Here is a 56505-nt window from a genome sequence, read left to right as displayed (position 1 = left end):
GCCTGGCAGATTGGATCAACGCTCCAACGACCTGCAAACCCAGCTCGACATGCTCGAGCGTGCGTTGCTGGTGCAGGCACTGCAAGCCACACAGTTCAATCGCACTGCGGCAGCCGCCCGACTGGGTCTGAACCTGCGGCAAATACGCTACCGCATGGCACGACTCAAGATAGATGCCCCAAGCAACGACGAGCGCACGGATGACAGCCTCTGAGCCTGTGCTGAGCCAGCCTGACGACCGTTTGTGGCGCGATGGTTGGTACCGTTTTGCCGCACACCAGCCCTCACCGAACTATGGCCCTCGCCCCAGTGGCAGCTGCATCGATCTGATTGTGCTGCACTCCATCAGCCTGCCACCAGGCCAGTATGGTGGTGATGAAGTGCAACAGCTGTTCACTAACCAGCTGAACTGGCAGGCGCATCCTTATTTTGAGAGCATCCGGGGGCTCACTGTGTCGTCACATTTTTTCATCCGGCGCAGTGGTGAACTCTGGCAATTTGTCAGTTGTGATGACCGCGCCTGGCATGCTGGTGTCTCCAGCTACCGGGGGCGCAGCAACTGCAATGACGACAGCATCGGCATCGAACTCGAAGGGCTGGAAGGTGCGTGTTTTGAACCCGCACAGTACGCCACGCTGGCGGCTGTGTGTGCCAGCATCCTGCAGCATTACCCCGTCCACCATCTGGCCGGACACGAGCACATTGCACCGGGACGCAAAGGAGACCCTGGCCCTGGCTTTGACTGGTTGCATCTGCAAAAAACACTGGCCCTGAGTTCGAGTTGTTTGCCACAAGGGCTTCAAGACTGAAGCAGCCCTTCGATGAAGCTGTGCTGATGCGCAACAATGTCAACTTCCTGACAGTTTGATACCTGAATTTCTTTCCATTTGCCGTGTCAGCTCTCATAATTCACGGATTGGAAATGACTATGCTGCTCTGGGACAAAAAAGTTTTACACCCCGCCAGTTTGCTTTCGCTTTTGGACCTGCCAACGTCGCCTGCGGCAGCACGTCTTTTGGCACCCTTTGCGGCCTTGCCCACCGGCTCAAGCACCGCCAGAACCCAACCCGATTTCACAACACAGGCTTGCGAGACTCTCGCACCATGGGCTTGTGCACACCTATTCACGGCGCTGGGCTTGACCCAGCCAGATGAATCGCTCTATGCCCAATCATTGGCATAGTGTGTCCTTTGCATCTCGACCAAGGAGAAGACGATGGCAACTGCAAAAAAAGCACCCGTAAAGAAAGCTGCTCCAGCAGCCAAGGCCACCGCGGCCAAGGCACCTGAGGCAATCAAGAAAGCTGCGCCGGTCAAAGCCGCCGCAGCCAGTAAAAAGGTCGCACCAGCGACCAAAGCCGCTGCACCGACCAAAAAAGTTGCCGCAGCGCCCAAACCGGCCGCAGCCGCCAAGAAGGCCGCAGCCCCTGCAAAAAAAGTAGCTCCCGTCGCAAAAGCCGCAACGGCCAAGAAAGCAGCTCCAGCTAAAAAAGTAGCCGTCGCACCTGCAGCCGTCAAAAAGGCAGCGCCCAGCAAAAAAGCTGCGCCCCCCGTCAAAGCAGTCGCTCCCGCCAAGAAAGCCGTGCCAGCCAAAAAGGCAAGCGTTGCAGCGGCACCAGCAGCGGCCAAAAAGCCAGCTCCGAGCAAAAAAGCGGCTGCACCTGCGAAGGCTGCAGCACCTGCTGCCAAAGCGGCCAAAACCAGCGCCAGCAAACCCGCTGCCGCCTCAAAAACCAAACTCAATCCGCAAGCGGCCTGGCCTTTTCCGACAGGCAACAAGCCCTGAGTGGTGTGAGTGCGATTCAGCTCAGCCTGCGGCCTTCTGGCTGCAGGCTTTTTTATGTGGATCAGGGATAAAAAGCCAGCAAACGGTAACCCACCACCGCTGGTGCAGAAGTCTCGATTTGGAGACGCAGGTTGACCCGTACTGGCCACTCGGCGTGGGCTGTCAAATGGTCGGCAGTCGCAGCAAGCTCAGCTGGCGACAACACCCGGCGCACCACCGCTTGCTCTTGCGCGTCGGTCAGCGTCAACTCGACACTGGGCATGGCCAGCCTCAAGTCAGAGGTGTTTTTGAGGGTAAAACTCAAGCGGTAGTGGTCTGATGTCCCTTGGCTGAAGGCTGCCGAGTCAATGGCAATGGACTCAATCTGTGTCAATGGCGCCACCGAACAATGCAGGAGTTGGCAGACCGATTCCAGCGTGGCTTGCCACGGAGGTCGCGCAGCAGCCAACCGATCATGGTCCTGATACACCCATTGGCCAGCCAACACCAGCAACAACAACAACAACAAGCCACCCAATCCAGCCCACACCCCCCTCGACCAAGCATGGGCCCCGACCGATGACCGGGCGCTATCACGCATAAAAGACAGGGGCAAGACAGGTTCCTGAGTGGCCTGTGCCACTGAACCGTCAGGCGGCGGTTGAACCTCTGGAACCAGCTCGTCGGCATCCGGACTTGAGGTTGTCTCCTCGGGTATGGACACACTGGAAGAAGACAGCTGCGCTGGCTCTGGCACCAGCGCAACATTGTCTTGTGAGACCGCAACGTCCAAACCACCCAGTCCGCTTGCTTGATCCATGGCCGGACCGACGTCCTGCACCGGCACCGGCACCGGCACCGGCACCGGCACCGGCTCTGGCTCTGGCTCTGGCTCTTGGAGATCGTGAGGCTGCTGCTGGTCTTGTTCGCCCCCTTGCCCCAAAACGTCTTGCACCGGTGCTTCTGGCGACAGATCTACGGACTCCGAAGCTGCGTCGTTGACCCGAAGCTCGGGCTCGGTGGAAGCCTCCATCAAATGTTGGGTGGCGTCAAAAATCTCGCCACATTGGCCACACTTGACCCAGCCTTGAGAAATTCGCAGCTGATCTGGCACCACCTTGTACAAGGTGGTGCAGGCCGGGCAACGTGTCAGAAGGCTCATGAACGGTGAGGATAGTGACCGTTGCGCCAGGCTGTCAACGCGCGGCGGTCATCAGTATCCAGCCATCCTCTTGGTCTGCCACTTGCAGGGCGCAATAAGGCGCATAGGCGGCCTTGAGCTCATCCGCCTGGCGCTCCAGAATACCGGCCAGCACCAGGTGCCCGCCTTCAGCCACGCGCGACCACAACAGCGGCGCCAGCACTTTCAAGGGTGTTGCCAGAATGTTGGCCAACACTGTCTGATACGAGTCTGAGACCATTTCCGGCAGACCGGCACGCAAGCTGACCTGATTGGCCTGTGCGTTCAAATCCGTGGCATCCACCGCCGCCGTGTCAATGTCGACCGCATCCACGTCTGTGGCACCGAATTTGGCCGCACCCACGGCCAAGATGCCGGACCCACAGCCGTAATCCAGCACCCGGGACAAAGCGGCGCTGTTGCCATGGCGCGCAATCCAGCGCAAACACATCCGGGTGGTGGGGTGTGTACCGGTGCCAAATGCCAAGCCAGGGTCGAGCCGGATCACCACCCGCGCCTGTGCAGGCGGTTCGTGCCAGGTCGGGACAATCCAGAACTCAGGAGTGATCTCCACCGGCGCAAACTGGGACTGGGTCAACCGGACCCAGTCTTGTTCGGGGACATGGTCGATGCCCAGCAGCTCACAAGCCGCAAAAAAGTCCTGGGCCTGCAAAAGTTGCAAAGCGCTTTGTGCCTGAGCCTGCTCATGAAACAGCGCCAACACCCGGGACCGCTGCCAACCGTCTTTGGGTGGCGGCATGCCGGGCTCACCAAACAAGGCCTGTTCTGCGTCCGTCTGCGCGTCCGCATCCTCCACACTGACACTCAAGGCGTCGAGTGCATCGAGTGCGTCACTCAGCAGCTCAACCCGATCTTCCGGGCACATCAATCGCAACTCAAACATGCACAACCTTCATTTGCGGGCGTGATCGGCCAACCAGCCTTCGAGGTAGTGAATGTTGGTACTGCCCTCCATGAACTTGGCATCCACCATCAACTCACGATGCAGGGCGATGTTGGTGTTGATACCTTCCACCACCGTCTCACCCAGTGCCGTGCGCATGCGTGCCAGTGCCTGTTCACGGGTGTCACCATGGGCAATCACCTTGCCAATCATCGAGTCGTAATTTGGTGGCACAAAATAATTGGTGTACACATGGGAATCGACCCGGATGCCCGGGCCACCGGGCGGGTGCCACATGGTGATGCGTCCCGGTGACGGCATGAAGTTGTAGGAATCCTCTGCATTCAAACGGCACTCGATGGCATGGCCCCGAATCTGGATCTGTCGCTGCGTGAACGGCAGTTTCTCACCTGCAGCCACCATGATCTGGGTGCGCACGATATCGACACCGGTGGTCATTTCGGTGACCGGGTGCTCCACCTGGACACGGGTGTTCATCTCGATGAAGTAAAACTCACCGTCCTCGTACAGGAACTCAAACGTGCCAGCGCCACGGTAACCAATGCGCTTGCAGGCCGCCACACAACGTTCCCCAATGCGCTCGATGACCTTGCGCGGGATGCCAGGTGCGGGCGCCTCTTCAATCACTTTTTGGTGGCGCCGCTGCATTGAGCAATCGCGCTCACCCAGGTACACCGCGTTCTTGTACTTGTCGGCAATGATCTGGATTTCGATGTGACGCGGGTTCTGCAGGTATTTCTCCATGTAGACCGCCGCATTGTTGAAGGCTGCACCGGCCTCGGCCTTGGTCATCTGCACCGCATTGACCAGGGCGGCTTCGGTGTGCACCACCCGCATGCCACGGCCACCGCCGCCACCTGCGGCTTTGATGATCACCGGATAACCAATGGTTTTGGCCATGCGTTTGATCTGCACCGGGTCATCCGGCAACTCGCCTTCCGAGCCGGGCACACAAGGCACACCCGCCTTGATCATGGCCTGCTTGGCAGAAACCTTGTCACCCATGATGCGGATGGACTCCGGCGTGGGCCCGATGAACTGGAAGCCACTGCGCTCCACACGTTCAGCAAAGTCGGCGTTTTCGCTCAGAAACCCGTAACCCGGGTGAATGGCCTCGGCATCGGTCACCTCGGCGGCAGAGATGATGGCGGGCATGTTCAGATAACTCAAGCCCGATTGCGCTGGCCCGATACAAACAGCCTCCTCGGCCAGTTTGACATACTTGGCTTCGCGATCCGCCTCCGAGTACACCATGACCGCCTTGATGCCCATCTCTCGACAGGCACGCTGGATCCGCAAGGCGATTTCGCCACGATTGGCGATCAGAATTTTTTTAAACATGGGTGACGCCCGGCATCATTCGATGATGAACAAGGGTTGACCGTATTCCACAGCCTGACCGTTGTCAGCCAGAATGCGCTTGATCGTGCCACTCTTGTCGGCTTCAATTTCATTGAGAATCTTCATCGCCTCAATGATGCACAAGGTGTCACCTTCTTTGACGGCGTCGCCAATTTCCACAAAGGACTTCGCACCAGGTGATGCCGAACGGTAAAAAGTGCCCACCATCGGCGACTTGGTCACATGACCTGTTTCAGCAACCTCGGCTGGCGCAGCCGGACCGGCCGGCTCCGCAGACACGGCAGGTGCCGCTGCGGGCGCCATCGCGGTCGGCGCAGCGGTTTGAACATACTGAGGGACCATCGTGCCGCCTTTGACAATGCGGACTTTGCCTTCGGCCTCGGTGATTTCGAGTTCTGAGACGTTTGATTCTGACACCAGGTCGATCAAGGTTTTGAGTTTTCTAAGGTCCATGACTTCTCCAACGAACGGTAAGGAAATTTGGTTGACAGAGCTTCAATTTCCACTAACTCATTGCAAATTGCCGTCAAATCAACCCAAGACGCGCTATTTTACAACTAGAACAGCGTGCTCACGATGACTCAATCTGCCGCCATGCGGCCAGATCCTTGGGGGTTAACTGGCCTATTTTACGGTGCCGCACATCGCCTGCAGGCCCAAACACCACAGTAAATGGCAATCCGCCACTCACATTGCCCAGTGAGCGACTCAGGTCTGTGCCCTCAAAACCGGCCATGGCAACCGGAAAAACCAGGGGACTGCGGGCCAGAAAACGCTTCACAGGTACCAGTTGATCCACCGCCAAACCCAGCACTTGCCAACTTTTGGAAACATTTTCTGCATAAAAGGCATTCAGTAGCGGCAACTCAGCCAAACAAGGTGGACACCAGGTGGCCCAAAAATTCACCACCAAGGGTTTGCCCTTGAACCCCGCCATGGCAAGGGGCGAGCCATCCACCTGCTTGAACTGCAACTGCCAGAAAGCTTGCTCTGCGGGGGTCAAGGTCGGTTTGGCCTCTGTCGCGCGTGCCATGACGCCTGCAGCCCCGCCAGACGCCACCACCAAACCCGCCGCCGTCAGCCAGGACCTGCGCGAACAACCCGTCGACTGCAGCCGGGTCATACCACCACCTCCCCAAGCAAGCGACGCAAGGCCCGGATATCACCACGTGGCGCCCGCCCTTTGGCATCGGGCAACAAGGCACCACGCACATCGTCACGGTCGTAAATCATCAAATGCACACCCACTTCTTCGTTCAAATCAGCACAAAACGCATGAACACTCAAGGCCTCCACACTGTCGCTGTTGAAGCCCGTCACCGTGCGAGGCACATAACTGACCCGTTTGTCGATCAGCGCAATTTCGGCAGATTTGCAATCGTCACAAAACAATTGCAGGTAGATGTCGGACAAATGTGTGGCCGTACCATGCCACACCGCCCCACCCAGATGGGGACGAAATTCCTGCAAACGATCCATCCAGACCAGGGCCAAACGGCGCAACGCCAACAACTCCTGCGGCTGGGTGTCGGCACAGAACACCGCGATGTAATCACGCACCGCCTCCTCGACCAGGTCATTGCCTGGCAACGCCACACGGGCATTCAAACCCATGGCCTTGACCGCGCGGCGCTTGGCCGGGCCATATTCCAGCCCCTCCTCCACCACCCAACGCGCCGCTTGTGCGGCAATCTCGCTTTGAACATCACTCATAGAAGGCGGATTCTGCCCTGATTCAAAACGCTGCCAGATTGTGGGGAGAGCAAGTGCCTGTGTGCGGGTCTTTAAAATCCACGGATGCACATTCATATTCTGGGTATTTGCGGCACATTCATGGGCGGCCTGGCCGCCTTGGCGCGGGAGGCGGGTCACCGGGTCACCGGTTGTGATGCGGGGGTCTACCCCCCCATGAGTGACCAGTTGCGCGCCCTGGGCATCGAGCTCATCGAAGGTTTTGGAGCCGAACAACTGAGCTTACAGCCTGACGTGTTTGTGGTGGGCAATGTGGTCAGCCGCGCCCGCCTGGGCGACAGCACCCCCAAATTCCCGCTGATGGAAACCATTCTGGACGCCGGCCTGCCCTACACCAGCGGCCCGCAGTGGCTCAGCGAACACATTTTGCAGGGGCGCCATGTGGTGGCGATTGCGGGCACCCACGGCAAAACCACCACCACCGCCATGACCACCTGGATTTTGGAACAGGCGGGCCTGCAACCCGGTTTTCTGGTGGGGGGGGTGCCACTGAATTTTGGCGTCTCGGCCCGACTCGGCCAGGGCAAGGCCTTTGTGATCGAAGCGGACGAGTACGACACCGCGTTTTTCGACAAACGCAGCAAGTTTGTGCACTACCGCCCGCGCACTGCAGTGCTCAACAACCTGGAGTTTGACCACGCCGACATCTTTGAGAATCTGGCGGCGATTGAGCGCCAGTTTCACCATTTGGTGCGCACCGTCCCGGGCGCAGGTGCCCACGGCAGCGGTCGGGTGGTGGTCAACGGGCTGGAGGAAAGCCTGGCCCGGGTCTTACACCAGGGCTGCTGGAGTGAAGTGCGCAGCTTTGGCGCTGCAGTCAGCGACTTTGCCGCCGCTGGCCAGGCGCATGACTTTGATGTGTTGCACCAGGGCCGGGTGGTCGGCCACGTCAGCTGGGGCCTGACCGGTGTGCACAACCAGCTCAACGCGCTGGCGGCGATCGCGGCGGCCGAGCATCTGGGCGTGGCGCCAGACGCCGCTGCAGCGGCGCTAGGCAGTTTCGAGAACGTCAAACGACGTATGGAAGTGCGTGGCACCGTGTCGGTAGGTGATGCAGGCAAGGTCACGGTGTATGACGACTTTGCGCATCACCCGACCGCCATTCGCACCACCCTTGATGGTCTGCGCAGCAGGTTGAGCCCTGGGGAGCGCATCCTGGCAGTGTTCGAACCACGCTCCAACACCATGAAACTCGGCACAATGAAGGCGCTGCTGCCCTGGAGCCTGGAGAGTGCCGACCTGTCTTTCTGCCACAGCGCCGGCCTGGGTTGGGACGCTGAAGGCGCTCTGGCGCCAATGGGTGACAAGGTCCTGGTGAGTGACCAGTTGGACAAGCTGGTCAGCGCCGTGACAGACGTCGCCCGCGCCGGAGATCACATCGTGTGTATGAGCAATGGCGGCTTTGGTGGCGTGCATGCCAAGCTGCTCAAGGCACTACAAGATAAATAGCTATCTGCCCTTGATACATAAGGGCCAGAGACCAAAAAGGCACTGATTTTGATGTGCCCTGCATGGCACGCCAAGTACAAGCCATCTGAATCACTCTGAGGACTTTTTGGCAGGGCGGGCAGAGCACACCCGCCTCAGCACACACCACGCCGTCAGATCAGCGTGCGCGGCGTTGCAACACCGCTTGCGACAACACTTCCAGCGTTTGCAGGGAGTCGTCCCAGCCCAGGCAGGCGTCGGTGATGCTCTGGCCATAAGCCAGCTTGTCGGTCTTGTCCTTGCCCGGGGTGAACTTCTGTGCGCCGGCATTCAGGTGGCTTTCGACCATCACACCAAACACCTGCCGGGAGCCTGAGCTCAACTGCGCAGCAATGTCGCGTGCCACCTCCAGCTGTTTCTCGTGTTGTTTGCTGCTGTTGGCGTGGCTGCAATCCACCATCAGCGTCTGCGGCAGCTTGGACTTGGCCAGCTCGGCACAGGCCTGAGCCACACTGGCGGCGTCGTAGTTGGGCGCCTTGCCACCACGCAGGATCACGTGGCAATCCTTGTTGCCCTTGGTCTGGACAATCGCCACCTGGCCGTTTTTGTGCACCGACAAAAAGTGGTGGCCACCGGCAGCGGCGTGGATGGCGTCGGTGGCAATTTTGATGTTGCCGTCGGTGCCGTTCTTGAAACCAATCGGCGCCGACAGGCCCGAGGCCAGCTCGCGGTGCACCTGGCTCTCGGTGGTACGCGCGCCAATCGCGCCCCAGGAGATCAGGTCACCCAGGTATTGCGGGGAGATCACATCGAGGAACTCGCTGGCGGCGGGCAGGCCCAGGCGGTTGATGTCGATCAGCAACTGGCGCGCGATGCGCAGGCCTTCGTCAATACGGAAACTCTCATCCAGGTACGGGTCGTTGATCAGCCCCTTCCAGCCCACGGTGGTGCGGGGTTTCTCAAAATAGACCCGCATCACAATTTCGAGCGAGTCTGCGTATTTGTCGCGCTGCACTTTCAGCTTGCGGGCGTACTCCAGCGCTGCGGCCGGGTCGTGGATGGAGCACGGGCCAATCACCACCAGCAGCCGGTCATCCTCGCCGCCCATGATGTGGTGAATGTTGCGCCGGGTGGTGCTGATCATCTTTTCCACCGGTGTGCCATGGATTGGGAAAAACCGGATCAGGTGTTCTGGGGGAGGTAACACGGTGATGTCCTTGATGCGTTCGTTGTCGGTCTCACCGGTTCTGTCGGTGGTGTTCACGTTCAAAGAACTGGCCCAGGCATCCTGGTCGGGAGAAGCAACAGCTTTGGCATTCATGGAAGGTTTCCTTGCAAGGTTGACATCAAAAACACAAAAAAAAACCGCCGGGTTGGCCGGCGGTTGGGAGGAATCAGGACGTTTTATCTGGGTACGTTCAGGACTCTCGGCCGCCGAAAGGGCTGGAGAACCAAAAGTAGCTAAAGAAAAAGGTCACAGATAACATGGTCAAGACTGTAGCACAGTCGCCAGGGGTGTCAGGCGGTGCCGCCCACGGTCAGGCCGTCAATGCGCAGGGTCGGTTGCCCGACGCCCACCGGCACACTCTGGCCTTCCTTGCCGCAGGTGCCCACACCGCTGTCGAGTTTCATGTCGTTGCCGATCATGCTGACACGTTTGAGGCATTCAGGCCCGCTGCCCACCAGGGTGGCGCCCTTGACCGGGTACTGGATCTTGCCGTTCTCCACCCAGTAGGCCTGGCTGGCCGAGAACACAAACTTGCCCGAGGTGATGTCCACCTGGCCGCCGCCGAAGTTGGTGGCGTACAAGCCCTTCTTGATGCTGGCAACAATTTCCTCAGGCGCTTTGTCACCACCGAGCATGTAGGTGTTGGTCATGCGCGGCAGCGGCACATGGGCATAACTCTCGCGCCGACCATTGCCGGTGGGCGCCACACCCATCAGGCGCGCGTTCATCGCGTCCTGGATGTAGCCTTTGAGGATGCCGTCTTCAATCAGCACATTGCATGCACTGGCATTGCCTTCGTCGTCCACATTGAGGCTGCCACGGCGGTCAGCCAGGGTGCCGTCGTCGAGCACGGTCACACCTTTGGCGGCCACGCGCTGGCCGATCCGGCCGCTGAACGCGCTGGAGCCTTTGCGGTTGAAGTCGCCTTCCAGGCCATGGCCGATGGCTTCATGCAGCAGGATACCGGGCCAACCCGGGCCCAGCACCACGGTCATTTCACCAGCCGGTGCCGGGCGCGCTTCCAGGTTGGTCAACGCGGCGCTGACCGCTTCGTCCACATACTTCTCGATCAGGGCGTCGTCAAAATAGGCAAAACCAAAACGACCGCCACCACCGGCCGAACCGACCTCGCGACGGCCTTTCTGCTCGGCAATCACCGTCACACTCAAACGCACCAGCGGTCGCACATCGGCAGCCAGGGTGCCGTCGGCACGCGCCAGCAACACCACATCGTGCTCGGCCGCCAGGCCCGCCATGACCTGCGCCACGCGCGGGTCCTTGGCACGGGCGAGCTTCTCCACCTTTTCCAGCAGGGCCACCTTGGCCGCACTGTCCAGGCTGATGATCGGGTCTTGTCCGCCATACAACGAACGCGAAGACGCTATTTTTTTGGAAGCTACTCGCGCTTTCCTGCCAAGGGCTGCAGCCGAAATCGTGCGTACCGTGTTGGCGGCATCCATGAGCGAGGCCTCGGAGATATCGTCCGAGTAGGCAAAGGCGGTTTTTTCGCCACTGACGGCGCGCACACCCACACCCTGGTCGATGGAGAACGAGCCGGTCTTGACGATGCCTTCTTCCAGGCTCCAGCCCTCGCTCCGGGTGTACTGAAAATACAGGTCTGCTTCGTCGACCTGGTGCGCCTTGATGGCGGCCAAGGCACGACTCAGATGGGTTTCATCCAGCCCAAACGGGGTCAACAACAAAGACTTGGCCACGCCCAGGCGTGCAATGGTGGGTTCACGTGAAATCATATGCCCGATTCTAGGGCTTGGGCTTGTTATGGGCGGTTGGTACGGGCGCTCAACCCCAGGGTTGCTGGTGCATCCCTCAGGACTGCACCAGCCGATGCGACTTGGCAATCGACATCAAAATGCCCAGCCCCAGCCCGAGTGTCACCATCGCCGTACCACCATAGCTGATGAACGGCAGCGGCACCCCCACCACCGGCAAGATGCCGCTGACCATGCCCATGTTGACAAAGGCGTAACAGAAAAAAATCATGGCCATGGCACCGGCCAGTAGCCGGGTGAACACGGTCGGGGCTTCGAGGGCAATGGCCAGCGCCCGCAGCACCAGAAAGATGAAGGCAGCAATCAACAGCAAGTTGCCAATCAGGCCGAACTCTTCAGAGAACGCGGCAAAAATGAAGTCGGTGGTGCGCTCAGGGATGAACTCCAGATGGGTTTGTGTGCCCTGCATAAACCCTTTGCCCCAGACGCCACCCGAGCCAATAGCGATCATGCCCTGGATGATGTGAAAACCCTTGCCCAATGGGTCGCGCGTCGGGTCCAGCAGGGTGCAAATCCGTTGCTGCTGGTAGTCGCGCAACATCACCCAGCGTACCCCGTCGGCGCACAACTGGGGCTCATACACCACCAGCAAGGTGATGCCGACCAAGCCCAGCAACAGCGGCGGCGCCACCAGCTTCCAGCTCAGGCCCGCAAAAAAGATCACCGACATGCCGGCCGCCAACACCAGCAAAGAGGTGCCCAGATCCGGCTGTTTCATGATCAGGCCCACTGGCAGCGCCAGCAACAGGCCAGCCACCAAAAAGTCCAGCGGGCGCAACTGGCCTTCTCGCCGCTGGAACCACCAGGCCAGCATCAAGGGCATGGCGATTTTGAGGATTTCACTGGGCTGGATGATCACCCCGACATTGAGCCAGCGTGTGGCGCCTTTTTTGGTGATCCCCATCACGGCCACGGCAAGCAGCAGAGACACCCCCACCACGTAGAGCGGCACCGCCAGACTCATCAAACGCTGCGGCGGTATCTGAGCCACCACAAACAAAATGGCACCAGCAATCAGCATGTTTCGCCCGTGGTCCATAAAACGGGTGCCGTGGTCATAACCCGAGGAGTACATGGTGAGCAGCCCCGCGCAGGCCAGCAAGATCACCCCAAAAGCCAACAGACCGTCAAAACCGGCCACCCAGGGGGCCAAGCGACGCAGCAGCGAGGGACGTTCAAAAGCGAAGGACATGTTGGGATTATCCGGTGCCAGGGCAGCTCACGCCGTCATGCGCAGCGGAATCGTGACAGGCCCGTCGTTCACCAGATGGACCTGCATGTCGGCACCAAACTCACCGGTCTGCACCACCGGGTGCAAACGGCGTGCCTGCACCACCACATGCTCAAACCAGCGCCGTCCCTCAGCGGGAGACGCAGCAGCGCTAAAGCCGGGCCGGTTGCCACTCGAGGTGTCAGCGGCCAGCGTGAACTGGCTCACCAGCAGCAGCCCCCCGGCGTGCCCCTGACCGTCCATGTCCTGCAGGCTGTGGTTCATCTTGCCAGCGGCATCGCTGAAGATGCGTAACTTGAGGATCTTGGCCAGCATCCGGTCACACACGGCGGCGTTGTCGCCGGGCTCGGCACACAGCAGCACCAGCAAGCCAGCGTCAATCGAACCAATCACCTGACCGGCCACTTCGACGCGGGCCGAGCGCACCCGCTGCAACAACGCGATCATGGGCGCCTGACTTTCATCACACGCCATCCCATCCGCACGGCGCAGCAGGTGTTGGCAAACATTTTTGGGGGATCAACTTGGGTCTGCATGGGTGGGTGGTGTGGACAAACTTTGGCAACGAGAGTTCTGTGTGGCAAACGAATCACTACCTTTTATATAGCTTCTAGCCCTTATTCGATAAGGGCTAGAGGCACAAAACATTCGCAACACAGCGCCCCAAGCCTTTAGCCCAGGGTCACCCGTGCGAACTTGCGTTTGCCCACCTGCAACACATAGGTGCCGGCGCCCAGTTTCAGCCCCTTGTCGCTAACCACATTGGCGTCGATGCGTACACCACCGCCATCGATCAGTCGGTTGCCTTCACCACTTGATGCGGCCAGCCCGGCCGATTTCAGCAAGGCACCAATCCCCAGCGCCGCGCCACCTTCGCCCAGTGGCAGGCTGATTTCGGGGATCTCATCCGGGATACCGCCTTTGCTGCGGTTGATGAAGTCCTGCTCAGCCGCATCGGCAGCGGCGGCCGAGTGGAACCGTGCGGTGATCTCCTTGGCCAGCGCCACCTTGGCGTCCTTGGGGTTGCGCCCGGCGGCCACCTCGGCCTTGAGTGCCGCAATCTCGGCCTCGGACTTGAAACTCAAGAGGGTGTACCAGCGCCACATCAACACGTCCGAAATGCTCAGGCACTTGGCAAACATGGTGTTGGCGTCTTCGGAAATGCCGATGTAGTTGTTCTTGCTCTTGGACATCTTCTCGACGCCGTCCAGGCCTTCGAGCAGCGGCATGGTCAAAATGCACTGTGGCTCCTGCCCGTATTCGGCCTGCAAGGTGCGCCCCATCAGTAGATTGAACTTCTGGTCGGTGCCACCCAGCTCCAGATCACTCTTCAAAGCGACGCTGTCATACCCCTGCAGCAAGGGGTAAATGAACTCATGCACGGCAATCGGCGTACCGGCCTTGAAGCGGTCATGGAAGTCGTTGCGTTCCATCATGCGCGCCACGGTGTAGCGGCTGGCCAGCTGGATCAAACCACGCGTGCCCAACGGGTCACACCATTCGCTGTTGTAGCGGATCTCGGTCTTGCTCGGGTCCAGCACCAGAGAGGCCTGGCGGTAATAGGTTTCGGCGTTGATCTTCACCTGTTCGGGGGTGAGCGGCGGGCGCGTGCTGTTGCGCCCTGACGGGTCACCAATCATGCCGGTGAAGTCACCGATCAAAAAAATCACCGTGTGGCCCAAGTCCTGCAATTGGCGCATCTTGTTGAGCACCACGGTGTGGCCAAGATGGATGTCGGGCGCGGTAGGATCAAGACCGAGCTTGATGCGTAGGGGTGTGCCGCTGGCGTGGGAACGCGCCAGCTTCTTGACCCACTCCTCTTGGGGGATCAATTCTTCACAGCCGCGTAAGCTCACTGCCAGAGCCTCACGGACGTGATCAGAGACTGTAAAGTCAGGGGTTTGGGTCGTAGTCATAAGGGTTTTCCCGCATGCATCCTGCGGGTAGGGGTTTATACTCAGTTGCTGTTTTAAGCGTGATTTTAAATGGGTGTTTTTCGGGGGTTTGAGCAGCTTTTTTGTTGCACGCAATCCACGTACGCCAACAACAGGATGCTCCCTTGATTAACTCAGCCCTGAATCGTGGTCACGCCTTGCTGGTGAGCTCCGTGGCCACCGCCACCAAATACCCCAAACACCTTACCGCGATTGTCACCGCCACCTTGCTGGCGGGCGGTGGCGGCGCCTGGGCACTGGCCTCGCTCGGGCCGGATGTGTCCGAGCTGCCAGTGCAAATGGTGCTGGAGGCGGTGCAACCCCAGTTGCCAACTGAGACGGCAGAACTTGGCACGCCCACCCTGAATCTCTATCGCTCAGACCTCACCCGCACCACCGACACCGCCGACACCTTGCTCAAGCGTTTGGGGGTGGATGATCCGCAGGCCGCGCAGTTCTTGCGCAGCAACCCGATGGTCAAGCAGGCTCTGTTCAGCCGCAGCGGCCGCCACGTCAGTGTTGAAACGGTGGACACCCACCGACTCGGCAAACTCAGCGCCCGCTGGAGCCCCGACGAAGGCACCCATTTCCAACGCCTGGTGGTGGAGCGTGATGCCAAGGGGTTCAGCGCGCGCTTGGAGTCAGCACCACTGGTCGCCACCACACGCCTGGCCAGCGGCACCATCCAATCCTCCTTGTTTGCGGCGACCGATGAAGCAGGTTTGCCCGATGTGGTGGCCAGCCAATTGGCGGAACTGTTCTCGGGCGACATCGATTTCCGCCGCGCACTGCGCAAAAACGATCGCTTCAATGTGGTTTACGAGGTGATGGAAGGTGACGGTGAACGACTGCGCACGGGACGAGTCCTGAGTGCCGAATTTGTCAACGCTGGCAAGGTGTTCCAGGCCATGTGGTTTCAGCCACCGGGCAAGGACAACGCCGGGCAAGGCTACCGAGGCGGCTACTATGCGCTGGATGGTCGCAGCCTGCGCCGCGCTTTTTTGAGTGCACCGGTGGCCTTTTCGCGGGTCAGCAGCGGTTTTGCTATGCGTTTTCACCCGATCCTGAACCAGTGGCGACGCCACCTGGGCACCGACTTTGCGGCCCCCACCGGCACACCGGCTCGGACGGTGGGTGATGGTGTAGTGAGTTTTGCGGGTGTACAAAACGGTTATGGCAACGTGATCTTCGTCCAGCACCGCAATGCCACCGAAACCGTCTATGCCCACCTGAGCAAAATTCTGGTCAAACGCGGCCAGGCGGTGACACAAGGTGAAACCATTGGTCTGGTCGGCTCAACCGGTTGGGCCACCGGCCCTCACTTGCACTTCGAGGTGCGTGTCGCCGGGGTCCAGCATGACCCCATGACCATGGCACAAAAGAGCGAGACCGTGCCAGTGCCCGCCGCCGCCCTGCCCGTCTTCAGACAGGCCGCCAGCAACGCGAAAGCCCAGTTGCAGGCTGCGGCTAGCATGCAGTCCACCCGCTTTGAGTGAGTGACAGGGCGTGAGCCTGGCTTGATACCTTGGCGCTTCGCAGCAGCATGGCAGAGTATTACATCGGCCTGATGTCGGGCACCTCGCTGGACGGGGTCGATGGTGTTCTGGTGGAGTTCTCTGGCGCCAAGCTCCGCATACTGGCACGCTCATCCCATGCATTTGACGCCCAGTTCCGCACCGAACTGCTGGCACTCAACAGCCCGTCAGACAACGAATTGCACCGAGCTGCCCAGGCTGGCAACCAGATTGCCGCAGCCTATGCCCAGGTGGTCAACCAACTGCTCGGGCAAGTAGCCTCCTCGGCAAATAACACGATCAAGGTCAGCGCCATTGGCGCCCATGGCCAGACCGTGCGCCACCAGCCCCACAGGACATCCAGCGAGGCATCGGGTGCGGGCTACACGCTGCAACTCAACAACCCGGCCCTGTTGGCCGAACTGACCGGCCTCACCGTGGTGGCTGACTTTCGCAGCCGCGACATCGCCGCCGGGGGCCAAGGTGCGCCGCTGGTGCCAGCGTTTCACCGACATGTGTTTGCCCAGGCCAACACCATGGTGTCGGTGCTGAACCTGGGTGGCATCGCCAACGTGACGGTGCTGCCCGCCAATCCGGACAAACCGGTGCTGGGCTTTGACTGCGGCCCAGGCAACGCCTTGATGGATGCCTGGTGCCAACAGCAGACCGGCCAGTCTTTTGACACCGGTGGCGCCTGGGCCGCCAGCGGGCAGTGCCTGCCCGAGCTGTTGGCACTGCTGCGTGACGAACCTTATTTCAACCAGGCCCCACCCAAAAGCACGGGCCGTGACCTGTTTAGCCTGACCTGGTTACAAAACAAACTGCAGGGGTTTGCCAGCGCACGCGGCCAGGACATCCAAGCCACCCTGACAGAATTGACCGCCAGCGCTTGTGTGGATTGCATCAACAACTATGCAAAAGAGAGCAAGTTGCTGGTTGTGTGTGGCGGCGGGGCCTTCAACACCGAGCTCTTGAGGCGTCTACAGGCCGGACTGCCTCAGCTGCAGGTCGACACCTCGGACCGGCACGGCCTGCCTGCGCTCGACGTGGAGGCGGCCGCTTTTGCCTGGCTGGCACGCCAGGCCATCCAGCGCCAACCAGGCAACCTGCCCAGCGCCACCGGTGCGGCAGGCCCCAGGGTCCTGGGGGCCATTTACCCAGCCTGAGCAACAACCAGGCGTAAAAAAACCGCCGGGCAAGGCGGTTTTTTGTGCAGACAGGGCTCTTGATCAGGTCGAAAAGCTCGAGCCACAGCCACAGGTGCTGGTGGCATTGGGGTTCTTGATGACAAACTGGGCGCCTTGCAGGTCTTCCTTGTAATCAATCTCGGCCCCGACCAGGTACTGGTAACTCATGGCATCGATCAACAGCGACACACCGTTTTTGGTCATGGTGGTGTCGTCATCATTGACAATTTCATCAAAGGTGAAACCGTACTGAAAGCCAGAGCAGCCACCGCCCTGCACAAACACACGCAACTTCAGATCAGGGTTGCCTTCTTCAGCAATCAGGTCAGCCACCTTGGCGGCCGCGCTGTCGGTGAACAGGATCGGGGCGGGCATTTCGGTTTGAATGGCTTCGGCAACAGCGCTCATACAGGTCTCCAGGAAATTGAGTGGGGCAATCCTACAACAAGTTGATCAACAGCAGGCTCACGGATTGTTTGCCGTCAATTTGAGTGTGGGCTTTTCCTCCAGCAGCTCCTGCACATCGTCGACGATGGGGCACAGACGTCCGTCCACCATGGCACCCTGGTGCATTTCGAGTATCTTGTAGGTCACATCACCCGTGATACGTGCTTTGGGCTGCAGCTCCAGCAAGACACGGGCATGCACCGGCCCGCGTACCTGCCCGTTGACAATGACATGGTCCGCCAGCACTTCTCCGGTCACCACCGCCGACTCCGAGATCACCAAGATGCTGGGCTGCTCCGCCACACCAGTGACATTGCCCCGGATCTCACCATCCACACGGGAGCCGTCGCTGAAACTGAAATTGCCATCCAACTGGCAGCCCTGGGCAATCAGACTTTTGATGGGCGGTTGCTTCTTTTTATTGAACATGAGACACCTTTTAGGGGATGGGGATGGTTTGCTGCGCACGCACAGTTTGCCCATTCAGCACTTTGACGGTGACCGATTTCACCAACGTCTGTGCAGGCGGCGAATACACCCCCTCAACCCGTCCGTATTGTTTGATTTTGACATTCAGAGCACCACCGACTGGGCTGCCCGTCCAGGCTTTGCCATCGGCCAAGCCTGCAAACACCAGCTCCAACCGACCTTCAAATTCAACCGGGTTTTTCACCCCTTGAATCACCAACACCTGCCACTTGAGATCACCAGAGGCCAAGCGCTCCGCCTGCAGTCCACGGATGGCCAGTGCGCCTGCGTTGCCGTCCACGGTTGGGATCAACTTCTCAAAAAAACCCAGATCATCCTTGAGCCGTTGGTTCTCCAACATCAATTGCCGGGTGGTCTCGGTCAGCTTGTCGCTGGCGACCTTGGCCGTGGTCAGCACCGTGTCGGCCGTATTGGCCACCGACTGGGCCTGATCACGCTCTGAGGTCAGGATCTCGATGCGTGCTTTGAGGGTTTCGTTCTCGAACTGCAGCTGTTGCAGTTGCGCCTTGCTGCCGTGGTCGACGCCAGCGATGTCCTTGCCAAGTTCAAACGCCCACAGGCTGATGGCGGCGCAAAATCCTGCCACCAGCGCAAACACCGCCCAGCGAAAGGGCCAAGGCAGCGCGCTGCGCACCGCCATGCGTGGCGCACTGACGGTGAGTCGTCGCATCAAAAGTTTGAATCGCATCAGGCTGACCCGGACATCAAAATGCAAACAGCCGCCAGAACTTGCATCCAGGCGGCTGTTGTGATCGAAGCAGAGATTAACGCTTGGAGAACTGCTTGCGACGGCGAGCACCGTGCAAACCGACCTTCTTACGTTCCACTTCGCGGGCATCGCGGGTCACGAAACCGGCTTTGCTCAACTCAGACTTGAGAGTCGCGTCATAGTCGATCAGGGCGCGGGTGATACCGTGGCGCACTGCACCTGCTTGACCCGACTCACCGCCACCAGCCACATTGACCATGATGTCAAAAGTTTCGGCGTGGTTGGTCAGCATCAGGGGCTGCTTGCAGATCATGATCGAGGTTTCGCGGCCAAAGAACTTTTGAATGTCCTTGCCGTTGACGACGATTTGGCCGGAGCCCTTCTTCAGGAAAACGCGGGCGACGCTGGATTTGCGACGGCCGGTACCATTGTTCCATTCACCAATCATGTGAGCTCCTTAGATTTCCAACACTTTGGGTTGCTGGGCAGTGTGCGGGTGCTCTGCACCACCGTACACCTTGAGCTTCTTGATCATGGCGTAGCCCAGGGGACCCTTGGGCAGCATGCCCTTGACGGCTTTTTCCAAAGCGCGGCCAGGGTGCTTGGCTTGCATGTCACGGAAGTTGGTGGAGCTGATGCCACCAGGGAAACCGGAGTGGCTGTAATACATTTTGTCGAGGGACTTGGCACCGGTCACGCGCAGTTGAGCTGCGTTGGTCACGATGATGAAGTCGCCGGTATCGACGTGAGGCGTGTAAATGGCCTTGTGTTTGCCGCGCAAACGGAGAGCAACTTCGCTGGCTACTCGTCCGAGGACCTTGTCGGTCGCGTCAATCACAAACCACTCGTGCACGACCTCAGCGGGTTTTGCGCTGAAAGTTGACATGAGATTTCTCTTTTCTACAGAGGGTTTGGAGGGCTCTTTTCCACGGTCGGCGTTCTTCTGATGAGAATCTCTTAGGTGGGAAATCACTCGGTACACGGCCCGTTGGGACGCTACTGAGACGCTTCGCCGCGGAGCCACAAAAGCGCTGCGAAGCCGAGCATTATACAAATTTCCTGGGCAACGCGGTAACATCGACGGATGTTCAGTTATCGCCACGCCTTTCACGCCGGCAACCATGCCGATGTTCTCAAGCACACTGCCTTGCTGGCGGTGCTGCGCCACATGACCCAAAAGGACACGGCGCTCAACGTGTTTGACACCCATGCCGGAGCGGGCTTGTACCGGCTCGACGGTGATTACGCCCAGACCAGCGGCGAAGCAGCCGATGGTTACCTGAAGCTGCTGGCCGCCCTCGCGCCCACGGCCTCTACAGAAAAAAAGCCGCAAGCCCCCGTCCCCCAAGGGCAGGTTGCTACGGATAGTGCAGCAACCAAACCTGCCGCCATCAAAAGCGCCAAGCCAGCCGCCGTGGCGTCCGCCTTGCAAGACTACCTGGACCTGGTGGCCAGCTTCAACAAAGCCGGCAGCCACAAGGTGTACCCGGGCTCACCTTTCATCATCCACCACCTGCTGCAGGAGCGTGACCGGGATCGCCTCAAGTTGTTTGAGATCCACCCGACCGATGCCAAAACCCTGGGCGCCAACATCGCGCAGCTCAATGCCGGACGCTCGATCGCGGTACTGCAGGAAGACGGGTTTGAGGGGCTCAAGAAGTTTTTGCCGCCACCGTCGCGCCGGGCACTGGTGCTGTGTGACCCGAGCTACGAAATCAAGAGCGACTACCCGCGTGTGGTGGACATGCTGACCGACGCGGTCAAACGTTTTGCTACCGGCACCTACATGGTGTGGTACCCAATCATCCCGCGGCCCGAGGCACATGACCTGCCACGCAAACTCAAGACCCTGGCCAACCGCGAAAAACTGCCCTGGCTCAACGCCACCCTGACCGTCAAATCCAGCAAGCTGGGCCACGACGAGGCCGGTGAGGTGGTGCGTCCTGGCCTGCCCGCCAGCGGTGTCTTTGTGATCAACCCACCACACACACTCAAAGCAGCGTTAACTGCAGCATTGAGCCAGGCCGCACAGCATCTGGCGCAGGGCAAACACAAGGCGTTTGAGGTGGAATCGGGCAACTAGCTTAGGGCCAGCTGCGAACCTGATCGGTCGCCGCCCAGGCGTTGTTGAACCAGGCATCACCCTGCAGATAGGCCTTGAGCATGGGCAAGGCGTCCAGGCCCCAGAACAATTTGCCATCCACCTCGAAGGTGGGCACCCCGAACACCCCGTTGGCGATTGCATCGTCGGTATGGGCGCGCAACTGGATTTTGACCAGCTCTTCATTGGCATCACGCTTGGGGGCCAGCTGCCCGGTCAGCGCCTGCAGGCGGTCTGCATCCGCCGCATCAGCCCCCCCTTGCCAGACATGGCGAAAAATCGTTTCGCACACATAACGGTTGGGTAACCCAGAGTCGCTGCAGGCCAGCGCCAGACGCAACAACGCTATCGGATTGAACGGATGCTGCGCTGGCAGTTGCAGCTCCAGCCCGTTTTGCCGCGCCAGCCACAACACATGACGGTAGGTCCATTCGCGTTTTCCGGGGATCTCGGCCGGACCCAGCTGGCCATGGTGTTTGAGCAGCGCGGCGAACAACACCGGTTTGTAGCTGACGCTGTAACTCTGCCCCGTCAGCGCCTCGGGCAGAGTCTCAAACGCCAGATAAGCGTAGGGCGAGATGAAGTCCAGGTAAAACGTGATGTGTTTCATTGACTGTACTGCGCCAGGCGCGCCTCGATGTTGGCCCAGATGGTTAGGCGTTGTTGGCTGTCCGCGTTGCCCCATACGCGGATTTCGTCCAGGGTGCGCAGGCAGCCCTGGCACAGTGCGGTGTCCTCGTCCATCTGGCACACCGACAGACAGGGCGACGGCACAGGATTGGGGTCATTTTGGCCTCTAGCCCTTATATCCAAAGCGCTAACAGCTAAAAACTTCATAGCATTCTGAGCCAACATCAAAGCACCTCCTGCAGCGCAATGTCAACGATGGGCGCGCCGGTCAGATGCGCCAGGTCATCGGGATGCAACTTGAACACCCCGTGCGGGTGGCCCGCTGCGGCCCAGATCTCTTCAAAACGCAGCAGGTCGCGGTCGATCAGTGTCACCGGCGCTGTGGCATGCCCCACCGGCGACACCCCGCCAATCGAAAAGCCGGTGCTGGCTTTGACAAAGTCGGCGTCGGCGCGGCCGAGCTTCTGGCCGTCGGCACACACCAGCGCCTGCACCTTTTTTTCATCAACACGACGGTCCCCCGAGGTGATGACCAGCACCGCAGCGGCGTCGGGTTTGCGCTTGAAGATGATGCTTTTGGCAATTTGTCCGAGCTGGATGCCCAGCGCGTCAGCCGCTTGCTGGGCGGTGCGGGCCGCGTCACTGAGCATCACCGGCGCATGCGGGTGGCCTTTGTCGCGCAGCACCTGGGTCACGCGTACCACGCCCTCAGGCAGGGGTTTGGAAACAGATGGGTTCATGATGTCAGCCGTTGGGTGAACAGCGCTTTGCCAGCGCGTGAGTTGCTTGGGCGGCCCAGGTAGTCGCTGATGAACTGGCCCGCGTTGATGAGTTGGTCCAGATCAATACCGGTCTCGATGCCCATGCCGTGCAGCAGGTAAACCACATCTTCGGTGGCCACATTGCCGGTGGCGCCCTTGGCATAGGGGCAGCCGCCCAGACCGGCCACCGAAGCATCAAACTGCCAAACCCCCATCTGCAGACAGATCAGGGTGTTGGCCAGCGCCTGTCCGTAGGTGTCGTGAAAATGGCCCGAGACCTGGTTGATGTCAAAGTGCTTCAGAGTCGCCTCCACCGCACGCTGCACTTTCAAGGGGGTGCCAACCCCAATGGTGTCGGCCACACCCACATGCTGCACCCCAATGCCTTTCATGAGGCCGGCCAGATAGTCCACCCGTTCGGGCGCGATGTCACCCTCGTACGGGCAGCCCACGGTGCAGCTCATGGCGCCGCGCACCGCAATGCCTGCAGCACGCGCTGCGGCCACCACTGGCGCAAAACGATCGATGCTCTCAGCGATGCTGCAGTTGATGTTTTTCTGGCTGAAGGCCTCGCTGGCGGAGCCAAACACCACAATTTCATCGGGCTTGGACAACAGGGCAGCCTCAAAACCTTTGAGATTGGGCGTGAGCACCGCATACCGCACGCCCGGCTGACGTGTGATGCCCGCCATGACCTCGGCGTTGTCGGCCATCTGCGGCACCCATTTGGGGCTGACAAAACTGGTGACTTCGATCTCTTTCAGGCCAGCGGCCTGCAGGCGGTGCACCAGCTCGATCTTGACCGCACCGGGCACCAGCTGTTTCTCGTTTTGCAGGCCGTCACGTGGGCCCACATCGACCAGTTTGACGCGGAATGGGTAACTCATGGGTGGCTTCTCAGTCTTGCAATGTTGGGCTTCAATAACCTCGGGTGGTGTCCACGATACCGGCAACCGGCTCACCGTGCTGCAGTGCGGCCATCTTCTGAGTGATCTGTGCAATGCTGTCCGTGACCAAGGTACGCGCCGAGGTGTGTGGTGTGAGGGTGATTTTGGGTTCGCGCCAGAACGGGTGCTCGGTCGGCAGCGGCTCTGTGCGAAACACATCGAGCAGTGCGCCAGAGAGGTGACCGCTGTGGATGAGCGCGAGCAGGTCCTCGTCCACCAGATGGGCGCCACGCGCCAAGTTGATGACATAGCCCCCGGCTTGCAGGCGGCTGAGCCGGTCGTGATTGAGGATGTTGAGCGTGTCGGGGGTGAGCGGCAGCAGGTTGACCAATACGCGGCTGCTGGCCAGAAAGTCGTTGAGCTGCGCCGCACCCGAAAAGCCGCGCACACCGGGAATCGGCTTGGGTGAGCGGCTCCAGCCGCTGACCGGAAATTCAAAGTGGGCCAGCGCCTGGGCCACCCGTTCGCCCAACACACCCAGGCCCATCACACCCACCGGGAACTCGCTGCGCTGACGCGGCTTGTAGTAGGTCCAGTGGCCGACGCGGGCATCGTTGTCGTAGGCATTCAGGTCGCGAAAGTGCCGGATCACACCCTGGCAAACGTACTCGGCCATCTGCACCGCCATGCCCGCATCTTCCAGACGCACCACCACGGCCTGGGGCGGCAGGCGCAATTTGAGCAGCGCGTCCACCCCGGCGCCGATGTTGAACACCGCCTGCAGCTGTGGCTGCTCGTCAAAAAACTGTTGGGGTGGCGCCCAGACCACCGCGTAGTCGGCGGGTGCGGCGCCGGGTTGCCAGACGGTGACCTCGGCCTGCGGAAAACTCGCACGCAAACCGGCCAGCCAGGGCTCAGGCTCGGTGTTGGTGCAGCAAAAAGTGATTTGAAAGGTCGACATAAATACTCTAAATTTGATAGCTACTTACTGTTTATTGATAAGGACTTCATCCCAAAAATTCACACAAACTCAACTGCAAAGTGAAAATCAGACAAACTTTTTAGTTAACTTCAACTTCTGCACTGCATTGACCAATTACGACGGGACAACCGGTAAAGCATTTGTCGGCGCAATGGGTTGCCCTCAGGCACCAACGGATGATCGAAGTCGTCAGCGGATTCACTGGACATCCCCAGTTTCGCCATCACGCGACGCGAGTTGTGGTTGGATGGCACGGTATTGGCGACGATCTCCGGCAGCCCCAGATGCTCAAATCCGAATTGGAGCGCCGCCCCGGCAGCCTCTGGGGCGTAACCCTGGCCCCAGAAGCGGCGTGCCAGGCGCCAACCAACTTCCACAGCAGGTGTGAAATGTGCTTTGTAAGAGATACGCAGCAGACCAGCCGCCCCCAAAAAGGCACCCGATTCTTTGGACTCAATGGCCCAAAAGCAAAAGCCGTTTTCTGCCAAACGCGTTTGTTGACGATTGATCCAACCCGCGATGGCCTGCGGTGAGGCGAAGGGCAGAAGATGCGCCATAACTTCTGGATCCACTGACATCGCAGAGAAAGGGGCGTGATCCGAATCTTGCCAAGGACGCAAGATGAGGCGTGTTGTTGTCAGCACTTTCGGGCCTAGCCCAGTCATTGCGGGTTCTTGCATGGCACTATTGTCACGAGAGTCACGAGACTGGGTCGATGTTAGACGAGGTAGATCAGCGCCAGTAGCGAAATAGATGCAGGAACCACATGGTCGCGTGCACCCTTTCCCGCCACCCAAAACAACCTTACGTTGTCAGTCACACCGCAGCCACACTCAGCCGGAGCAACTCCGCGCCCTCCACCACCTGATCACCAGGGGCGTAAAGCAGCTCGGCCACCACACCGTTCACTGGCGCGGTGATGGTGTGCTCCATTTTCATCGCATCCATCACCGCCAGTGGCTGGCCCCGGGTCACAGCATCCCCCGCCTGCACGGCAAACGACACCACTTTGCCCGGCATCGGCGCGGTCAGGCGGCCCACTTCGGCAGGCGCCTCACCTGCGTGCAAGAGCAAATCAATCGATATGATTTGTGCAGCACCCTGCGCAGTGAATATATGGGCTACCTCGCCTTTTCTATACACATTCACAAGTATTCGCTGGCCGCCAAACTGCAGGTCAATGCCTTGTGGTGTGGGCGTGAAACTGAGCAAACCCGCTGTATCACCCACCTGCAAGGACAGCGCGTCGTCGTGTAAATACGTCAGCCCGGCCAACACCTGCTGGCCACCAAACTCAAACACAAAGCGGCGTGTGAAAACACCATGGCTGCGCCAGCCATCCGTCCTGCTGAAGGGGTCTGCCGTTTCGGTGGCCCGCTCATCGATCAGGGTCTGCGCCACATCGGCGGCCGCCGCCAGGGCCAGGCCCACACGCTCCTGACAGAACAACACAGCCGCCTCGCGCGGGATCAGGCCGGTGTCGAGATTGGCCAGGGCAAACGCATCACTCTGCAGCACATGCCGCAAGAACTGCACATTGGTGCTCAGGCCAACGATGTGGGTGTGCGCCAGTGCGGTATCGAGCTGGGCCAGCGCGTGTTCGCGGGTATCACCATGCACGATGAGTTTGGCCACCATCGAGTCGTAATACGGGCTGATGGCATCACCCTGGCGCACGCCGTCATCAAAACGCACCGGGCTGACGGTGAAACTGCTGTGCGCGGGCTTGTGGTAGACGTCCAGGCAGCCAGTGGCGGGCAAGAAGTTGTTGTCGGGTGTTTCGGCGCAGATGCGCGCTTCAATCGCGTGGCCGGTGATGCGCAGCTGATCCTGACGCAGCGGCAGCGGCTCGCCACAAGCCACGCGCAGCTGCCATTCGACCAGATCCAGGCCGGTGATGGCCTCGGTGACCGGGTGTTCGACTTGCAGCCGGGTGTTCATCTCCATGAAGTAGAACCGCATGTACTCGGGCCGCTCGTAACCACCGGGCTGCTCGACGATGAACTCCACCGTGCCCGCCCCCACATAACCCACCGCCCGCGCAGCGGCCACAGCCACCTCACCCATGGCGCGACGCAGCTCGGGTGTCATACCGGGCGCCGGGGCTTCTTCAAGCACCTTCTGGTGGCGACGCTGCACCGAGCAGTCGCGCTCGAACAAATACACATAGTTGCCCAGCGTGTCACCAAACACCTGGATTTCGATGTGGCGCGGGTTCTGCACGTATTTTTCGATCAGCACGACATCGCTGCCAAAGCTGTTGAGGGCTTCGCGCTGACAGGATTCGAGCGCGGTTTTGAAGTCCTCGGGCCCCTCCACCACCCGCATGCCCTTGCCGCCGCCACCGGCGCTGGCCTTGATCAAGACGGGATAACCGATGCGATCGGCCTCGTACTGCAGCAGCGCCGCGCCCTGGGCGGCACCGTGGTAGCCGGGCACCAGAGGCACACCGGCCTTCTCCATCAGCTGTTTGGATTCAGCCTTCAAACCCATGGCCTGGATGGCCGATGCGGGCGGACCGATGAACACCAGCCCTGCCGCCGCGCAGGCCTTGGCAAAATCCTCGTTCTCGCTCAGGAAGCCGTAGCCAGGGTGCACCGCCTGGGCGCCAGTGGCCAGCGCGGCGTCGATGATGCGCTGCCAGCGCAGGTAGCTGTCCTGGGGCGCGCTGCCGCCGATGTGGACGGACTGGTCACAGGCGGCCACGTGTTTGGCGCTGGCATCGGCGTCGGAATACACCGCCACGGTGTGTATGCCCAGACGGCGCGCGGTGGCAGCCACCCGGCAGGCGATCTCGCCTCTGTTGGCGATCAGGATTTTTGTGAACATCTACGTCTCCTTGGCACCACCGCCAAATGATCAAAAAAGTGGACAACTGCCCCGACTAACTGAGCCAGGACGGCTTGCGTTTGGCCAGGAAAGACGACACCCCTTCCCTGCCCTCGTCACTCGCGCGGATATCGGCAATACCGGCCACCGTGCGTGCGATCAAGGCCGCGTCAATGTCTTGGCCAGCCACCTCGTGCAGCAGCGTTTTACAGGCCTTGACAGCATTCGGGCTGGCATTCAACAGCGACTGGGTGAGTTCCGCCACTTTGGTGTCGAGTTGGTCGGCGCTCACCACCGCATGCACAAACCCAATGCGCAGCGCCTCTGCCGCATCAAAGCGCTCGGCCGTCAGGAAGTAGCGGTGGGCGGCCCTTGCGCCCATGGCGCGGATCACGTAGGGGCTGATGGTGGCGGGGATCAGGCCGAGCTTGACCTCGCTGAGGCAAAAGCCTGCGGTGTCCACACTCACCGCCATGTCGCAGGCCGCCACCAGGCCCAAACCGCCCGCATACACGTCACCCTGGATGCGTGCCAACGTCGGCTTGGGGCAGGTATAGATCACCCGCAGCATCTCGGCCAGTTGCCCAGCATCGGCCAGATTCTCGGCATGGGTGTAGTCGGCCATCCGGAGCATCCAGTTCAGGTCGGCACCGGCGCAAAAAGCCGGGCCCTCGGCGGCCAGGACGATGGCACGGACCTGCGGGTCCTGGCCCAGAGTGGTGAAGGCCTGGGTGAGCTCGGTGATCACCTCGTCGTTGAAGGCGTTGCGGACCTCGGGGCGGCTCAGGGTGACGGTGGTCGCCACACCGGTTTGAATGTTTAATGTGCTCATGTTGGGTTTCTTTGTGGCGCTGATCACATCCGGAACAAACCGAACTTCGTGTCCTCAATTGGCGCGTTGCGGCTGGAGCTCAGACCCAGCGCCAGCACACGTCGCGTGTCGGCCGGGTCGATGATGCCGTCGTCCCAAAGGCGGGCGGTGGCGAAATAGGGGTGGCCTTGTTCCTCGTACTGGCGGCGGATCGGGGCTTTGAAGGTTTCTTCGTCCTCCATGCTCCACTGGCCACCTTTGCCTTCGATGCCGTCGCGCTTGACGGTGGCCAGCACGCTGGCGGCTTGTTCACCGCCCATGACGCTGATGCGTGCGTTGGGCCACATCCACAAAAAGCGTGGGCCAAACGCGCGGCCACACATGCCGTAGTTGCCCGCGCCAAAACTGCCACCAATGATGACGGTGAATTTGGGCACCGCTGCCGTTGCCACCGCGGTGACCATCTTGGCTCCGTGGCGGGCGATGCCTTCGTTCTCGACCTTGCGCCCGACCATGAAACCGGTGATGTTCTGCAAAAACACCAGCGGGATCTTGCGCTGGCAACACAGTTCAATGAAATGCGTGCCTTTGAGCGCCGACTCGCTGAACAAAATGCCGTTGTTGGCGATGATGCCCACCGGCATGCCTTCGATGCGCGCAAAACCGGTGATGAGCGTGGTGCCAAAACGCGCTTTGAACTCGTCGAAGTCCGAGCCGTCCACGATGCGGGCGATGATTTCGCGCACATCAAAGGGTTTGCGAGTGTCGACCGGGATCACACCGTACAACTCATCTGCTGCGTATTTGGGAGCTACTGGACATTGATCGACGAGGGTTTGAGGCTTTTTTTGATACAAATTCCGGACCGATTGCCGCGCCAGCGCCAGCGCATGCATGTCGTTTTGCGCCAGATGATCGGCCACACCCGAGAGGCGGGTGTGCACGTCACCGCCGCCCAGGTCTTCGGCGCTGACCACCTCGCCGGTGGCGGCTTTGACCAGCGGCGGGCCACCCAGAAAAATCGTGCCTTGGTTCTTGACGATGATGGCCTCGTCACTCATGGCCGGCACATAAGCGCCGCCTGCGGTGCAGCTGCCCATGACCACCGCAATCTGCGCGATGCCCTGGGCACTCATCTGCGCCTGGTTGAAAAAGATGCGGCCAAAGTGGTCGCGGTCGGGGAACACCTCGTCCTGATTCGGCAAATTGGCGCCGCCGGAATCGACCAAGTAGATGCAGGGCAGCCGGTTTTGCTGGGCGATCTCCTGCGCCCGCAGGTGTTTTTTGACCGTCATCGGGTAATAGGTACCGCCTTTGACGGTGGCGTCGTTGCAGACGATCATGCAGTCAACACCACTGACGCGGCCAATGCCCGCGACGATGCCCGCGCCTGGGGCGCTGTCCGAGCCGTCTCGGTCTGGGTACAGCCCCAGGGCCGCCAGCGGCGCAATCTCCAGAAACGGCGTGCCGGGGTCCAGCAGCATCTGAACCCGGTCGCGCGGCAGCAGCTTGCCACGCGCTGTGTGCTTGGCCCGCGCCGCCTCTCCGCCGCCAAGGGCGACCTGCGCGATCTTGGTGTTCAGATCATCCACCAGGCCACGCATGGCCAGGGCGTTGCGCTGGAAATCGGCAGAGCGGGTGTTGAGTTGGGTGTCCAGTACAGGCATGGTTGTCCTTCACAAAGGCAGCAGCGACCCACACGCGATGTGCAGGTGCGCCAGCATAGGCCGATGCGTCGGTTTGCATCAGCCACTCAGGTTGCAAATGCTGCCAACTGTGGTGATACTGTGAGGCATGACCACCCACACTGATGCCAAGCCACAGGTTCGCTCCATCACCCCTGGCCGAGCCGCAACGGCGCTGACACCCATCGCATTTGTCAAGGCCATTGTGTTGGCCTACAGCCGCGCTGGTATGGACCCATCGCAGGCCCTGGCATCGGCACAAATTGCGCCAGAACTTCTGGAGAATCCGGCAGCACGCATCACCGCCGCGCAGATGGAAAGCATCTCGGGGCTGGCCATGCAGGAACTCGATGACGAAGGCCTGGGCTGGTTCAGCCGCCGCCTGCCCTGGGGCAGTTACGGCATGCTGGCACGTGCCTCCATCAGCGCGCCCAACCTGGGAGTGGCTTTAAAACGCTGGTGCCGCCACCACGGGCTGTTGACGAACGACATCACTCTGAGTCTGTCGGTCAGCGGTAACAGCGCCAGACTGAGCATCACCGAAAACCGCGATCTGCAGGATTTGCGCGAGTTCTGCCTGGTGTCGGTGCTGCGCAACATCCATGGGCTGGCCTGCTGGCTGATCGACTCGCGCATCCCTTTAAGCGGTGCACAGTTTCCGTTTGAGCCGCCAGTGCACCAGGCGGTGTATTCAGTGCTTTTTTCGGCGCAAGCCTTCTTCTCATCAGGGCCAGCCGCTATCGAATTTGATGCGATGTACCTGACGCAACCGCTGCGCCGCGACGAGGTCGCTTTGCGCCAGATGCTCAAACGCGCGCTGCCGCTGACCGTGCTGCCCTACCGGCGCGACCGCCTGCTGGTGCAACGGGTGCGCCAGGCGCTGAGCAGCCAGCCCGAACACAGCCACAACGCCGAGGATCTGGCCGCGCTGCTGCACCTGTCCACACGCACCCTGCACCGCCAGCTCAAGGACGAAGGTGCATCCCTGCAAGCGCTCAAGGACGAGGTGCGCCAGGCACGCGCCATCGACCTGCTGCAACGCAGCGGCCGCCCGATCAAACAGGTGGCGCAGGCGGCCGGGTTTCAGAACGAGAAAAGTTTTATCCGCGCCTTCAAGGGCTGGACCGGGCAGTCGCCCGATCAGTTCAGGCGCGCCGGGCCTTAAAACTGCGGCTGCCTCAGAAGCGCCGCCCGGCGTTTACACACCGTATTTCTGGCAAAACGCAGCAAATTCCTCTGCACTTGCGTAGGACTTTTGTGTTCCCGGCTTGGTGACCGCGTCGGCGGCATACAGCGCGGCCTTCTTGAGCGAGGACAACACATCGCCCGAAGCCACATAAAAATGGGCAAAACTGCCAATGTAGGCGTCTCCCGCACCGGTGGTGTCGATCGCTTTGATGCGGTCAAACCCGGGGATGAAATCTTGACGGTCTTGCGTCACCAGCATCGCGCCTTTTTTGCCCATCGTCACCACCACGGTCTTGATGCCTTTGGCAATCAGCACACGCGCTGCGGCGACCACTTGTTCGGTGTTTTCCGTTGGCATCTGGGTCAAGGTGGCCAGCTCGGTTTCGTTGGGGACGAGGAAACTGGCCTTGAGGCATTTGCTCAAGTCGAGGTCCGGGGCCGCCGGCGCCGGGTTCAGCAGCGTCTCGATACCATGCCGGGCTCCAAATTCGATGGCGTGGTAGACCGTCTCCAGCGGGATTTCCAGCTGCAAAATGATCAGCTTGCAGGTCTTTAAATCGGCCTCGGCACGGTCTACGTCCGCGGGCATCAACTGGCCGTTGGCGCCTTTGATGATGAAGATGCAGTTCTCTGCACTGGAGTCCACAAATATCGGCGCCACGCCGCTGCTGGCTCCGGGCACGGTGTCAACATAACGCGCATCGATGCCGTTGTTGATGTAGTTCTGGCGCGTGTTCGGACCAAACATGTCGTCACCAACCTTGGTCAGCATCAACACATCGGCACCCAAGCGTGCTGCAGCAACCGCCTGGTTCGACCCCTTGCCGCCGAACCCCATGGAAAACTCGGGCGCTTCGATGGTTTCGCCTTTACGCGGCATACGATCCGTGTAGGTGACGAGATCAACCATGTTGCTGCCAATGACTGCAATACGTCCTGTCATAACAATCCCCTTTTGGTTAAGCGCCCGGCGCGTTCAGTTGGGTGATGATCTTTTGAACCTCATCAGCCCCTGCGTGGTCCAGATACCCCAGCCTGACCTTGAAATGCGCGGTCTCACCGCCGGCCAGGCTACGCACATTGCCCTTGGCTTTTTCGGCCAGATAACCTTCGGGTTCGCAGCTTCCTGGCAGCGCAAAGGCGCCCACCTCTTGGTCAGAATTGCAAAGAATCCAGCGGATCGTTTTGGGCATGTCTTTGGGTGACCAGGACATGTAAAAACCATCTTGCTCGGGCCGACGGACCATCATGTGCGTCAGACCATTTGGGTCTGATTTGAGATGACGGATGAAAAAGACCTGTTCCGGGTTGTACTGCGCAACGTCGTGCAACACCTCGGAACGCTGCGGGTGTTTGGCCAGTTCATCCACAAAAGCCTGGTAGACCGGTGTCGGCTGGATATGCCCAGGGATCGAGGTTCTGACACAGGTGGACTCGGGTGTGAAACCTGCCGCCTGGAAGATCTTGCCGTCCTTCACCAAACCAAAATTGACATGGCTGATGTACATCAGGTCCATGGGTGCGCCAGACATATTCTGGACTTTCATTTCAAGATCAAAGAGGCTCTCGTTGGGGCGCAAAACAATCCGTGGTGTGGCCAGGTAATGGTTACCAAAGCCCATGGCGTACTCCCATTCACTGATCAACGCCACATAAAAACCGCCCTGGTCTTCACCGCAGAGAATACGCGCCCGGTCCATCGGTGCACAGGGCATTTCACCGTGTAACGCATGGGTGTCCTCGGGTGAGGGACAGCCATTGCGCAGCAGCCCACTGTGGTAGGCGAAACAACCATAGGTCTGCAAAATGTCGGTGGCCGGGCGGGGCTGTTTGAACATGCTTTTCATGCCCAGGCTGACCCCGTCAAACACCGCCTCCCAGACCATCTGCCCCATGAACGGCAGCACGATCAGGTGGCCACGGCTGTTCTTGAGGCGCAGGGCTTCGACACCACTGTCGTACCGAAACAGGCTGACCGACATGTCGCCTGCGGCAAAAACTTCCTGCTCGCTCGGCGTAAAAAACGTTTTTTTCAGTTCAATGCTGATGTCGCGCATCATGATTTCCCCCGCCGTTTTTCAAGAACCATGTTGAGAATGATGACGCCCACGAGGAACGCCCCGAAGATGAAGTCGATCAGATGGATGCTGAAACGCATGATCTGGAACCCGCTGGAGAGGAACATCAGCGCCAGCACCGCGATGCAAATGCCGAGAACCCGCCCTTTGCCGCCCGCTGGGTTGGTTCCCCCCAGGACCGCAATCAGCAGTGCCTGCAACAGGTAGGACGTGCCGTAGTCGGACTTCGCCGCATTCACCCGCGCAGAGAGCAGTATCCCCGCCATGCTGGCGAGCACGCCGCTCATCATGTAACTCAGGAACACCATCTTGTCGCGTTTGAGCCCAGCGAACAATGCAGCCTTGGCATTGGTGCCAATCAACATCAGGTTGATGCCAAAAACCGTTCTGGACAGAAGGAACGCAACGATGGAGGCGATCACCACAAAAATCAGGAAAGGAATCGAGACGCCAAACACCGTTCCCCCGCCGATCTCGGCCCAATACTTCGGAAACCCGGTGATCGCAGGCCCGCCGGTGATGACCAAGGCAAACCCTGTGAACAACTGGCCGGTCCCGATGGTGGCCAGGATCGGCGTGATGCGCATCCGTGTGATCAGGAAGCCATTCAAGGCACCTGCCAGTGTTCCGACCCCCAACGCCAAGACCACACCCACACCCACATGCATCAGTTGTTGGCTGTCGGACATCGAGGTGTCGCTGCCAATGGTTTTTGAAAAATAGACACCCGCCAGAATCGCGGACAAGTTGGCGATCCCGATGATCGACAAATCAATGCCCCCGGTGAGCATGGCAATCATCATGGCGATCGACAACAGGCCGATTTCAGGAAACAGGAAAGAGATGGACTGGAAGTTGTAGTACCGCAGGAACTTGTCCGGCGACACGATGCTCATTGCCACGAAGATAAACACCGTGATCAGCACCAGCTGAGTCAGGTTGTTGTCGTGCTTCAAGAATCTGCGTGAATCAAAATCTGTAGTCATTTGAGCACCTCAATTACGTGCGACTCTTGCGGTCACGCTTGGCGGAGAAAGCTGTCGCCACGATCAGAATGGTCCCCAGAACGACCAGCTGCCAGGTGGTTTCAACCTTCATGAGGATCAGGCTGTTCTTGACCATGACCAGCATAAAAACACCCATCATGGTGCCAATCACGCTGCCACTGCCACCAAAGATCGAGGCGCCTCCCAGCACCACCGCCGCAATCACCTGCATGTCCATGCCAACAAAGTCACGCGGGTTGCACAACCAGATCATGGAGGAGTGCAGCATCCCGGCGAAGCCAGCCAGAGCGCCACATGCGCAATAAACAAAGAAGGTGGTTTTTTTCAGGCTGAAGCCCACCCGGCTGGCGGACTCGGCCGAGCCCCCCATCGCATACACACTGCGCCCGAGCATGGTGTATTTCAGGATGATGTGAATCAGCAGCGCCACGCCGAGGTAGATCAGCAACATGCTGGTCATCCCCGAGGTGGTTCCGTCGGGTTTGACCACCGTGTAGATGTCCGACTTGGTGAAGTTGATCAACACCTTGGGAAAGCGGTCAATATTGATCATGCTGGTGCCGATGATGCCCAGAATCAGCCCGCGCACGATGCTGGCGGTGCCCAGCGTCACGATCAACGGGATCATCTTGAACCGGTACACCAGCAGCGCATTCAATCCGCCCAGCAGCACCCCAATCAAGGTCGCGACGACAAACGGAAGCAATACTCCGTCGTATTGGGTCAGCAGCATGCCATGGACCGTGAGGAACATGCCAGCTACCGCCACGGCCGGGAAAGAGACATCGATCCCCCCAGAGATCATGACCAGCAACACACCAAGTGCCATGATGCCAATAACGATGTTGCTCTGGAGCAGGCTGAACAGGTTGTCAAGATCCCAAAACGCCGGGTTGACAGCGCCAATCAAGATCATGGCTGCGATGAGGATCACCCCAATGACAGCTTCGGAATTGCGGAGAAATTTCATGCTGACCACCTCAACCGAAGGATTTCAATTTGGCGTTGATCTCGTCTTCCGAGGTCTGGCGTGCCACCAGCTCCTCCAGGAAGCGCCCTTTGTGCATCATCACAATGCGGTTGCAGTTTTGGATCAGCTCGGGAACGTCGTCGGAGATCATGATGACGCTCAAGCCGTTCTCCTGTTGGGTCAGGGCCCGGATGATCTTGTGAATCTCGGCTTTGGAGCCGACGTCCACACCAACTGTCGGACCATTGAGGATCAGCACTTCTGCACCGGTCATGAGCCAGCGTCCAATCACCACCCGCTGGGCATTGCCCCCGGAGAGTTGGTTGACCGGTTTTTCGCCACTGGGCGTGGCGATCGTCAGTTTTTTGATCATGTCTGCCGCCAAGCTGGCCGCCTTCTCTCGGTCGATGACCAGATAACGCGACAACCGCTCGTACATGGTCGACAACATGTTGCGGTTGATCGACTGGGTCGGAAAGATGCCTTCACTCAGGCGATCTTCCGGCACGTAAGCGATCCTGTGGTTGATCGCGTCTTGCACCGAACCGATCTTGACCGGCTGGTCGTTGAGACGGATCTCTCCGCTGAAACCCGTCATCAGCCCAAACAAGGACAGCGCAAACTCGGTCCGCCCAGAACCGAGCAGGCTGGAAATGCCCACAATTTCGCCCGGGAAAATCTTGAAATTCAGATCCTCATAACTGCCGGGCAAACTCAGGTGGCGCACTTCCAGTCGCGGCGTGACGGCGGTTGTTGAAGGCTTCCAGTCAAAGTGATTGACCTCAATGTCGTGACCGGTCATGTGTTTGGTGATCAGCGCTTCGGTGAAATCACGGGTCTGGCCGTCGGCAATCTTGCGCCCATTACGAATCACCGTGATGCGTTCGCTGATGTCGAGCATCTCGCGCATCTTGTGGCTCACAAACAAGATGGCGATACCTCTGCGCTGGATATCGCGCACGATCTCAAACAGGGTCGTGATTTCTTTGCCGGTCAAGGCGGTTGTCGGCTCATCCATGATGATCAGACGCACGTCGTTCATCATCGAGCGGGCAATTGCAATCAACTGTTTTTGCGCCGTCGGCAGGGTCTCGATCTTGGCGTCCAGATCAATGTCCACCCCGAGGCGCTGCAAAGCTTCCGACGCCAGTTGGCGCGACTTCTTCCAGTTCACCCAGGTCCGCTTTTCGCGCAACTGGGTATTGATTGACAGGTTTTCCGCCACGGTCAGGTTGCCGAACAGCGAAAAATCCTGGTAAATCACCTGTACGCCACATGCAATCGCGTCGACTGGTGATTTGGCAAAAAATGGCTTCCCGTCGATCAGCATTTCGCCTTCATCCGGCTGGTAAACACCGGAGATGACCTTGATGACGGTTGACTTCCCCGAACCATTCTCACCAGCAAGACAATGGATTTCACCCGGCATGATCCTGAGCGAAATCTGATCGAGTGCTTGCACCCCTGAGAATCTCTTGCTAACGTTTCTTAACTCGAGATAGGCATCTGACATTGACATCCCCCGGCTAACTGATCCAACAAGAACTGTGGGGCGCTTCACAACCGAAGCGCCCCAGACACGGGTTAGAAGTTGTATTTGCCCATGTTTTCTTTGGTGACACCCACCCAGCCTTGGCCGTACAGCAAGTTGGGCTTCTTGGCATCCGGGCTAGTGAGATTCCCGTACCCTTCCAGACCCAGGTTCAGACCGGCCTTGATCTGAGCCTTTTTGCCTGAGAGCATCATCACCGCCATTTCGTTCATGGCATAACCCGCCACTGCCGGGTCCCAGAACTGGATGTACTGGATGTTGTTGTTTTTCAGATATTCACCAGCCACCGACACCAGACCGGTCCCGGCGAAGAAGATCTTCCCGTTCAAGCCACGTTCAGCGATCAGACGGCCAGCACCAGCCGAGGTCGGCATAGGACCACCGAGCACACCCTTGAGCTTGGGATACGTGGTCAGTGTTTCCTTGAGCTTGGTGTAGTCGGTGTTGGCGTCATCAGACGTTTCAAGGCGTTTGGTCACCTCCTGCATCTTGGGGAAGTTCTTCTTCTGGTAGGCCACGCCACCGTCAATCCACTCGTTTTGCGACTTGGAGGTCAAGCTGCCGACGGTGGCCACATACTGGCCTTCACCACCCATCGACTTAGCCAGCACTTCCATCAACTTGGCGCCATAGGCCAGGTTATCAAAAGCTTCCAGCGTGAAGTCAGAGTTTTGCAGGTTGGAGGCTTCATGTGCAATCACCACAATGCCACGATCACGTGCCTTCTTGAGAACAGGCTCAACGGCTTCGACCGAGAAAGGCACAACACAAATAGCGTCCACACCTTGTGCAATCAGGTTTTCGATGATCTGCACCTGGGCAGCGGCATCAGCCTGAGAGGGGCCCACCATCCAGGTGTCGTGGCCGGTATCGGCCTTGAACTGGTTGACGCCGTTGCGCATGCGGTCAAACCAAGCGATGCCATCCACCTTGACAACCGTGGCGATCGTGAATTTTTTCTTGGTGGCCGCCGCCGTGATGTCCTTACTGACTTTGCTGACGTCGACAGGTCCATTGCCAGCCGCATAAACAGAACTAGCACCCAGCATGGTGATTGCTGTAACGATGGAAAACAACTTCTTCATGTGTACCCCTCTATAGTTTGTCGGACATAAAAACTCAACTCACACTCAGCAGGAATACATCCTGTCGTCTACGACGGATGTACACGTCCACCAGCGCAAAAACAAGCGCAGATGAAGTCGTGTTGAAGTGCCCCAACCCGGAACAGGATGGATGGCAGGAATTTCACTCTGGACTCGCTCGGCTCAAGCGCCGATGATGGTCACGCTCAAACTGGCGCCAACCCTGGAGGCCCCGGCTTCAATCATGGCCAGCGCATCGGCCTGGCTGCGAACCCCACCCGAGGCCTTGACACCCACCAGCGGCCCCACCGTTTGGCGCATCAACGCGATATCTGCCACGGTGGCACCCGCCTTACCAAAACCCGTGGAGGTTTTGACAAAATCCGCCCCAGCTTCAACGCTGAGTCGGCAAGCGGTTTCTTTTTGGGCGTCTGTCAACAAGCAGGTTTCAATGATCACCTTGAGGGTTTTGCCTGCGCACGCTTTTTTTACCAAAGCGATGTCATCTCGCACCAGGTCAAGATCACCGTCTTTCAGAGCGCCCACATTGATGACCATGTCCACTTCATCGGCACCGTTTTGGATGCAGGCCAGGGTTTCCTGAGCCTTGCACTCACTGAACGTGGCGCCCAGCGGGAACCCCACCACACAACAAGTCAGAACCCCGCTGCCTTTGAGTTTCTGGGCAACCAAAGGGACCCAGTAGGGATTCACGCACACCGAAGCAAACTTGAAGCGAATCGCCTCATCACATAAACGCTCCACTTCCACCCGCTGGGCGTCGGGCTTCAGGATGGTGTGGTCAATATAAGAGGCCAAGCTACGGTCATTCACCATCACTGTGTTTGTCATGCGCCACCTGTCAAATGTTGGGTTCAATGCATCTTTATTGAGATAAATGATACATCTAATGTTTGGATCTTCACATTTTTTGTTGAATGTTATTCACATTGAACGTAAAGTGCAAGCCATGCTTATTTTTCGAGGAAAGGCCCCACGACCAGACGCGTCGTTATTGGCTCAGAATTTGCATGCCATGGTCTCCTGAAGAGGGTCCATATCAGAAGGGAAAATGATGAATAAAAATGGCCAAAAAGTTTGTGCCGAGGTCCTCCGCAGGTGCGACGTCAGAGATACACACACGCCTGCTTTGTGCATCGGACGCTGTCTTCTTCAGATGAAGGATGTCTGCCATGTTTGAGAAAAGGCGACAACGCATTGACAAGATATTGGCCCTGCTGGAAGTCAATCAGTCACTCCACATCCGCGATGTCGCTCAAATGCTTGACGTTTCAGAGATGACACTTCGGCGCGACATCGCCCATGGGGACAACCGACTCCTCTATCTCGGTGGTTATCTGGTCAAGCCAGGAACGAACAAGGCCTCCCAGTACAGTCTGGACAGCGAAAAGGGCGTCGGGCTCAAGAACAAGCGTTGGGTCGGTCGCCTTGCAGCCGAACAGATCCAGAGTGGGGACTGCATCTTCATTGACTGCGGCACCACAACACCCCACATCGTGGCTGCCATGCCCAAAGACATCGAGTGCACGGTGATTTGTTATGCAAAGAACATTGCCTACCCACTCTCCAGCTTTCCCAACGTGACCTTGGTGCTGCTGGGCGGTGTCTACTACCCGTCATCAGCCACCTTTTACTGCGAAGAGAGTGTGGGTTACCTGAACAAATTCGGCATCAACAAAGCCTTTCTGTCCGCAGGCGGGGTCAGCCTGGAGCGAGGCATCAGCTGCTCACACCTGCACGAGGTGAAGATCAAGCAAGCCATCCTGGGTATCGCCATCAAGAAGATTCTGGTGGTGGATTCAGGCAAGTTCGGCCAGTTCCGTTCCGCCTTCTTCGCCGATTTTGCGCAGATCGATAGCGTGGTCACCGATTCAGGGATTGATGCCGAGACCGCTGCCAAGATCACCGACAGCCACACCGAGTTGCTGATCGCACAAGCCTAGTCCAACAAATCTCGTTGCGAACGTGCTTACAAAATCCTTACCACAAGTTTTTTCCCGAGCAACTCACAGTTTGTGTGGATAACTTTGTGTACCAGTCACAGAACAACCCGGCAAAGCGTTGTCTGGTGCGGCCTGCAACGCGATGCCAAAAAAATAAGCAGCAGGGACAAGTGCCAAAAATTAATAAAAAAATATCAGCTTGTCCCCAGCAAAACAGCCAGCTCAGTCATGTTAGGAAACAGCCGGTGCGCACCGGCCGCCAGCAAAGCCGGCCCCGCTTCCGGCAGTGGGCAGTAGGCCCAGACGGTGGCGCCCGCTGCCACGCCAGCGGTGATACCGACCGTGGTGTCTTCGATCACCAGGCAGTGCTCGGCGGGCACGTCAAGGTGCCGGGCCGCCGCCAGATACACGTCCGGCGCGGGTTTGGAGCGTGGCATTTCATGCCCACTGAAAATACGCCCGGCAAAAAAATCCAGCAAGCCGACCTGGCCTAACATCATCTCGACCTTGAAGCGATCCGCCCCGGAGGCACACGCAATCTGACCGTCAAAGCGCGTGTGTGCGGCCTGCACCGCCGCGTCAGCACCAGCGATGATGGTCGCCCGGGCGCAAAGCGCCTCGTTGCGGCGCTGGTAAAAGCGCTGCATCCAGTCTTCGGTCAACGGCTGGCCGGTGCGGCGTTCAATCTCGGCATGCTCCTCACGCACCGCCTTGCCGATGAAAAAAGCCATACATTCGGCCAGCGTCATGGACCAGCCACTCTCATCCAACATGTCACGCAGCACACCACAGGTGATGGCCTCGCTGTCCACCAACACACCGTCACAGTCAAACAGAACCGCCTTAAAACTCATAGCTACTAACCCTTTAAATACGTGGGCTCTCGCCCAACTTCTCACAAATCACGGGACAACAGGTGTCGCCCCCAGATCCTTCAACAAGGACTGAAATTCCTTGGAACTGCGCAGCACCCGCCCGCCCGCAGCCACCAACCGCGTGACATCGTCGTTGGGCAGTGAAAACGCGGTGGGAATCTGCAGCAACACCCGGCGCTCGGCCATCTCGGGCGCGTCGCTCAGGTTGACATTGATGACATAAATCTTGGCATCTGGCGCAAACGGGTCGTCTGCACTGCGCTTGCGCAACTCCTGGCGCCAGGCTTGGACGGTGTCGCGCAGCAGCTCCAGCGTCTCCTGGGTGGCGCGGCCGCCGGTGCCAAACAGCAGCGCGTCCATCACCTGCAGAGTGGTGGGCACCTCGTCGTGCGAGTCGATATTTTCCGAGGCAGCCCGCTCGGCATTCACCGCGATGATCACCAGCTTCTCGATCGGGGTGTCCGTCATCGGGCCGACCGCGCTGCGCAGGCCACCGTCGGCTTGCGAGCGATCCAGCAAGCTGCGCAGGCCCAGGTTGTCAACCAGACCACCGTCCACCAGATGGATGTAGGGACGGGTGGATGCGTCCAGGTAAGAGCGCTGGCTGTCACGCAACAGGCGCACGCGGTAGGCGTCGGCATCGGAGCTGGCCAGCGTCACCGGTTGGGCACAGGTGTCGCTGTAGTTTTTGAGTGTCATCGGGCTCAACGCAATCGGCACCGCGCTGGAAGCCGCCACCGCAAACGACAAGGGCACGCTGTTCAAATCGGAGCAGATCAGCGAGAACTGTCGCCAGCTGAACTCGAACCCAGAGCCCAGCGACAGGTCGGTGGCAGAGACCAGCAGCCCGGGATGGCCCGGGCGTTCGGTCAGGTCACCAAAGGTTTTACCTTTGAACAGCTCATCCAAGCGCCGCTCCAGCAGGTTGGAGCGGCCAAACCAGGGCGAAGTCAGGTCATACAGGTTGCGCACTTTGAGGGCGTAACTGACCAGATTGTCCTGGAAGTTCTTGCGCAGGAACTGGTTCTCAAAAGCCGGAAAAGTCTCACTGCCAAAGGCCGCGTAATACGCCGCCACGATGCTGCCGCCCGACACCCCACTGATCAGGTCCAGCTCGTCGAGCAGGCTGATGCTGTTGCCCTGCCAAGGCACCTGGGTCTGGCGCAAAGCGTCGAGCACGCCATAACCAAAGGCAGCGGCACGTGCGCCACCGCCCGAGAGGCTCACCAGCATCAGCATCTTGCGGTCTTGCGCGGGAGCCGCGTCACGCAGCGCTGCCTCACGGTCACCATACATTTTCATCGGCTGGTTCTGCCAGGGTCGCAGGCTGGAGCAGCCGCTCAGCAGCACCAGCACCATCAGCGCCAACATCCAGCGCCGCAAGGGTTTGACAATCACATCGGTCATCTGTGTCTGGGTCAGGTATTGAACAAGTGGGGGCCTTGCTGCCTAGCCGCGCCGGACGCCACCAGCTCGTCCACCAGCAACGCCAGCGCCTGCGCCAAAGGCAACTCGGCAAATTGCTGGTGCACCAATCGGGCCAGGTAGGGTGTGGCTTGCGCCCAGGCCAGCAGCTCGGATTGTTCCAAAGATTGGGCCTCCAGCAGCTTGAACTTGAGCAAAACCTTGGTGGCATAACGCAGATGTTGCTGCGGGTGGGCCACAAAACGCGCCAGCCGCTGGCGCGCCACACCCAGCGCCTGCGCCACATCGGTGAACGGCGCGCCGTGGCCGGGCACCACCCAGCGCGGCGCCAGCGCCTCGATCACATCGAGCGTAGCGGCCACCTCGTCAAAAGCGCCGTCGCCATCCAGCTCGGGGAACACCACGCCAAAACCACGCTGCCACAAGGCGTCGGCCGACACCAGGGTGCGGCTCACCGGCTCAAACAAAATCACCGAGTGGGTGTCGTGCCCCGGCGCGGCATGCACCTGCCACACCGCGTCGCCCAGGGACAACTCCGAGCCCGGCACCAGCACCGCATCAAAACCAAAACGCGGGCAGCTTTGCCCGGTGGGGGTGTAGCTCAATGCGTGCGGGTTCCAGTCGCGCACAAACTCCGCCTGCCCGGGCGGAATCAGGGTGCGCAGTTGCGGGTAGGCCGCTTGTAATGCCGCATTGCCGCCACAGTGGTCACTGTGCAGGTGGGTGTTGATCAGCACGTCCAGCGCCCGGCCCTGCAGGCTGGCAGCCAGCAGCGCCAGTGTTTGTGGCGCGTGGGTGCAGTAACCACTGTCGATCAACGCGGTGCCTGCCGCGCCCTGGATCACGATGTTGTTGGAAGACAACCAGCCGCGCTCCAGCACGGTCAGCCCCGGGGGCAGGCCAGTGGTCGCGTCACTCATAGACAAAAATGGCCTCCAGCCCTTATAAAAAAAGCGTAGATAGCTATCATTTGTTTAACAGCTGCAGAACTTAGCGGGCCCGCAGCACCATCTGCGTCTGGCCCAGGCTGATGTCAAATTTGGACAAAAACGACTGCCCCAGCAGCGCCTGCTTGTCGTCCCCCAGGCTCAAGCCCACGCCCACCTTGACGTTGCTGACACGCAGCGGGCCCAGTACCACCGTCACGCCGTCCACCACCCGGCCCGGGCGCTCGCCGTTGGCCGTGTGGAAGGTGGTGGGTACACCGCCGTTCACGCCTGCGGCCTGGGCCAGTGGCTCACTCACACTCACCAGCGAGGCGCCGGTGTCCACCAGAAACATCACCTTGCTCCCGTTGATGCTGCCTGGGCTGTAAAAGTGGCCGTCCTGCGCCCGTGGGATGACCAGGTCACCATTGGCCAGCACCTGCGACTGTTTCGGTTTGAGGTAATACGTCATCAAGCCATACACCAGGCCCATGACAGCAAACCAGAACAGCAGCATCGGGATCAGCCCGGTCTGGCGCGGCGCGGATGGTTCTGACGCCGCTTGACGGCGCAGGTTGTTGCGGGAAAACGAGCTGAACTTGTGGCGAGTGTCATTGAGCTGGCGTTGTTTCTCGCGCTCGCGCTGCGCGTCCCGAAACCAGTCGCGGTCTTCGACACCCATGCTCAGGCAGCGCCCCGGCCAGGCACCCACCCTGCGGGGGCCATCGGTGCACACATTTCAGAGAAAAACAACTGCGTCATCGCCCGCCTTGTCATGTGGTTGGGAGCTGAGCATTCTAGAAGTGCCGGGATGGGTGTGCCCGGCCCGCCGCAAGCCAAGGGCTTTGCCCCGACCGGCCAGGCCGATCTCAGCGGTAAACCAGCACCGGGATGTTGGAGTGGGTCAGCACCATCTGGGTTTCGCTGCCCAGCAACAAGGCGCTGACACCACGGCGCCCGTGGGACGCCATGAAAATCAGGTCGCAGTCTTGGGTCTGCGCCGTCTGGATGATCAGTTTGTAGGGCTGGTCACCCACCCGTACCAGGGTGTCAAGCGGCACACCGGCTTGCTGGCCGATGGCCTGGGCGGTGCCCAGAATCTCTTGCGCCAGCCCGTCCAGGCGCTGCTGCAGGTCCTGCGTCAGGTGGGCGCTGCTGAGCCCACCCACACCGTCGTAGGCCAACGGGGGTGTGGGCTCGACATACAACACGGTGATGCGTGCCTGGGCGTCTTTGGCAAAAGACGCCGCGCGTGTCAGCGCGGCCACAGACAACAGGGAGCCGTCGGTCGGAACCAAAAGATGTTTGAACATGGTGTGCCTTCTTGTGGTTGGTTGATCAATGGCCGCCCGCGCCAGGCTCCACCACCCGACTCGGTTTGGGTGCCAGCCAGATGAGGGTGGCCGCCGCGATGAAGATCAGCCCGATCACCGTCATGATCTGGTTGGTCGACAACATGATGCTTTGCGAGGTGACCAGGTAGTCCAGCGTCTGGTTGACCGCATCGGGTGGCATACCGGACTGGCCCAGCAGGCCGCGCACACTCTGGTCTCGGTCCACCAGCCCCACCAGCTCGGCGTGGTCCCGCGTGGCCTGGTCGCTCCAGACGGTGGTGACCACCGAGGTGGCAAACGCACCCGAGAGTGTGCGCAGAAAGTTCATCAGCCCGGCCGCCGAATCCATTTCAGACTCGTCCACACTGGCCAAGGCCAGCCCGGTGGACGGGATGAAAAAGAAGGGCAAGCCCAGCCCCATGGCCATCAAAGGCAGGGCAATGTCCCAGAAACCCATGTCGGTGTTGGCCACAGTGCGCCACAAGGTGCTCAAACCCATCCAGACCACACCTACAAACACCAGCTTGCGCGGGTCGCTTTTGCTGTTGGCCACCCAGGGCGCCACAAACAAGGCGGTCACACCGGTCCAGGCCGTGACCAAGCCGGCATCGGTGGCGGTGTAGCCCATGAAGCTCTGTAACCACAGCGGTGTCAGCACATTGACACCAAAAAAGGCGGCAAACGCGAAGCTGATCGTCAACACGCTGACGCTGAAGCCGCGATGCCGAAACACACGCAGGTCAACAATCGGGTGGCGTTCATGTAATTCCCAGATCAGAAACGCGGCAAACGCGATAGCGGCCACCACTGACAGCACCGTGATCTGTGTCGAGGCGAACCAGTCCAGGTTCTTGCCCTCATCCAGCACCAGTTGCAGCGCGGCGACCCAGATGATCAGCAGGCCCATACCCACCATGTCAATCGGGCTGCGCCGGGCGTCTTCCTGGTAACGCTTGAGCAGCTTCCAGGCATAGATACCAAAACCAATGGCAATCGGCGCATTGATCAAAAACACCCAGGACCAGCTGTACTCATCACACAACCAGCCACCCAGAATGGGGCCCACCACGGGCGCCACCAGCGTGGTCATCGACCACAGGCCAATCGCGGCCGCCACCTTGTCCTTGGGAAAGATGCGCATCAGCAAGGTCTGTGACAGCGGCATCAGCGGCCCGCCACACAGGCCCTGAAACACCCGCGCCACCACCAGCACACCCAGCGAGCTGGACAAACCGCAGACGATGGAGAACACACCAAACAGGATCATCGAGGTGGTAAACACCCGCACCGACCCAAAACGCGCCGCCAGCCAGCCGGTCAGCGGTACGGTGATCGCCTCCCCCACCGCGTAAGAGGTGATGACCCAGGTGCCCTGGCTGGTGGCCGCGCCCAGCGCCCCCGCAATATTGGGCACCGCCACGTTGGCAATCGTCATGTTGAGCACGGCGATGAAGTTGGCCGACGCCAACATCAGCGCCGCCACCCAAAGCATGCCACCGGTCAAGGGGGCATCGGGGCCGTCGCGCCCTCCGGCCGGTGCAGCAGTTACAGCTTGACTCATGGTGACCTGGCTCAGTCGGTCAGGCCGCTGGTGTCAATCTCAGCGTGCATCGACAAACCCACCTTGAGTGGCTTGGCCAACAGCTCGGCCGGGTCGAGCTTGACACGCACCGGCAGGCGTTGCACCACTTTGATCCAGTTACCAGTGGCGTTCTGGGCCGGAATGGCAGAAAACGCCGAGCCCGAACCACCCGCAAAACCTTCCACCACACCGGTGTAGCTCACGTCCTTGCCATACAGATCGGCGTGCAAGGTGACGGGCTGCCCAACACGCACTTTGCTGAGTTGCACTTCCTTGAAGTTGGCATCCACATACATCTCGCTCACCGGCACCACCGCCATCAGCGGCATACCGGCCTGCACCCGCTGGCCCAGTTGCACCTGGCGCTTGGCCACCACACCGTCCAACGGCGCCCGGATCACGGTGCGCTCCAGATCGACCTTGGCTTGGTCCAGCCGGGCCCGGGCCGCCTGCACCTCGGGGTTGGTGTCGACGGTGGTGTCGTTGATCAGCGCGCCATTGGCTTCTTTGGCGGCCATCGCCGAGCGCAGGTTGGCGGCGGACTGTGCCACCGCCGACTTGGCTGCCGCCAGGTTGGCTTCGGCGCCAGCAAAAGCATTTTGTGCGCGGGTGAGTTCATCCCCCGACACCGAGCCGGAGGCCAGCAGCGCGTCACGGCGCGTCAGGTCGAGCTTGGCGCGCTCGAAATCGGCCTGGGCGGAGGCCAGTTGCGCACTCGCACGTTTTTCGTCGGCTTCGCGTGCGGTGATCTGGGCCGCCAGGTTGCTGTCATTGGCCACATAACTTCTGACGCGGCGCATGGCCCGGTCCAGCTCGGCGGCGGCTTGTGCAGCGGCCAGTCTGGCGTCGGTGGGGTCAATCACCACCAGGACATCGCCTTTTTTGACGGCCTGGGTGTCCTTGACCTTGACATCTGCCACGATGCCGCCGTAGGACGGCGTGATCTGCGCCACTTCGACAGCGGTGTAGGCGTTGTCGGTCGAGACATAGTGCGAGGCGTACAGCGTCCAATAAGCGGCCACAGCCACACCTACTAGGCCAATACCACCGGCCAGCGCCAGCAGGCGTTGGTTGCGACGTTTTTTGAGGGCCAGATCTGCAATGTTGTTGTCAGTCATGAGAAATCCTTGAAACTTGGGTGTGGGTCACAGTTGGTAGCCGCCGCCCAGGGCGCGCTGCAGGTCGATGTCGAGCGATAGTGACGCCGAGCGCAAATTGGTCTGTGCACTCAGGCTGTTGAGCAGCCCGTCTTCGGCGCTCAGCACCTCGAGGTAATTGGCCAGGCCGCCGTCATAACGGTTGCGTGCCACGCGGTGTGACTCGCTCGCAGCCTCCACCGCTTCTTGCGCCTTTTGCAGACGCTGCCCCAGGGCTTTCTGGCTGACCGCGTTGTTGGCCACCTCTTGCAGGGCACGGGTCACAGTCGCGTTGTAGTTGGCCACTGTCTCGGCATAGCGGGCCTGGCTGCCGCGCAACTCACCCTGCAGGCGGCCAGCGGTGAACAGCGGCAGAGAAATCGCCGGACCCAAGCTGCCGATACTGGAGCCACTCTTGTCCAGGTTGTCCAGCCCCAACGATTGCACGCCCACAAAGGCCGACAGGTTGACGTTGGGGTAGAACTCCGCCTTCTTCTGCGCGATCCGGCTGGCCTGGGCCTGCGCTTGCAGGCGGGCTGCCACCACATCGGGGCGACGGCCCAGCAAGTTGACCGCCAGCTCAGGGGGCAGGCCAAAACTGTGGTTCAGCTTGAGGGTGGGCGCGGCAATAGTCAAGCCCCGGTCTGGCCCTGCACCCAGCAGCGCGGCCAGGTGATTGCGCTGCAGTGCAATCTGCTCGTCCAGCGCCAGCAAAGCACCTTCAGCCACCGCTCGGCGGGCATCGGCCTCTCGCAGGCTGCCACGTGTTTCCAGACCATTGGCATAACGCCTTGCAAACAATTCGGCCGTTTTTTGACGGATGTCCACCGACTGCGCGGCGGTGTCGCGGTTGGCGTACAAGCGGCTCAGTTCGGCGTAGCTGGCCGCCACACCCGAGGCCAGCATCAACCGGGCCTGCGCCAGCTCGGCACGGCTGGCCTCCAGCTCCGAGGTGGCAGCGGCCAGGGCTGCACGGTTTTTGCCCCAGAAATCCAGTTCCCAACGGAAGTCCATGCTGACACGGCCATAGTCGTTCCAGCCATGTGGCATCGTCTCTCTGGGCAAGAGGTTGTTGTAACTGAGCCGTTCTTCGCTGAGTGCGGCATTGGCGCTGAGCTGCGGCTTCAGGGCTGAGCCGGACACCTGCGTCATCGCCTGGGCGCGCTGCAGGCGGGCTGTGGCCGCCGCCAAGTCGGGCGAGCCAAGCAGTGCCTCGTCGATCAAGGTGTTGAGCTGGGCATCACCATAAGCCGTCCACCATTGGTCCAGCGGCCAATTTGCTGCGGCCGCTTGTAACGATGTGCCGGATTGAAATGCCTCGGCAGATTTGGGTTGAGGTGCCTGCGCCAAGTCTGGCAACTGGGCACAGGCCTGCAAAAACAGCGCAGCGGCCAGCGCAGTGAGTGAACCAGCCCGCCGACGCGCCAGCTGCGCGGGCAAAAAATGACATCTGAGCATCCAACCTCCATACAAAACTAAACCGTTTGGTTTAAATATGATTCTAGAACCGGCTCAGCTAAACTAAACCAACTGGTTTAGAAAAAATGGGGGTTGACATGCGGGCAAAAACCGAGACAAGACGGCAAGCCATCCTGGCAGCGGCTGAGCAGGTGTTTCAGGAAACGGGGTTTGCGGGGGCCTCGATGGCGCAGATCTGCCAACGGGTGGGTTACTCCAAAGCCACGCTCTACAGCTATTTCAGCTCCAAGGAAGAGCTGTTCTTTGAGGTGATTTCGAAGGCGACCGAGGCCGAGTTCCAGGCCACACACGATGCACTCGATGCCAACCAACCAGACATGGCCCAGGCGCTGGAGACGTTTGGGCGCCGGTTTCTGAGCTTTCTTTATGCGCCCCAATTACAAACGGTGCGGCGTCTGGTGGTGTCAGAAGCCGGTCGCTCGGGCTTGGGGCAAAAGTGTTTTGAACTCGGCCCCCAACGCAGCGAGGCAGAGGTTGTTGCCTTCCTGCAACATGGCATGGCCACGGGCAAACTGCGCCAGGCCAACACACGCATCGCCGCCCGGCAGTTCAAGAGCCTGCTGGAAGCCGAATGGATTGACCGTTTTATGTTTCAGATGCCCATGGATGCGAGTGAGGAAGCCATCGCAGAATCTGTTCACCAAGCCATCACCGTTTTTATGCGCGCCTATGGGCCCGAGACCACAACCAGTTGAGGGCAACCGAGCTCAGGCCAGCGCCCGCTGGATGATGATCTTCTGCACGTCACTCGTGCCTTCGTAAATCTGGCAGACCCGCACATCGCGGTAGATGCGCTCCACGGGGAAGTCGCTCACATAACCATAACCACCGAGCGTCTGGATGGCAGCGCTACAGACCTTTTCGGCCATTTCGCTGGCAAACAGTTTGGCCATCGCGGCCTCCTTGAGGCAGGGGCGACCGGCGTCGCGCAGGCTGGCGGCGTGCCAGATCAGCTGGCGGGCCGCTTCCAGCTGGGTGGCACATTCGGCCAGCCGGAAACCCACCGCCTGATGGTTAAAGATGGCCGTGCCAAAGCTGCTGCGCTCCTTGGCGTAGGTGATGGCGACCTCCAGTGCACTGCGTGCCATGCCGACACTTTGCGCGGCGATGCCGATGCGGCCGCCTTCCAAGCCACCCAGCGCAATGCCGTAACCCTCACCCTCCTGGCCGATCAGGTTCTCTGCGGGCACACGGCAGTTGTCGAAGTTGATCTGTGCGGTGTCACTGCTGTGTTGGCCGAGCTTGTCCTCTACCCGTGCCACCACATACCCCGGGGTGCTGGTGGGCACCAGGAACGCACTCATGCCCTTTTTGCCCAAGCCTTTGTCGGTGATGGCGATGACGATGGCCAGATCGCCGTTTTTGCCACTGGTGATGAACTGTTTGACACCGTTGATCACATAACTGTCGCCCTCCTTGACCGCCGTGGTGCGCAGGCCTGAGGCATCCGACCCGACATGCGGCTCGGTCAGGCAAAAGGCCCCCAGCATCTGGCCCTGCGCCAGTGGTTCCAGCCATTGTTTCTTTTGGGCGGCGTTGCCGTACTTCATCAGGATGGCATTGACCGGGCAGTTGGTGACACTGATCACGGTGCTGGTGCCGCCATCACCAGCGGCAATTTCTTCGAGCACCAGCGCCAGCGTCAGGTAGTCCATCCCGGCGCCACCCAACTCCTCGGGCACACAAATGCCATAACAACCCAGCGCGGCCAGCCCTTGGTGCGCGGCTTTGGGAAAGGTGTGTTCCTTGTCCCAGCGGGCGGCGTGGGGCCAGAGTTCGGCTTGGGCAAAAGCGCGCACCGCGTCGCGCACCATGTCCTGGTCTTGGGTCAGCAGCATGGGGTCTCCGTTGCTTGTGTTGTGGGTGGTTTACCAACCCGCGAAGGGGCGGCCATCCCATTGCAGGTAAGGCACGTCATCACAGCCGTGAATCGTCTTGCGGCTTTTGTGCGCGGCCAGTGTCTGGCGCAAGGCAGACACACTGTCTTGCACCGTCAGCGGCGCGGCAGATGTGCCCATGTCGGTCTGCACCCAGCCGGGGTGTACCAGCAGAAACTGGGCACGCGGGTAGTCCGGCTGGGCGGCCACCACGGCCATGTTGAGCGCGGCTTTGCTCACCTTGTAGAGCCAGCCCCGGCTGCTGCGGCTGTCGCCGATGTGGCCCATGTCGCTGGACAAAAAGGCAAACTGTCCACCCGCCTCCTCGACCCAGGGCGCGACCTGGGGCAAAGCCTGCATGACACCCAACACGTTGGTGTGCATCATGACGTCGAAGTCCTGCTGCGTCGGCGGCGAGATGGCGCCACCGGTCGAGAACACCCCGGCCACATACAGCGCCAGGTCCAGCTTCTCACCATCGAGCAGCCAGCTCAGGCCGCTGACACTGGCCGGGTCGGCCACATCCAGCTGAATGGTCTGCGCGCCCAAATCCTTGAGCCGCGCCAGCCCGGCCTCATCCCGCGCGGTGGCGATCACACGCTGGCCCGCATCCAAGTACTGGCGCACCAGCTCCAGGCCAATACCGCGCGAGGCGCCTATCACCAAAACATTCATGCCTCAAGCCCTTATTTTGATTGGGTCAGCAACTATCAAATTTATAACAATTCAAGCGCCACTGCGGTCGCCTCGCCGCCACCAATACACAGGGTGGCCACGCCTTTCTTCAGACCGCGCGCCTGCAAGGCGTACAACAAGGTAACCATGATGCGCGCGCCACTGGCGCCAATCGGGTGGCCCAGCGCGCAGGCGCCACCGTTGACATTGACCACCTCGTGGCCCAGGTTCAGCTCCTGCATCAGCGCCATGGCGACCACCGCGAAGGCTTCGTTGACCTCCCACAGGTCGACGTCGGCCACGCTCCAACCCGCCCGCGCCAGCACCTTGTGGACTGAGCCGACCGGCGCGGTGGCAAATTTGGCGGGCTCTTGGGCGTGCACCGCGTGTGCCACCAGGCGCGCCAGCGGTTGGCATCCGAACTTGGTGGCGGTGCTTTCACGCATTAGCACCAGCGCTGCGGCGCCGTCGTTGATGCTGGAGCTGCTGGCGGCGGTGATGCTGCCGTCTTTCTTGAACGCGGGTTTGAGCGTGGGGATCTTGTCGAGTTTGATGCGGCCCGGGCCTTCGTCGATGCTGACCAGGGTGTCGCCGTGGCGGCCTTTGACCAACACCGGCGTGATCTCGGCGGCAAAAGCGCCCGATTGGATGGCGTGTTGTGCGCGGCTGACGCTGGTGATCGCATACGCGTCCTGCTGGGCGCGGGTAAAGCCGTATTGGGCGGCGCAGTCTTCACCAAAGGTGCCCATGGAGCGCCCGACCTCGTAGGCGTCTTCCAGGCCGTCGAGCATCATGTGGTCAAAAATCCGGTCGTGCCCGATGCGGTAACCGGCCCGGCCTTTTTGCAGCAGGTAGGGGGCATTGGTCATGCTCTCCATCCCGCCGGTGACCAGCACATCGGCGCTGCCGGCCAGCAACATGTCGTGGCCAAACATGCTGCTGCGCATGCCCGAACCACAAATCTTGGACAAGGTCACCGCGCCCGCGCTGATCGGCAAACCAGCTTTGAGTGCCGCCTGGCGCGCCGGGGCCTGGCCCTGGCCAGCGGGCAACACATTGCCAAACAACACCTCATCCACCAGCGCTGGTGCAATCGCGGCGCGCTCCACTGCGGCACGGATAGCCGCAGCACCCAGGTCATGCGCGGCCAGCGTGGCAAAGTCACCCTGAAAACTGCCCATCGGCGTGCGCGCGGCAGCCACAATCACAATCGCATCCGTCATAGGGTCTCCTTGGTATAAAAAATGCCTCTAGCCGTTATTCAATCAGGGCGAACAGCTATTAAAAACAAAGTGGCTTACATCGACTCCGGCAACTCCGACTGGCGCGGGCTGACCACAAAGCGTTTGCTCTGGTCATACGGGAACACGTCAAACATATGGCCTTGTTGGATGCGGTCCTTGTTCTTCTGCCAGAACGCGGGGTCAAGCAGGTTGGCATGGTGTTTCATGAACACCTCACGCACCGCCGGATTGCCCAGCAAGAACGGGCCAAAGGTCTCAGGAAACACATCGTGCGGGCCAACCGTGTACCAGACCTCACCCGAGAGCTCGTCTTCCTCACAACGTGGTTTGGGCACCTTGCGGAACACGCAGTCGGTGATGTATTCGATCTCGTCGTAGTCGTAAAACACCACCTTGCCGTGGCGCGTGATGCCAAAGTTTTTCCACAACATGTCGCCCGGGAAGATGTTGGCAGCGATCAGGTCTTTGAGCGCGTTGCCGTATTCGATGACACCGTGCTCCAACTGGGCGCGGGCACTCTGGGCGGCGGGGCTGGTGTTACTGGGGTCGGCGCCACCGGCATCAAAAGCGTCCTGCAGGTAGATGTTGAGCGGGATCATGCGCCGCTCGATGTAGACGTGTTTGAGGATGACTTCCAGCTGGCCGTCCCCATCGCGGTCGCTGATTTCAAGTTGGCTGGGCGCCAGCTTCTCAATCTCGGCAATCAGCTCATCGGTGAAACGGTTGCGCGGAAAAGCCACACCGCTGTACTCCAGGGTGTCGGCCATACGCCCCACACGGTCGTGTTGTTTGACCAGCAGGTACTTGCCCTTGATCTGTTCGCGGCTGGTGTCCTTGGGCGGCGGGTAAAAGTCCTTGATAACCTTGAACACATAGGGAAAGCTGGGCAAATCAAACACCAGCATCACCATGCCCTTGATGCCCGGCGCAATGCGGAATTGGTCGGTGGAGTGGCGCAGGTGGTACAAAAAGTCGCGGTAAAACAGGGTCTTGCCCTGCTTGGCCAGGCCCAGCGCGTTGTACAACTCGTTGCGCGGTTTACGCGGCATCAGGCTGCGCAAAAACTGCACGTAGGCACTCGGGATGTCCATGTCCACCATGAAGTAGGCCCGGGCAAAACCAAACAACACGTGCATGTCGTCATCGCCATGCAGCACCGCATCGATGCGCAGCTGGGTCTCAGCCTGGTTGTACAAAATGGGCAGGGCAAACGGCTGCTCGGTAAAACCATTGATCAGCTTGCCAATGAGGTAAGCGCCCTTGTTGCGGTAGAACAGGCTGCTGAGCACCTGGATCTGCAAGTTGGCGTGCACCTTGACGCGATCAAACATCGGCCGGATCACCCCCATCACCAACGCGGCGTCGCGCGGCAGGTCTTCAAATTCGCGGCACAGGCCAAAGTCAAGCACCATCTGCTGCAACACCCCGGTCAGGGTGTCGAGCGTGGGGTAATACGCGCGGTAGGTGGGCTGTGCCTCGGGCGCATTGTTCTCGATGTACTCGGTGCTCACCACCGGGCGGAAAAAGATGAAGCTGTTCTGGAAATAACTGCGGTGCAGGATCTTGGTGGTGACCGAGTTGAAAAAGGTCTCGGCCAGCTCGGGCTGGAGGTGGTCTACCAGCAGGCCGATGTAATGCAGTTTGACCTGGTGCCAGATGTCCATCGGCTGCTCACCGGCCTTGAACTCGCGCTCCAGCCGCATGAAACATTCGCGCACGCGCAGGTCGTAGAACTCGATGCGTTCACGCTGGGCGCGCTGCTGACCGGCCCAGTCGGCGGTCTCAAAGCGTTGTTTGGCGCGGGCCGATTCGCTGCGAAACAGGTGGTAGTGGCGGTTGAAGCCATCCATCATGGCCTTGGCAATCTCGTAGGCCACAGGGGAGTCCAGTCGGGTCGGAAACATGTCTGCTCTCTTCTGTATAGCTATCAGGGCTTGAGGTATAAGGGCTACAACGCATTTTTATCAACAACCGACTGATGGCCAGGCCTATAGCCCTGGACGCGGGTAGCGCTTGAAGGCTTTGACAAAAATGTCGGTCACCTCGTGGCTGCCCTGCATGGTGACACCCAGGTCGTTGACCAGACCATCTTTCAGGCCGTAACACCAGCCGTGCACCGCCACTTTCTGGCCGCGCGCCCAGGCGTCCTGCAGCACGTTGGACAGCGCCACATTGGCCACCTGTTCGATCACATTCATTTCACACAAGACGTCTTCCTGCTGCGCCAGCGCCAGGTGGTCGAGCCGGCGGCGGTGGCGCAGTTTCACATCGTGCACATGGCGCAGCCAGTTGTCGGCCAGTCCCACACGTGTGCCGCGCAAGGCAGCCAGCACACCGCCGCAGCCGTAATGGCCCACCACCATGATGTGTTCCACCTTGAGGTGGTCCACCGCGTACTGGATGACCGACAGGGCGTTCAGATCCGAGTGCACCACCACATTGGCGATATTGCGGTGCACAAACACCTCGCCGGGGTCCAGGCCGGTGATTTCGTTGGCCGGTACCCTGCTGTCGGCACAGCCGATCCACAGGTATTTGGGCGCCTGCTGGTGCGCCAGCCGGTCAAAAAACCCGGGGCGCTGCAACTGCATGTTGGCGGCCCAGAGGCGGTTGTTGTCGAGAAGGTTCTGCAGGGAAGACATGTTTTGACTTTTTTTGAGTACGAAAGGCTGAGATCAGTCTGTCATTTTGCCTAGAGGACCTTGCGCGAACATGTCTGCCGCCCTATAACCTCAATCCCCTCTGCGCCATGGACCAGCTCCGCCCCCATCCTCCTCTACCCAGGTTAGGCGCTCAACAGGTCTCGGCAAACAGCTCACGCCCGATCAACATGCGCCGGATCTCACTCGTGCCCGCGCCAATTTCATACAGCTTGGCGTCGCGCCACAAGCGGCCCAGCGGGTACTCGTTGATGTAGCCGTTGCCACCAAAAATTTGCACACCCTCGCCCGCCATCCAGGTGGCTTTTTCGGCGCACCAAAGGATCACCGAGGCGCAGTCCTTGCGCACCTGGCGCACATGCTCTAGCCCCAGCATGTCGAGGTTCTTGGCGACGGTATAGGCAAAGCTGCGCCCGGCCTGCAACACGGTGTACATGTCGGCCACCTTGCCCTGGATCAGCTGGAACTCACCAATGCTCTGACCAAACTGCTTGCGGTCGTGGATGTAGGGCACCACGTTGTCCATCACACTTTGCATGATGCCCAGTGGCCCACCGGTGAGCACCGCGCGTTCGTAGTCCAGCCCGCTCATGAGCACCTTGGCGCCCTGGTTCAGGCCACCCAGGATGTGGGACTCGGGCACCTCGACATTGTTAAAAACCAGCTCACCGGTGTGGCTGCCGCGCATGCCGAGTTTGTCGAGCTTTTGCGCCACACTGAAACCCGGCATACCCTTCTCGATCAAAAAGGCGGTGACACCGCGTGCGCCAAGTTCGGGTTCGGTCTTGGCGTAGACCACCAGGGTGTCGGCATCGGGGCCATTGGTGATCCACATCTTGCTGCCATTGAGCAGGTAGTAGCCGCCCTTGTCCTGCGCCTTGAGCTTCATGCTGATCACATCACTGCCGGCGCCGGGTTCACTCATGGCCAGGGCGCCGACATGTTCACCACTGATCAGCTTGGGCAGGTACTTGGCACGTTGGGCTTCGGTGCCGTTGCGTTTGATCTGGTTCACACACAGGTTGCTGTGCGCTCCGTAGCTCAGGCCCACCGAGGCGCTGGCGCGGCTGATTTCCTCCATGGCCACCATGTGCGCCAGGTAACCCATGTTGGCGCCGCCATATTCTTCCCCCACGGTGATGCCCAGCACACCGAGGGCGCCCATCTTGGGCCACAGGTCCATCGGGAACTGGTCGGTGCGGTCGATCTCGGCCGCACGGGGGGCGATCTCGGTCTGGGCGAAGTCTCGCACCGCATCACGCAGCGCGTCGACATCTTCACCAAGCTGAAAGTTGAGTCCGGGCAGGTTGTTCATGGGGCTTGTCTCCTCGGGTCCAGGTTTTTAGTAGTTTTTGGGCACCGGCATCACGGTCTGCTGCATCACCGCGCACAGGGTCTGGGTGCCGTCGTCGGCAATGTGGCTGACCTCGGCGCTGGTGACAATGACGCGTTTGCCGTTCTTGACCACTCGGCCGGTGGCACACAACTCACCACCGTGGCAGGCCGCCAGAAAATTGATCTTGTACTCCAGGCTGACCACCTCCGTGTCGGGCGGCGCCACGGTCAGCGCGGCGTAGCCCCCGGCGATGTCGGCCAGCGCACCCACCGCCCCGCCGTGAAACGAGCCATGCTGCTGGCTGGCCTTGTCAGAAAAAGGCAGGGTGACCACACATTCACCCGGCACCACACGCAGCAGTTCAGCCCCCAGGTGGCGCATCAGGCCCTGGCGCTCCAGGCTGCGCTGCACACGTTGCAAAGGGGTTTCGGTGGGGGTGGTGGGTTGTGTCATCGGCTGTGGGTGTGCTGAGGGGTTGAGGGGCC

57 protein-coding genes (1 of these 57 only partly in view) are annotated in these 56505 nt (G+C 60.0%); 10 read left to right on the top strand and 47 right to left on the bottom strand.

Features of this window, described 5'->3' with window-relative positions:
• The 3 genes from KKO72_RS08665 to KKO72_RS08655 form a co-directional block, all read left to right on the top strand.
• A protein-coding gene (locus tag KKO72_RS08665) for a sigma-54 dependent transcriptional regulator (RefSeq protein WP_251140545.1) crosses the window boundary here: on the top strand, positions 1-214 show its 3' portion. 1271 nt of this gene lie to the left of the window's left edge; 214 of the gene's 1485 nt are visible here — the last part of the coding sequence; the start codon falls outside the window, past its left edge; its stop codon occupies positions 212-214.
• Positions 201-809, top strand: coding sequence for a 1,6-anhydro-N-acetylmuramyl-L-alanine amidase AmpD (ampD, locus tag KKO72_RS08660; protein WP_214937382.1), 609 nt, complete (start codon positions 201-203; stop codon positions 807-809). The genes KKO72_RS08665 and ampD overlap by 14 nt, the downstream gene beginning before the upstream one ends.
• A gap of 407 nt (positions 810-1216) precedes the next feature.
• Complete coding sequence (locus KKO72_RS08655; RefSeq protein ID WP_214937380.1) at positions 1217-1786, top strand: histone; 570 nt, start codon at positions 1217-1219, stop codon at positions 1784-1786.
• Between the two features lie 61 nt (positions 1787-1847).
• Here the strand turns inward: KKO72_RS08655 and KKO72_RS08650 are convergent, their stop codons facing one another.
• From KKO72_RS08650 to KKO72_RS08625, 6 genes are all read right to left on the bottom strand, one after another.
• A complete protein-coding gene (locus KKO72_RS08650) occupies positions 1848-2927 on the bottom strand; it encodes a zinc-ribbon and DUF3426 domain-containing protein (protein WP_214937378.1) in 1080 nt (359 codons plus the stop codon).
• Between the two features lie 34 nt (positions 2928-2961).
• Positions 2962-3849: a 50S ribosomal protein L11 methyltransferase gene (gene prmA / locus KKO72_RS08645; protein ID WP_214937376.1), complete on the bottom strand. Its 888-nt coding sequence runs from the start codon at positions 3847-3849 to the stop codon at positions 2962-2964.
• A 9-nt stretch (positions 3850-3858) separates the two neighbouring features.
• Positions 3859-5211, bottom strand: coding sequence for an acetyl-CoA carboxylase biotin carboxylase subunit (accC, locus tag KKO72_RS08640; RefSeq protein ID WP_078366565.1), 1353 nt, complete (start codon positions 5209-5211; stop codon positions 3859-3861).
• A 15-nt stretch (positions 5212-5226) separates the two neighbouring features.
• Positions 5227-5685 (bottom strand): acetyl-CoA carboxylase biotin carboxyl carrier protein, encoded by a 459-nt coding sequence (gene accB / locus KKO72_RS08635; RefSeq protein ID WP_214937374.1) that lies wholly within the window; start codon positions 5683-5685, stop codon positions 5227-5229.
• 118 nt (positions 5686-5803) lie between these two features.
• The gene (locus KKO72_RS08630; protein WP_371736851.1) at positions 5804-6205 is read right to left on the bottom strand and encodes a TlpA family protein disulfide reductase; all 402 of its coding nucleotides are present in this window, start codon (positions 6203-6205) and stop codon (positions 5804-5806) included.
• 146 nt (positions 6206-6351) lie between these two features.
• Positions 6352-6945, bottom strand: coding sequence for a hypothetical protein (locus KKO72_RS08625; RefSeq protein ID WP_214937371.1), 594 nt, complete (start codon positions 6943-6945; stop codon positions 6352-6354).
• A gap of 84 nt (positions 6946-7029) precedes the next feature.
• On the opposite strand from KKO72_RS08625, the gene mpl reads away from it, so the two are divergent.
• Positions 7030-8433: a UDP-N-acetylmuramate:L-alanyl-gamma-D-glutamyl-meso-diaminopimelate ligase gene (gene mpl / locus KKO72_RS08620; RefSeq protein WP_214937369.1), complete on the top strand. Its 1404-nt coding sequence runs from the start codon at positions 7030-7032 to the stop codon at positions 8431-8433.
• A 157-nt stretch (positions 8434-8590) separates the two neighbouring features.
• Here mpl and KKO72_RS08615 read toward each other — a convergent pair whose 3' ends face one another.
• The 5 genes from KKO72_RS08615 to tyrS all read right to left on the bottom strand — a co-directional run bounded on the left by KKO72_RS08615 (position 8591) and on the right by tyrS (position 14577).
• A complete protein-coding gene (locus KKO72_RS08615; protein WP_214937367.1) occupies positions 8591-9733 on the bottom strand; it encodes a 3-deoxy-7-phosphoheptulonate synthase in 1143 nt (380 codons plus the stop codon).
• 197 nt (positions 9734-9930) lie between these two features.
• Complete coding sequence (gene tldD, locus KKO72_RS08610) at positions 9931-11391, bottom strand: metalloprotease TldD (RefSeq protein ID WP_214937365.1); 1461 nt, start codon at positions 11389-11391, stop codon at positions 9931-9933.
• Between the two features lie 76 nt (positions 11392-11467).
• Positions 11468-12622: a rod shape-determining protein RodA gene (gene rodA / locus KKO72_RS08605; protein WP_214937363.1), complete on the bottom strand. Its 1155-nt coding sequence runs from the start codon at positions 12620-12622 to the stop codon at positions 11468-11470.
• Positions 12623-12649: 27 nt separating this feature from the next.
• Positions 12650-13108: a D-aminoacyl-tRNA deacylase gene (gene dtd / locus KKO72_RS08600; protein WP_214937361.1), complete on the bottom strand. Its 459-nt coding sequence runs from the start codon at positions 13106-13108 to the stop codon at positions 12650-12652.
• Positions 13109-13332: 224 nt separating this feature from the next.
• Positions 13333-14577 carry a tyrosine--tRNA ligase gene (gene tyrS / locus KKO72_RS08595; protein WP_214937359.1) on the bottom strand — a complete coding sequence of 415 codons (1245 nt, stop codon included), beginning with the start codon at positions 14575-14577 and terminating at the stop codon, positions 13333-13335.
• A gap of 143 nt (positions 14578-14720) precedes the next feature.
• On the opposite strand from tyrS, the gene KKO72_RS08590 reads away from it, so the two are divergent.
• Together KKO72_RS08590 and KKO72_RS08585 are read left to right on the top strand one after the other, a co-directional pair.
• Positions 14721-16091 (top strand): M23 family metallopeptidase, encoded by a 1371-nt coding sequence (locus KKO72_RS08590; protein ID WP_214937357.1) that lies wholly within the window; start codon positions 14721-14723, stop codon positions 16089-16091.
• Positions 16092-16138: 47 nt separating this feature from the next.
• Positions 16139-17275: an anhydro-N-acetylmuramic acid kinase gene (locus KKO72_RS08585; protein WP_214937355.1), complete on the top strand. Its 1137-nt coding sequence runs from the start codon at positions 16139-16141 to the stop codon at positions 17273-17275.
• Positions 17276-17338: 63 nt separating this feature from the next.
• On the opposite strand, the gene erpA is transcribed toward KKO72_RS08585, so the two are convergent.
• The 5 genes from erpA to rplM form a co-directional block, all read right to left on the bottom strand.
• On the bottom strand, positions 17339-17704 hold the full coding sequence (gene erpA, locus KKO72_RS08580; RefSeq protein WP_078366574.1) for an iron-sulfur cluster insertion protein ErpA: 366 nt from the start codon (positions 17702-17704) through the stop codon (positions 17339-17341).
• 57 nt (positions 17705-17761) lie between these two features.
• Complete coding sequence (locus tag KKO72_RS08575) at positions 17762-18172, bottom strand: polymer-forming cytoskeletal protein (protein ID WP_078366575.1); 411 nt, start codon at positions 18170-18172, stop codon at positions 17762-17764.
• 10 nt (positions 18173-18182) lie between these two features.
• Complete coding sequence (locus tag KKO72_RS08570) at positions 18183-18902, bottom strand: hypothetical protein (protein WP_251140544.1); 720 nt, start codon at positions 18900-18902, stop codon at positions 18183-18185.
• A 94-nt stretch (positions 18903-18996) separates the two neighbouring features.
• Complete coding sequence (gene rpsI / locus KKO72_RS08565; RefSeq protein ID WP_078366577.1) at positions 18997-19389, bottom strand: 30S ribosomal protein S9; 393 nt, start codon at positions 19387-19389, stop codon at positions 18997-18999.
• 9 nt (positions 19390-19398) lie between these two features.
• A complete protein-coding gene (rplM, locus tag KKO72_RS08560) occupies positions 19399-19827 on the bottom strand; it encodes a 50S ribosomal protein L13 (RefSeq protein WP_078366578.1) in 429 nt (142 codons plus the stop codon).
• A gap of 198 nt (positions 19828-20025) precedes the next feature.
• On the opposite strand from rplM, the gene KKO72_RS08555 reads away from it, so the two are divergent.
• Entirely contained in the window at positions 20026-21024 is a 999-nt protein-coding gene (locus KKO72_RS08555) for a 23S rRNA (adenine(2030)-N(6))-methyltransferase RlmJ (RefSeq protein WP_214937351.1), read from the top strand.
• A gap of 1 nt (position 21025) precedes the next feature.
• Here the strand turns inward: KKO72_RS08555 and KKO72_RS08550 are convergent, their stop codons facing one another.
• From KKO72_RS08550 to KKO72_RS08510, 9 genes are all read right to left on the bottom strand, one after another.
• Positions 21026-21652 (bottom strand): 2-hydroxychromene-2-carboxylate isomerase, encoded by a 627-nt coding sequence (locus KKO72_RS08550; protein WP_214937349.1) that lies wholly within the window; start codon positions 21650-21652, stop codon positions 21026-21028.
• Positions 21649-21897 carry a DUF1289 domain-containing protein gene (locus KKO72_RS08545; RefSeq protein WP_251140543.1) on the bottom strand — a complete coding sequence of 83 codons (249 nt, stop codon included), beginning with the start codon at positions 21895-21897 and terminating at the stop codon, positions 21649-21651. Before KKO72_RS08545 ends, KKO72_RS08550 begins: the two co-directional genes overlap by 4 nt.
• Positions 21897-22412: a YbaK/EbsC family protein gene (locus KKO72_RS08540; protein WP_214937347.1), complete on the bottom strand. Its 516-nt coding sequence runs from the start codon at positions 22410-22412 to the stop codon at positions 21897-21899. Before KKO72_RS08540 ends, KKO72_RS08545 begins: the two co-directional genes overlap by 1 nt.
• Positions 22409-23320, bottom strand: coding sequence for a hydroxymethylglutaryl-CoA lyase (locus tag KKO72_RS08535; RefSeq protein ID WP_214937345.1), 912 nt, complete (start codon positions 23318-23320; stop codon positions 22409-22411). Before KKO72_RS08535 ends, KKO72_RS08540 begins: the two co-directional genes overlap by 4 nt.
• Positions 23321-23351: 31 nt before the next feature.
• Positions 23352-24281: a glyoxylate/hydroxypyruvate reductase A gene (locus KKO72_RS08530; RefSeq protein ID WP_214937344.1), complete on the bottom strand. Its 930-nt coding sequence runs from the start codon at positions 24279-24281 to the stop codon at positions 23352-23354.
• 110 nt (positions 24282-24391) lie between these two features.
• Positions 24392-24982 carry a GNAT family N-acetyltransferase gene (locus tag KKO72_RS08525; protein WP_251140542.1) on the bottom strand — a complete coding sequence of 197 codons (591 nt, stop codon included), beginning with the start codon at positions 24980-24982 and terminating at the stop codon, positions 24392-24394.
• 136 nt (positions 24983-25118) lie between these two features.
• A complete protein-coding gene (locus KKO72_RS08520) occupies positions 25119-27131 on the bottom strand; it encodes an acetyl/propionyl/methylcrotonyl-CoA carboxylase subunit alpha (protein ID WP_214937342.1) in 2013 nt (670 codons plus the stop codon).
• A gap of 55 nt (positions 27132-27186) precedes the next feature.
• Positions 27187-27963, bottom strand: coding sequence for an enoyl-CoA hydratase/isomerase family protein (locus KKO72_RS08515; protein ID WP_214937340.1), 777 nt, complete (start codon positions 27961-27963; stop codon positions 27187-27189).
• 23 nt (positions 27964-27986) lie between these two features.
• Positions 27987-29609: a carboxyl transferase domain-containing protein gene (locus tag KKO72_RS08510; protein WP_214937339.1), complete on the bottom strand. Its 1623-nt coding sequence runs from the start codon at positions 29607-29609 to the stop codon at positions 27987-27989.
• A gap of 127 nt (positions 29610-29736) precedes the next feature.
• On the opposite strand from KKO72_RS08510, the gene KKO72_RS08505 reads away from it, so the two are divergent.
• Positions 29737-30792 carry an AraC family transcriptional regulator gene (locus tag KKO72_RS08505; protein ID WP_214937337.1) on the top strand — a complete coding sequence of 352 codons (1056 nt, stop codon included), beginning with the start codon at positions 29737-29739 and terminating at the stop codon, positions 30790-30792.
• A 33-nt stretch (positions 30793-30825) separates the two neighbouring features.
• On the opposite strand, the gene rbsK is transcribed toward KKO72_RS08505, so the two are convergent.
• The 7 genes from rbsK to deoC form a co-directional block, all read right to left on the bottom strand.
• The gene (gene rbsK, locus KKO72_RS08500) at positions 30826-31758 is read right to left on the bottom strand and encodes a ribokinase (protein ID WP_214937335.1); all 933 of its coding nucleotides are present in this window, start codon (positions 31756-31758) and stop codon (positions 30826-30828) included.
• A gap of 16 nt (positions 31759-31774) precedes the next feature.
• The gene (locus tag KKO72_RS08495) at positions 31775-32872 is read right to left on the bottom strand and encodes an aldose 1-epimerase family protein (protein WP_214937334.1); all 1098 of its coding nucleotides are present in this window, start codon (positions 32870-32872) and stop codon (positions 31775-31777) included.
• Positions 32872-33879 (bottom strand): ABC transporter permease, encoded by a 1008-nt coding sequence (locus KKO72_RS08490; RefSeq protein WP_214937332.1) that lies wholly within the window; start codon positions 33877-33879, stop codon positions 32872-32874. Before KKO72_RS08490 ends, KKO72_RS08495 begins: the two co-directional genes overlap by 1 nt.
• A gap of 13 nt (positions 33880-33892) precedes the next feature.
• Positions 33893-34870 carry an ABC transporter permease gene (locus KKO72_RS08485; RefSeq protein ID WP_214937330.1) on the bottom strand — a complete coding sequence of 326 codons (978 nt, stop codon included), beginning with the start codon at positions 34868-34870 and terminating at the stop codon, positions 33893-33895.
• 10 nt (positions 34871-34880) lie between these two features.
• Positions 34881-36332, bottom strand: coding sequence for a sugar ABC transporter ATP-binding protein (locus KKO72_RS08480; protein ID WP_214937328.1), 1452 nt, complete (start codon positions 36330-36332; stop codon positions 34881-34883).
• Between the two features lie 122 nt (positions 36333-36454).
• Positions 36455-37507, bottom strand: a complete 1053-nt coding sequence (locus tag KKO72_RS08475) for an autoinducer 2 ABC transporter substrate-binding protein (RefSeq protein ID WP_214937326.1) — start codon at positions 37505-37507, stop codon at positions 36455-36457.
• Between the two features lie 183 nt (positions 37508-37690).
• Complete coding sequence (deoC, locus tag KKO72_RS08470; protein ID WP_251140541.1) at positions 37691-38359, bottom strand: deoxyribose-phosphate aldolase; 669 nt, start codon at positions 38357-38359, stop codon at positions 37691-37693.
• 341 nt (positions 38360-38700) lie between these two features.
• Here deoC and KKO72_RS08465 point away from each other — a divergent pair, with 341 nt between their 5' ends.
• Positions 38701-39471 carry a DeoR/GlpR family DNA-binding transcription regulator gene (locus KKO72_RS08465; protein WP_214937324.1) on the top strand — a complete coding sequence of 257 codons (771 nt, stop codon included), beginning with the start codon at positions 38701-38703 and terminating at the stop codon, positions 39469-39471.
• Between the two features lie 194 nt (positions 39472-39665).
• Here the strand turns inward: KKO72_RS08465 and KKO72_RS08460 are convergent, their stop codons facing one another.
• From KKO72_RS08460 to KKO72_RS08425, 8 genes are all read right to left on the bottom strand, one after another.
• A complete protein-coding gene (locus tag KKO72_RS08460) occupies positions 39666-40325 on the bottom strand; it encodes an HAD family phosphatase (RefSeq protein ID WP_214937323.1) in 660 nt (219 codons plus the stop codon).
• A gap of 48 nt (positions 40326-40373) precedes the next feature.
• On the bottom strand, positions 40374-41753 hold the full coding sequence (locus KKO72_RS08455) for a patatin-like phospholipase family protein (RefSeq protein ID WP_214937321.1): 1380 nt from the start codon (positions 41751-41753) through the stop codon (positions 40374-40376).
• An 11-nt stretch (positions 41754-41764) separates the two neighbouring features.
• Positions 41765-42691, bottom strand: a complete 927-nt coding sequence (locus tag KKO72_RS08450) for an MBL fold metallo-hydrolase (protein ID WP_214937319.1) — start codon at positions 42689-42691, stop codon at positions 41765-41767.
• A gap of 70 nt (positions 42692-42761) precedes the next feature.
• Positions 42762-43379 carry a TIGR02281 family clan AA aspartic protease gene (locus KKO72_RS08445; RefSeq protein WP_214937318.1) on the bottom strand — a complete coding sequence of 206 codons (618 nt, stop codon included), beginning with the start codon at positions 43377-43379 and terminating at the stop codon, positions 42762-42764.
• A gap of 187 nt (positions 43380-43566) precedes the next feature.
• Positions 43567-44010 carry a universal stress protein gene (locus tag KKO72_RS08440; RefSeq protein ID WP_214937316.1) on the bottom strand — a complete coding sequence of 148 codons (444 nt, stop codon included), beginning with the start codon at positions 44008-44010 and terminating at the stop codon, positions 43567-43569.
• Positions 44011-44035: 25 nt separating this feature from the next.
• Complete coding sequence (locus KKO72_RS08435) at positions 44036-45592, bottom strand: DHA2 family efflux MFS transporter permease subunit (protein ID WP_371736850.1); 1557 nt, start codon at positions 45590-45592, stop codon at positions 44036-44038.
• An 11-nt stretch (positions 45593-45603) separates the two neighbouring features.
• A complete protein-coding gene (locus KKO72_RS08430; RefSeq protein WP_214937315.1) occupies positions 45604-46731 on the bottom strand; it encodes an HlyD family secretion protein in 1128 nt (375 codons plus the stop codon).
• Positions 46732-46758: 27 nt separating this feature from the next.
• Entirely contained in the window at positions 46759-48207 is a 1449-nt protein-coding gene (locus tag KKO72_RS08425; protein ID WP_214937313.1) for an efflux transporter outer membrane subunit, read from the bottom strand.
• 98 nt (positions 48208-48305) lie between these two features.
• On the opposite strand from KKO72_RS08425, the gene KKO72_RS08420 reads away from it, so the two are divergent.
• Positions 48306-48923, top strand: a complete 618-nt coding sequence (locus KKO72_RS08420) for a TetR/AcrR family transcriptional regulator (protein WP_214937312.1) — start codon at positions 48306-48308, stop codon at positions 48921-48923.
• A gap of 12 nt (positions 48924-48935) precedes the next feature.
• Here the strand turns inward: KKO72_RS08420 and KKO72_RS08415 are convergent, their stop codons facing one another.
• The 7 genes from KKO72_RS08415 to KKO72_RS08385 form a co-directional block, all read right to left on the bottom strand.
• Positions 48936-50066, bottom strand: coding sequence for an acyl-CoA dehydrogenase family protein (locus KKO72_RS08415; protein WP_214937310.1), 1131 nt, complete (start codon positions 50064-50066; stop codon positions 48936-48938).
• A 30-nt stretch (positions 50067-50096) separates the two neighbouring features.
• Positions 50097-50780 (bottom strand): SDR family oxidoreductase, encoded by a 684-nt coding sequence (locus KKO72_RS08410; protein WP_214937309.1) that lies wholly within the window; start codon positions 50778-50780, stop codon positions 50097-50099.
• Positions 50781-50821: 41 nt separating this feature from the next.
• Positions 50822-52003, bottom strand: a complete 1182-nt coding sequence (locus KKO72_RS08405) for an acetyl-CoA C-acyltransferase (RefSeq protein WP_214937307.1) — start codon at positions 52001-52003, stop codon at positions 50822-50824.
• Positions 52004-52077: 74 nt separating this feature from the next.
• Positions 52078-53928, bottom strand: a complete 1851-nt coding sequence (gene aceK / locus KKO72_RS08400) for a bifunctional isocitrate dehydrogenase kinase/phosphatase (protein ID WP_214937306.1) — start codon at positions 53926-53928, stop codon at positions 52078-52080.
• A gap of 84 nt (positions 53929-54012) precedes the next feature.
• Entirely contained in the window at positions 54013-54666 is a 654-nt protein-coding gene (gene can / locus KKO72_RS08395) for a carbonate dehydratase (protein ID WP_214937304.1), read from the bottom strand.
• A gap of 151 nt (positions 54667-54817) precedes the next feature.
• Positions 54818-55999 (bottom strand): isovaleryl-CoA dehydrogenase, encoded by a 1182-nt coding sequence (locus KKO72_RS08390; protein ID WP_180125681.1) that lies wholly within the window; start codon positions 55997-55999, stop codon positions 54818-54820.
• 27 nt (positions 56000-56026) lie between these two features.
• Positions 56027-56473 carry a PaaI family thioesterase gene (locus KKO72_RS08385; RefSeq protein ID WP_078366605.1) on the bottom strand — a complete coding sequence of 149 codons (447 nt, stop codon included), beginning with the start codon at positions 56471-56473 and terminating at the stop codon, positions 56027-56029.
• Between the last annotated feature and the right edge of the window lie 32 nt (positions 56474-56505).

The organism is Rhodoferax sp. U11-2br, assembly GCF_018619435.1.
Classification (GTDB): domain Bacteria; phylum Pseudomonadota; class Gammaproteobacteria; order Burkholderiales; family Burkholderiaceae_C; genus Rhodoferax.
This window is presented reverse-complemented; position numbering and strand designations above follow the sequence as displayed.

Bases quoted from the DNA above. Each gene is read 5' to 3' on its own strand.
- KKO72_RS08435 (WP_371736850.1), bottom strand. From the start codon at position 45,592: ATGAGTCAAGCTGTAACTGCTGCACCGGCCGGAGGGCGCGACGGCCCC.
- KKO72_RS08555 (WP_214937351.1), top strand. From the start codon at position 20,026: ATGTTCAGTTATCGCCACGCCTTTCACGCCGGCAACCATGCCGATGTT.
- KKO72_RS08465 (WP_214937324.1), top strand. From the start codon at position 38,701: ATGTTTGAGAAAAGGCGACAACGCATTGACAAGATATTGGCCCTGCTG.
- dtd (WP_214937361.1), bottom strand. From the start codon at position 13,108: ATGATCGCGTTGTTGCAGCGGGTGCGCTCGGCCCGCGTCGAAGTGGCC.
- KKO72_RS08420 (WP_214937312.1), top strand. From the start codon at position 48,306: ATGCGGGCAAAAACCGAGACAAGACGGCAAGCCATCCTGGCAGCGGCT.
- KKO72_RS08530 (WP_214937344.1), bottom strand. From the start codon at position 24,281: ATGTCGACCTTTCAAATCACTTTTTGCTGCACCAACACCGAGCCTGAG.
- accB (WP_214937374.1), bottom strand. From the start codon at position 5,685: ATGGACCTTAGAAAACTCAAAACCTTGATCGACCTGGTGTCAGAATCA.
- KKO72_RS08545 (WP_251140543.1), bottom strand. From the start codon at position 21,897: ATGTTGGCTCAGAATGCTATGAAGTTTTTAGCTGTTAGCGCTTTGGAT.
- rbsK (WP_214937335.1), bottom strand. From the start codon at position 31,758: ATGACAGGACGTATTGCAGTCATTGGCAGCAACATGGTTGATCTCGTC.
- KKO72_RS08540 (WP_214937347.1), bottom strand. From the start codon at position 22,412: ATGAACCCATCTGTTTCCAAACCCCTGCCTGAGGGCGTGGTACGCGTG.
- KKO72_RS08650 (WP_214937378.1), bottom strand. From the start codon at position 2,927: ATGAGCCTTCTGACACGTTGCCCGGCCTGCACCACCTTGTACAAGGTG.
- KKO72_RS08625 (WP_214937371.1), bottom strand. From the start codon at position 6,945: ATGAGTGATGTTCAAAGCGAGATTGCCGCACAAGCGGCGCGTTGGGTG.
- KKO72_RS08575 (WP_078366575.1), bottom strand. From the start codon at position 18,172: ATGTTCAATAAAAAGAAGCAACCGCCCATCAAAAGTCTGATTGCCCAG.
- KKO72_RS08485 (WP_214937330.1), bottom strand. From the start codon at position 34,870: ATGAAATTTCTCCGCAATTCCGAAGCTGTCATTGGGGTGATCCTCATC.
- KKO72_RS08525 (WP_251140542.1), bottom strand. From the start codon at position 24,982: ATGCAAGAACCCGCAATGACTGGGCTAGGCCCGAAAGTGCTGACAACA.
- KKO72_RS08515 (WP_214937340.1), bottom strand. From the start codon at position 27,963: ATGAGCACATTAAACATTCAAACCGGTGTGGCGACCACCGTCACCCTG.
- KKO72_RS08385 (WP_078366605.1), bottom strand. From the start codon at position 56,473: ATGACACAACCCACCACCCCCACCGAAACCCCTTTGCAACGTGTGCAG.
- KKO72_RS08415 (WP_214937310.1), bottom strand. From the start codon at position 50,066: ATGCTGCTGACCCAAGACCAGGACATGGTGCGCGACGCGGTGCGCGCT.
- rpsI (WP_078366577.1), bottom strand. From the start codon at position 19,389: ATGATTGGTGAATGGAACAATGGTACCGGCCGTCGCAAATCCAGCGTC.
- KKO72_RS08535 (WP_214937345.1), bottom strand. From the start codon at position 23,320: ATGAGTTACCCATTCCGCGTCAAACTGGTCGATGTGGGCCCACGTGAC.
- deoC (WP_251140541.1), bottom strand. From the start codon at position 38,359: ATGACAAACACAGTGATGGTGAATGACCGTAGCTTGGCCTCTTATATT.
- ampD (WP_214937382.1), top strand. From the start codon at position 201: ATGACAGCCTCTGAGCCTGTGCTGAGCCAGCCTGACGACCGTTTGTGG.
- KKO72_RS08405 (WP_214937307.1), bottom strand. From the start codon at position 52,003: ATGACGGATGCGATTGTGATTGTGGCTGCCGCGCGCACGCCGATGGGC.
- KKO72_RS08520 (WP_214937342.1), bottom strand. From the start codon at position 27,131: ATGTTCACAAAAATCCTGATCGCCAACAGAGGCGAGATCGCCTGCCGG.
- KKO72_RS08445 (WP_214937318.1), bottom strand. From the start codon at position 43,379: ATGGGTGTCGAAGACCGCGACTGGTTTCGGGACGCGCAGCGCGAGCGC.
- can (WP_214937304.1), bottom strand. From the start codon at position 54,666: ATGTCTTCCCTGCAGAACCTTCTCGACAACAACCGCCTCTGGGCCGCC.
- KKO72_RS08615 (WP_214937367.1), bottom strand. From the start codon at position 9,733: ATGAATGCCAAAGCTGTTGCTTCTCCCGACCAGGATGCCTGGGCCAGT.
- accC (WP_078366565.1), bottom strand. From the start codon at position 5,211: ATGTTTAAAAAAATTCTGATCGCCAATCGTGGCGAAATCGCCTTGCGG.
- KKO72_RS08455 (WP_214937321.1), bottom strand. From the start codon at position 41,753: ATGACCGATGTGATTGTCAAACCCTTGCGGCGCTGGATGTTGGCGCTG.
- KKO72_RS08490 (WP_214937332.1), bottom strand. From the start codon at position 33,879: ATGACTACAGATTTTGATTCACGCAGATTCTTGAAGCACGACAACAAC.
- KKO72_RS08450 (WP_214937319.1), bottom strand. From the start codon at position 42,691: ATGAGTGACGCGACCACTGGCCTGCCCCCGGGGCTGACCGTGCTGGAG.
- KKO72_RS08440 (WP_214937316.1), bottom strand. From the start codon at position 44,010: ATGTTCAAACATCTTTTGGTTCCGACCGACGGCTCCCTGTTGTCTGTG.
- KKO72_RS08585 (WP_214937355.1), top strand. From the start codon at position 16,139: ATGGCAGAGTATTACATCGGCCTGATGTCGGGCACCTCGCTGGACGGG.
- KKO72_RS08475 (WP_214937326.1), bottom strand. From the start codon at position 37,507: ATGAAGAAGTTGTTTTCCATCGTTACAGCAATCACCATGCTGGGTGCT.
- KKO72_RS08550 (WP_214937349.1), bottom strand. From the start codon at position 21,652: ATGAAACACATCACGTTTTACCTGGACTTCATCTCGCCCTACGCTTAT.
- KKO72_RS08460 (WP_214937323.1), bottom strand. From the start codon at position 40,325: ATGAGTTTTAAGGCGGTTCTGTTTGACTGTGACGGTGTGTTGGTGGAC.
- prmA (WP_214937376.1), bottom strand. From the start codon at position 3,849: ATGTTTGAGTTGCGATTGATGTGCCCGGAAGATCGGGTTGAGCTGCTG.
- mpl (WP_214937369.1), top strand. From the start codon at position 7,030: ATGCACATTCATATTCTGGGTATTTGCGGCACATTCATGGGCGGCCTG.
- KKO72_RS08510 (WP_214937339.1), bottom strand. From the start codon at position 29,609: ATGCCTGTACTGGACACCCAACTCAACACCCGCTCTGCCGATTTCCAG.
- KKO72_RS08425 (WP_214937313.1), bottom strand. From the start codon at position 48,207: ATGCTCAGATGTCATTTTTTGCCCGCGCAGCTGGCGCGTCGGCGGGCT.
- KKO72_RS08430 (WP_214937315.1), bottom strand. From the start codon at position 46,731: ATGACTGACAACAACATTGCAGATCTGGCCCTCAAAAAACGTCGCAAC.
- tldD (WP_214937365.1), bottom strand. From the start codon at position 11,391: ATGATTTCACGTGAACCCACCATTGCACGCCTGGGCGTGGCCAAGTCT.
- KKO72_RS08570 (WP_251140544.1), bottom strand. From the start codon at position 18,902: ATGCGACGACTCACCGTCAGTGCGCCACGCATGGCGGTGCGCAGCGCG.
- KKO72_RS08390 (WP_180125681.1), bottom strand. From the start codon at position 55,999: ATGAACAACCTGCCCGGACTCAACTTTCAGCTTGGTGAAGATGTCGAC.
- KKO72_RS08495 (WP_214937334.1), bottom strand. From the start codon at position 32,872: ATGCGCGACATCAGCATTGAACTGAAAAAAACGTTTTTTACGCCGAGC.
- aceK (WP_214937306.1), bottom strand. From the start codon at position 53,928: ATGTTTCCGACCCGACTGGACTCCCCTGTGGCCTACGAGATTGCCAAG.
- KKO72_RS08655 (WP_214937380.1), top strand. From the start codon at position 1,217: ATGGCAACTGCAAAAAAAGCACCCGTAAAGAAAGCTGCTCCAGCAGCC.
- KKO72_RS08505 (WP_214937337.1), top strand. From the start codon at position 29,737: ATGACCACCCACACTGATGCCAAGCCACAGGTTCGCTCCATCACCCCT.
- erpA (WP_078366574.1), bottom strand. From the start codon at position 17,704: ATGAGCGCTGTTGCCGAAGCCATTCAAACCGAAATGCCCGCCCCGATC.
- KKO72_RS08410 (WP_214937309.1), bottom strand. From the start codon at position 50,780: ATGAATGTTTTGGTGATAGGCGCCTCGCGCGGTATTGGCCTGGAGCTG.
- tyrS (WP_214937359.1), bottom strand. From the start codon at position 14,577: ATGACTACGACCCAAACCCCTGACTTTACAGTCTCTGATCACGTCCGT.
- rplM (WP_078366578.1), bottom strand. From the start codon at position 19,827: ATGTCAACTTTCAGCGCAAAACCCGCTGAGGTCGTGCACGAGTGGTTT.
- rodA (WP_214937363.1), bottom strand. From the start codon at position 12,622: ATGTCCTTCGCTTTTGAACGTCCCTCGCTGCTGCGTCGCTTGGCCCCC.